Here is a 56,684-nt window from a genome sequence, read left to right on the forward strand (position 1 = left end):
GCCAGCGTCGGCGCGATGTCCAACAGCATCAGTCGGCGCACACGATCAGGGTGGTCCAGGGCCAGTCGGTGCGCCACGCGCGCGCCCCGATCATGCGCCAGCACGTCAAAGCAGCGCTGACCGAAATGCGCCATCACCTCCACCACGTCTTGCGCCATGGCGCGCTTGCTGTGCCACAGGTGCTGGGGATGCGCCGGCAAGCGCGATGAATCGCCATAGCCTCGCAAATCCAGCGCAAACACACTGAACTCGCGAGCCAGCGTGTCGGCCACTCGATGCCACATCACATGGGTCTGGGGGTGCCCATGCAACAGCACCAGCGTGGGCCCGGCCCCGGCATGCCACACCGCGATGCGCGCCCCGGATGTCGTGACTTCGCAATGACTGTAGCCGTCGAACATGCCGCGCATTGTGGGGCCGCGACACCGGCCCCACAAGAAACGATGAGGCAAGATATTGTTTCCATCCAGGCATCAATCCGACGAGCCGTCCAGATGATCGAACACCGGGATTTGCACTTGGTCTTGGCCGTGGCCGAACACGGCAGCCTGGCCGCGGCGGCGCGCGCCTTGGAAATGGAGCCGCCGGCCGTCTCGAAGCGCTTGGCTGCGTTGGAGGCGCGGCTGAAGCTGCGCTTGTTCCATCGCACGACCCGCCGACTGGGCCTGACCGACGAGGGTGAGCTGTTCTGCGCCCGCGCGCGCGAGCTGCGGGCGGGCTTGGCGGCATTGGAAGACGCGCTGCAAGAGCGCGTCGGCGAGCCACGGGGACTCATCCGCCTGGTCAGCAGCTTCGGTTTCGGCCGGCGGTGGGTGGCCCCCGCACTGGCCGACTTTCAGGCGCAGCACCCGGCGGTGGACGTGCAGTTGCACCTGATGGAACATTGGCCGTACCTGGCCAGCACCAGCTTCGATGCGGCCGTGTGGCTATGGCGTCCGCCCGAATCTGGGGTGATTGTGCGTCGTCTGGCGCACAACCGGCGCATCGTCGTCGGCTCCCCGGACTATTTACGCCGCTGCGGCGTCCCGCAGGAACCGGCCGACCTCGCCCAACACGCCTGTCTGGTGGTGCGCGAGCATGACAGCCACTATGCCACGTGGCGATTGACGGCCCTCCACCGTCGCCGGCGCCCCGCCGAGGTGGCCGTGCGGGTCAGCGGCCCTTTGTCGAGCAATTCGGGCGAGGTGGTGCGAGAGTGGGCGCTGGCCGGGCGCGGCTTGATGCTGCGCTCGCTGTGGGATGTGCACGATGCATTGGCCGACGGCCGGCTCGTGCAGGTGTTGCCCGACTACGCCATGATGGACGCCGATGTGCACTGGGTGGCGCGGCCGCGCTCACCCGGCGCCCCACTGCCCTGGCGGCTGCGTCTGCTGCAAGATCACCTCATGCGTTGGCTGGCCGACCCACCGTGGCTGCGCACGACCCACCACCGCCCCACGCCCGCAGGGCCACGCCGGCCTTGACGGCGGCCCACACGCGCCACCACGAAGCCGGCGCGTCGGACGCGCACGAAAACACCAGGCCAGGCGCATGCTCAGGCACCGGCGCTGCGGCGCCTGCTCACGACCTCGCGCGGATCTCGGGCAAGGCCTTTTGCAGGTAATAGACCATGGACCAAAGGGTCAGGATCGCCGCCAGGTAGATGAGCCCGGTGCCCCACAGCCGAGTGTCGATCACGCGCAAGATCACGCCATCGTAGAGCAGAAAGGGGATGGCCACCATCTGGGTGCCGGTCTTGAGTTTGCCCAGCATGTGCACGGCCACGCTGCGCGACGCACCGATGCTGGCCATCCATTCACGCAAGGCCGAGATGGCGATTTCTCGACCAATGATGACCAGCGCAATCAACGCGCCCACCCGATCGAGTTCCACCAGCACCAGCAAGGATGCGCACACCAAGAATTTGTCGGCCACCGGATCGAGGAAGGCTCCGAACGCCGAGGTTTGGTTCAGGCGGCGCGCCAGCCAGCCGTCGGCCCAGTCGGTGAACGCAAAGATGATGAACAGCACCGCCGCAGCCAGATTGCGCGTGGCCACGTCCAAAGAGGGCAGGTAGTACACCCCCACGATGAGCGGAATGGCCACGATGCGGGCCCAAGTCAGCAGAGTGGGCAGATTGAAAAACATGGGCGCGATTGTGGCTCAGTCCAGCGTTCGGGGTTTGAAGCGCCGGTCGTCTCGGAACAAAAACGTCTCATTGAACCGCCAAGGACGCGGCAGATGCGCCACGCTGCCAAACGGCGCGGCCCGCAGCACGGCGTCGATGGCCAACTGGGTGGTGTCGCGGGCCTGCCCGGGATACCGCAACACCTCGATGCGCCGCACGCTGCCGTCGGCATTGAGATCGATGGCCAGCACCGGGATGGCCAGCAGCACGTCCGGCGGCCGATCCAGGTACACGCCCTGCGGATTGGCCGCCACGATGCGGCGTGCCGCGCGCAGCCGGTAGTCGTCCCAGTGGCGCGCGCGGGTCTCCACGGGCACCGACGCGGCCGGCCGCGGCTCTGTGGGCACCGGCGGCGGTGCGGGCACCCTGGGCGCCGGAGAACAGCCCAGCAGCACGGCGCCAACGAGCAGCGGTGCCGCCCACAGACGGAGTCGACGGTGTCGGCAGGGCTTCATGCGGGTTCTCCTCATTGCGACGAGAGCGGCGGTCTCAATGCAGCGCCTTGTAGATCGCTTCGGCCAGTTCGCGCGAGATGCCCTCCACCGTGGCCAAATCGTCCACACTGGCCTGAGCCACCCCGCGCAGACCGCCGAAGCGTTGCAGCAGTCTAGCCCGCTTCTTGGGGCCGATGCCGGGAATGTCTTCGAGCTTGGCCCCCCCCGTGCGCACCGATGCACGCCGCGCGCGCATGCCGGTGATGGCAAAGCGATGAGCCTCGTCACGGATCTGCGCCACCAGCATCAGCGCCGCCGACTCGCGACCCAGCGCGATCTTGGGCCGGCCGTCGGCGAAGACCAGCTCCTCCAAGCCGACCTTGCGACCTTCTCCTTTTTCGACGCCGACGATCGATCCGATGTCCAGCCCCAATTCCTCGAAGACCTCACGCGCGACGGCCACCTGGCCGCGCCCGCCGTCGATGAGCACCAGGTCGGGCCATCGCGCTTGGCCTGCATCGGCCGCCTCGGCCAGCTTGCCATAGCGACGCAGCAGCACCTGGCGCATCGCGGCATAGTCGTCGCCGGGGGTGATGCCTTCGATGTTGTACCGCCGGTACTGGGCGTTTTGCATCTTGTGGTTCTCGTACACCACGCAAGCGGCTTGAGTGGCCTCCCCCGCGGTGTGGCTGATGTCGAAGCATTCGATGCGGAAACGATCCAGATCTTCGGGGTTCAGATCGAGGGCCTCCACCAGCGCCCGGGTGCGTGCCTGCTGTGAGCCTTCCTCGGCCAGCAGCCGCGCCAGCGCCAACTCGGCGCCCTGGACCGCCATCTCCAGCCACGCGCGGCGCTGCTCGCGTGGCTGATGCACGGCCGTGATCTTCACACCGGCCTGTGCCGACAGCGCTTCCAGCAAGGCCTTGTCCACCGGATGACTGACCACCAGCAGGGGGGGCACACCGCCGTCCAGGTAGTGCTGAGCGATGAAGGCCTCCAACACCTGCGTCTCCACCGATGGGCTGGCACTGGCCTGCGCGGCCTCGTCGTCGTCCACCGCCACGGCCGCAGCCTCCTCCACATGGGCTGGGAAGTAAGCCCGGTCCCCGAGGTGGCGCCCCCCGCGCACCATCGCCAGGTTCACGCAGGCACGCCCGCCTTGCACCTTCACGGCCAGAATGTCGGCGTCGCGGTCGCTGCCGGTGTCGATGGCCTGCTGATGCAACACCCGCGACAGTGCGCCCAACTGATTGCGAATCTCCGCCGCCTGCTCGAACTCCAGCTTTTGCGCATGCGCCATCATCTGGGCTTGCAAGGTGTCGATCACCCCCTGCTGTTCGCCTTGCAAAAATCGCTCGGCATGGGCCACGTCACGGGCGTAGTCTTCGGGGCTGATCAGGCCCACGCAAGGGCCCGAGCAGCGCTTGATCTGATAGAGCAAACACGGCCGGGTGCGGTGATTGAACACCGTGTCCTCGCAGGTGCGCAGCCGAAAGATCTTTTGCAGCAACTGGATCGATTCCTTCACCGCCCAGGCGCTCGGGTAGGGGCCGAAGTAGCGGTGCTTCTTGTCCACCGCGCCGCGATAGTAGGCCAAGCGCGGAAACGCATGCGAAGCGATCTTCAGGTAGGGGTAGCTCTTGTCGTCGCGGAACAGGATGTTGAAGCGCGGATGCAGCGTCTTGATCAGGTTGTTCTCGAGCAACAAGGCCTCCGCCTCGCTGCGCACCACGGTCGTCTCCAAGCGCGCGATACGCGACACCATGTGGCCGATGCGCGTGCCCTCATGGTTTTTGTGAAAGTAGCTCGATACCCGCTTCTTCAGGTTGCGGGCCTTGCCCACATAAAGCACATTGCCTTGGGCATCGTAGTAGCGATACACCCCGGGCAGGCTGGGCAGGGCAGCCACCTCGGCCAAGAGGCGATCGCGCGGCGCCGGCTGCATCGGTGGGGCGGATTCTGTCGTGACATCGGCACTCATGGCGGCATTGTGCCGCCGAGCTCACAATGTCGGGATGCGTTGGGATGTTTTCTGCCGCGTCATCGACAACTACGGTGACATTGGGGTGTGCTGGCGACTGGCGGCCGACTTGGCCGGCCGAGGACAGCAAGTGCGGCTGTGGGTCGACGAGCCCGGCGCCCTGGACTGGATGGCCCCGCACGGTTGCCCGGGCGTGGAAGTGCGCCCTTGGCGTGAGCCCTGGTGCGCCGTGGAGCCTGCCGAGGTGGTGGTCGAGGCCTTCGGCTGCGACCCGCCCGAGGCCTACATCGAGCGCATGGCCTCGTGCCGCCCGGCGCCGGTGTGGATCAATCTGGAATATCTCAGCGCCGAAGACTATGTCGAACGCTCGCACGGCCTGCCCTCGCCGCGCTGGCACCCTCCGGGGGCGGGCCTGGTCAAGCGATTCTTTTATCCCGGGTTCACCTCCCGCACCGGCGGTCTGTTGCGCGAGCCGGGCCTGTTGGAACGCCGCGCCGCATTCGATGGTGCAGCCTGGCTGGCGCGGCAAGGGCTGACGGTGCGCCCGCAGGAGCGGGTCGTCTCGCTGTTTTGCTACGACAACCCGCGGTTGAGCCTCTGGCTCGAAGCGCTGACCGAGCAGCCCACGCTGCTGTTGGTCACCCCGGGGCAGGCCGCCGGGCAAGTCTCGGCATTGCTTGGCCACGCCCCGCGCGAAGGCCACACCGACACGGTGGGGGCCTTGCGCTTGCACTGGCTGCCCGCCCTGACTCAGACGGAATTCGACCAGCTCCTGTGGGCCTGCGATCTGAATGTGGTGCGCGGCGAGGATTCCTTCGTTCGGGCCCAATGGGCGGCCCGACCGTTCATTTGGCACATCTACCCCCAAAGCGACGCCGCCCATGCCCTCAAGCTCGAAGCCTTCCTCGACCGCTATCTGGAGGGCGCCGATGCGGGCACGGCTGCCGCCTTGCGAGCCTTGTGGCGCGCGTGGAACGGACTGTCGGCCGAGCTGGGCGCACTGCATCCCTCGAGCTGGCCCGCCCCCACGGTCTGGCGGGCCCATGCGGCACGGTGGTGTGAGACCCTGGCCAGGCAAGCGGACTTGAGCACCCAGTTGCTAGACCTCGCGCGAACTTCGAAGGCGCGCTCAGGGTAGAATAAGAGGCTTTGCGGTATCCGGGTGCGCACGCCTCGCGCGATCGGTTGGCTGCGACTGAGGGCCGTGACTGTGGGTCGTGACCGAGGGCCGTGATCGAGGCACGAGGCCCTTGAGCATCAGCCCCTTCGAACCCGGCCGTGTTGGCACCCCGAGATTCCCACTCCAGACCAGGACCGACCCCCACAAGAGGGATTCACCATGAAGACTGCACAGGAAATCCGCGCCGGCAACGTGATCATGCAGGGCAAGGACCCGATGGTCGTGCTCAAGACCGAATACAGCCGCGGTGGCCGCAACGCCGCCACCGTGCGCATGAAGCTGAAGAACCTGCTGAACAACTCTGGCACCGAAGTCGTCTTCAAGGCCGACGACAAAATGGACCAGATCATCCTCGACAAGAAGGAGTGCACCTACTCCTACTTCGCCGATCCGATGTACGTGTTCATGGACAACGAGTACAACCAGTACGAGGTGGAAGCCGAGAACATGGGCGATGCCCTCCACTATCTGGAGGACGGCATGGAGGTCGAGGTGGTGTTCTACGAAGGCAAGGCCATCTCCGTCGAACTGCCCACCACGGTGGTGCGCGAAATCACCTGGACCGAGCCGGCGGTCAAGGGAGACACCTCCGGCAAGGTGATGAAGCCGGCCAAGATCGCCACCGGATTCGAAATCCAAGTGCCCATCTTCGTGAACCAGGGCGACAAGATTGAAATCGATACCCGCACGCACGAATACCGCAAGCGGGTGTGAATTTCGCCGTCCATGCCAAGAGCCGGCCTGAGGCCGGCTTTTTGCTTGCGGCCCCTTGAGACGCGCATGAACACCCAGCCCATCCAGCCAGCCCGGGTCGAGCTGCGTGAGGGCGTGCCGTTTGCTCCAGCCTTTGGCGACATCTACCACGCGCGCGCCGGAGCGCTGGCACAGGCCAGCCATGTGTTCCTCGCGGGCAACGGGCTGCCGCGGCGCTGGGCCGGCCAGCCCGATTTCACCATCTTGGAGACCGGCTTTGGGCTGGGCAACAACTTTCTGGCCACCTGGGCCGCCTGGCGCGAGGATCCCCGGCGCTGCGATCGGCTGCACTTCGTCTCGATCGAAAAACACCCCCTGACGCGTGAAGACTTGGCGCGTGTGCTGGCGGCCCATCCGCTGCGCGACTTGGCCGCCAGGCTGCAGGCGCAGTGGCCAGCGCTGACCCCCAATCTCCATCGGTTGGATTTCGAAAACGGACGGGTACGACTGATCCTGGCCTTCGGAGACGCCACAGCCTTGCTGCCCGAACTGCGGCTGCGCGCCGACGCGTTTTATCTCGACGGCTTTGCGCCCGATCGCAACCCGGAGATGTGGAGTGAAGGCCTGATGCGCAGCCTGGGCCGGCTGGCCGCCCCCGGCGCCACCGCCGCCACCTGGAGCGCAGCACGCGCCGTGCGCGAAGGTCTGTCTCGGGCGGGCTTCGAGGTGGAACGCGCACCGGGCTTCGCAGGCAAACGTCAGATGACGGTGGCGCGATTCGTGCCGCGCTACACCCCCCCGCCGCCCGCGGCCGAAGCCCCCCTGGCAGTGCGCGAACGTCGCGCCGTGGTGCTGGGCGGGGGATTGGCTGGCGCCAGTGTGGCCCATGCGCTGGCCGCCTTGGGTTGGCACTGCGAGCTCATCGACCGCCATCCCAGACCGGCCCAAGGCGCCTCCGGCAACCCAGGAGGCTTGTTCCACGGCATCGTGCTGCCCGATGACGGGGCTCACGCCCGCTTGCACCGTGCCGCCGCCCTGTGCCTGCAAGCCAACCTGCCCTGGCTGCGCCAGCGCCACGGCCTGAGCGGAGGCTTCGACGGACTGCTGCGTGCCGACGACGGTCCGTTCGCATCGATGCAACACCTGCTGCACCGCCTGGGCTTGCCGCCGGACTATGTGCAGGCCCTGGATGTGCCCCATGCCCGGGCCCTCAGCGGACTGCCGCTGGACCGCCCGGCCTGGTTTTACCCCGGCGGCGGATGGCTGCAACCGGCCGATCTGGTCCATGCCCTGCTGGCCGAGGCGGGAGCGGCCGTGCGCTGGCGCGGCCCGCTGGAGATCCGTGCACTGCAGCCCGATGCCGATGGCTGGGCCGTGATCGATGCCGCGGGCCGCGTGGCCGCTCGCGCAGAGGTGGTCGTCTTGGCCAATGGTTTCGAAGCGACCGCACTCGTGCCCGACTTCCCCTGGCCGCTCCAGCGGGTGCGCGGTCAGATCACCCGGCTGCCCGCCGATTTGCCCGGCTTGGTCCTGCCTCGCGTGCCGGTGGCCGCCGGCGGCTATCTGCTGCCCGCTCACGAAGGCTGGTCGCTGTGTGGTGCCACGAGCCAGCCCGGGGACGAGGACCCCACCGTGCGCGCCACAGACCACGCGCACAACTTGGCCCAGCTGGCCCGCCTGGGCCTCGAGCCGCCCGTGGTCGATACGGCCCGGCTGGACGGCCGGGTCGGTTGGCGCGCAATGACGCCCGACCGCCTGCCCCTGTTGGGCCCTCTGCCCGAGCTGACCGCCCTGCCCGCCCTGGGCCGACGCGCCGGCCAGCCACGCCACCTGCCGCGCCGGCCAGGGCTGTATGTCTGCACCGGGCTGGGCTCACGCGGGATCACCTGGTCCCTGCTGGCCGGCCGTACCGTGGCAGCCTGGATCACCGCAACCCCTTGCCCGCTGGAAGGCGGCCTGCGCGACGCCGTGGATGTGGGGCGCTTCCTCAGCCGCGCCGCACGTCGCGCGCCACGGTGACGCCCCCACCGCATCAGTCCCGGTCGTCCAGCGCGTCCTGCGGCAATACGCCAGCAGCCTGGGCCTCGGGCAGCGCCTCCACCGTGCGCAGTGCTCGGCTCATCTGGCGAGTGCGCGTCTCGGCCTTGTCCAAAGTGTTGAGCACCGTCTGGGTTTGATCCCTCACACGGGCCAAAACCTCGCCGAACTTGCCGAATTCCGTCTTGACCGCGCCCAGCACCTTCCACACCTCGGACGAACGCTTCTCCAGCGCCAGGGTACGAAAGCCCATCTGCAAACTGTTGAGCATGGCCAGCAAGGTGGTGGGGCCGGCCAGGATGACGCGGTGCTCACGCTGTAGCGCTTCCACCAGGCCGGGACGGCGCAGCAACTCGGCATACAAGCCCTCGGTGGGCACGAACAGCACGCCAAAGTCGGTGGTGTGCGGCGGCGCCAGATACTTCGCCGCGATGCTGCGCGCCTCCTCGCGGATGCGCTGCTCCAGGGCCTTGGCCGCGGCCTCGGCGGCCTCGCGGTCGGCCTCGTCCTGCGCGGCGAGCAAACGCTCGTAGTCCTCGCGCGGAAACTTGGCATCCAGCGGCAGCCACACCGGCGCCCCATCCTCGCCCTTGCCCGGCAGACGGATCGCGAACTCCACCCGCTCCCGGCTGCCTGGCACGGTCGCCACGTGAGTCTCGTACTGATCGGGGGTGAACACCTGTTCCAGCAAGACGGCAAGCTGGGTTTCGCCAAACACACCGCGGGTCTTCACATTGGTCAGCACCCGTTTGAGGTCCCCCACCCCTTGGGCCAGCGACTGCATCTCGCCCAGGCCGCGGTGCACCTGCTCCAGCCGTTCGGCCACCTGCTTGAAGCTCTGGCCCAAGCGCTGCTCCAGCGTGGCGTGCAGCTTTTCGTCCACCGTCTGGCGCATCTGCTCGAGCTTTTTCTCGTTGTCGGCGGCCAAGGCGGCCAAACGGCTCTCCACCGTCTGGCGCACCTCGGCCAAGCGCCGCTCGTTGGCTTCGGACAACGCGCGCAGCTGCTCGTTCAAGCCCTCGGCAAAACGCCGCAGGGCCAGGTCTTGCGCCTCGCGGGCCGATTGCGCCTGGGTCGTCAGAGCCGCCGCGGTCGAGCGCAGTGTGTCGGCCACGAGCTGCTGCAGGGTCACCAGTTGCGCGCGAAAGCCATCGAGCTGCTCGTTCTGGGTGCGCGCCACATCGCCTTGCTGGGTCAGCAACGTCTGCTGAAACAAGGCCAGCGTGCCGCCGAGCTCCTGGCGCGTGCCCTGAGCGCTGCGGCTCAGTTCATCGCGCAACTCGCGCTCCAGCCGCGACAAGGCCTCGGCCTGCAGCCGCGTCTGCGCGAACAAGTCCTCCCGGCTGGCCGCCGGCTCACGCCCGGCGACAACGACCCGCCAGGCCAACACGGCCAACATCACCACATTGGCCACGCCCAGCGCAGCCAGCCACCACAGGGTCGATGCCATGGTCTGATGGTCTCGCTCAGTCCTGCTGCCCGGCCGCACCGCGCAGCACTTCGGGATTCACCGGCGTGGGCGGACGCCCCGCCTGCGGACCACAGCCCAGCGCGGCGATCAGGTTGTCCACCGCCAAGCTGGCCATGGCCCGGCGCGTGGCCACCGAGGCGCTGGCGATGTGGGGCGTCAAGACGACATTGGGCACCTCCAACAGATGCGGATGCACCTGCGGCTCCCCTTCGAACACGTCCAGGCCAGCGGCGGCAATCCGTCCATCCCGCAGGGCCTGGGCCAGCGCCGCATCGTCCACCACGCCGCCACGGGCAATGTTGGTCAAAGTGGCCGTGGGCTTCATCTGCGCCAGCTCGGCCGCTCCGATGGCGTGATGCGAGCTGGGGGAGTACGGCACGACGATCACCAGGTGGTCGGCCTCGCGCAGCAAAGTGGCCTTGTCGACATAACGCGCCGCGCACTGCGCCTCGATCGAGGCGGGTAGGCGTGAACGGTTGTGATAGATCACCTTCATGCCAAAGCCATGCGCGCCGCGCCGCGCGATGGCCTGACCGATGCGCCCCATGCCCAGGATACCCAGCGTGGCCCCATGCACATCCGGCCCCACGAACATGTCATAGCGCCACTTCTTCCACTGGCCGGCACGCAGGTAGCGCTCCGACTCGGTGATGCGACGCGCTGCAGCCATCATCAGGGCAAAACCGAAATCCGCAGTGGTTTCGGTCAGCACGTCCGGCGTGTTGGTGACGATGATCCCGCGCGCCGTGCACGCCGCCACATCGATGTTGTTGTAGCCCACGGCCATGTTGCACACCGCCTTGAGTTGCGGATGGGCCGCCAGCAAGGCTTCGTCGATGCGTTCGCTGCCGGTGGTGATCACCCCTGCTTTGCCTTGCAAGGCCTGGCTCAAGGCCTCAGGGCTCCACACCTCGTCCTTGGGATTGTCTTGCACCTCGAAGTAGGCCCTGAGGCGGTCGATGATGTCGGGAAAGGTGGCGCGCGCCACGAGCACCTTGTGCACGACGGTCTCCTTGATGATCTGAGCGACCATTGTAGAAAGCCGTCGAGCCGATCAGGCTGAGCACCGGCTGAACGCCATCCCCGGTGAAAACTGAAAACGGATGCGCGCACGCTCAGGGGGGGCAGTCGGTTGCGACCGCCGGGAAAGAGTCCTTCCCTGTCATCGCAATGCCTCCAACACCGCCACGAGCGATGCCGGCAGCGGTACCGGTTTGCGCGTATGGCGGTTCACGTACACATGCACGAAATGCCCGCGCGCGGCCGTCAACGGCTCGCCTTGCGCGAACAGCCCCACCTCGTAGCGCACGCTGGACGTGCCCAGATGAGCCACACGCAGCCCGGCATCCACCCCCTGCGGAAAGGCCAACGGGGCAAAGTAATTGCACTGGGTCTCGACCACCAGGCCGATCACCTCGCCGGCGTGAATGTCCAAAGCACCTCTCGATATGAGGTACTCGTTCACCACCGTGTCGAAGTAGCTGTAGTAGACGACATTGTTGACATGACCATACACGTCATTGTCCATCCAGCGGGTGGTGATGGGCAGGAAATGACGATACGCATGGCGGGGTTCAGCCTGGGGTCGGCTCATGCCGAAAGTCCTCCTCGGATGGGGCCTGGGCACGCGGCCAACGCCGCCAGTACTCACAGGCCAATTGCAAGGTGCGCCATTGGATGGCCACGGTCTGGGCCAGATCGTGGCCATAACCGCCGGCCATGGTGATGACCACCGGAATGCCCCGCTCGGCCGCCGCACGCAGCACACGGGCATCGCGCTCGGCCAAGGCCTGTGCCGACACCTTCAGCCGGCCCAGGCGGTCGCCTTCGTGGGGATCGGCGCCGGCGAGGTAAAAGATCAAGCCCGGGGCATGGTCCGCGTGAGCCGCCCACAAAGCCGCCAAGGCTTGCTCCAGTGCGTCGAGATACGGCCCGTCGGTGCAGCCATCGGGCAGCTCCACATCGAGGTCGCTGGCTTCTTTGCGAAACGGGAAATTGCGCGCCCCATGCAGCGACAGGGTGAAGACCGTGGGATCGTCTCGAAAAATGGCTGCCGTGCCATTGCCCTGGTGCACGTCCAGATCGATCACGGCCACGCGCAACAGGCGCCGGCAGCGACGATGCCACTCGGCTTGCATCAGCCGGGCCGCCACCGCCACATCATTGAATACACAGTAGCCGCTGCCTTTGTCGGCGTAGGCATGGTGCGTGCCGCCGGCGAGGTTGGCCGCCAGCCCCTCGGTCAACGCCGCCCGCGCCGCGGCCACCGTGGCGCCCACCGAGCGTCGTGCACGCTCGGCCATCGCCGGCGACCAGGGAAAACCGATCTCGCGCTGCGCCGCCGCGCTCAACGTGCCTTGCAACACGGCGTCGATGTAGGCCGGGGTATGCACCAAGGCCAGCTCCCCTTCACTGGCCACTGGCGCCTCCTCCAAGCGCACGGCCGGCAGTTCGGCGGCCACGCGGTCGCGCAACATGCGGTATTTCGCCATCGGAAAGCGATGCCCCGGCGGCAGCGGCAACACGAAACGGTCGGAGTAAAAGGCCAGCATGGCGGCACGGCATGGGTTGGCCCGATTGTGGATCCCCCAGGCCCGGCCGACCCGTCACGACAGCGACATGTCCCTGCCCGAGACTGGGAGTCTCATCGGCGACACCGGGAGATTTAGAGCCAAGCCTCTAAACGATGCTGCAGCGCAGCAAACCCACTTGCAATGCCACTCGAGACCTCTATACTTCAGTCATGTTGCAGTGCAACAATTTCGTGCCCACCCACCAAAGGAGTCTTCGATCATGATGACCGCCGAACAACTGGTTGCTGCCCACAAAGCCAATGTCGAGACCCTGTTTGGGCTCACTCAGAAAGCTTTCGAAGGCGTTGAAAAACTCGTCGAGCTGAACCTGCAGGTTGCCAAAACCTCGCTGGCCGAAGCCGCCGAGCACGCCCAGGCCGCCCTGTCGGTCAAGGATGCCCAAGAGCTGCTGGCCCTGCAAGCGTCGCTGCTGCAGCCCAGCGCCGAAAAGGCCGCGGCCTACAGCCGCCATGTCTATGACATCGCCTCGAACACCAACGCAGAAATCAATAAAATCGCGGAAGCGCAAATCGCCGATGTCCAGAAGAAGTTTCTGGCCGTGGTCGACAACGCCGTGAAAAATGCGCCCGCCGGCACCGAAAGTGCGGTGGCCTTGGTGAAGTCGGCCGTGGCCGCTGCCAACAATGCGTTCGAAACGGTTCACAAAGCGGCCAAGCAAGCGGCCGAAGTGGCCGAAGCGAACATCCAGGCGGTGACCAACTCGGCGGTCAAGGCGGCCCAACAGGCGCCCCGCCCCAAGCGCAGCGCCTGAGCCCAAAATTTGTTGCGTCGGGGCTTGAACTTTTCCGCTGCGCCCCGACTCTGAGGAGAGCCGTGCAGCTTGGCTCCACGGTCTCCCTGAAAGGTTGTCTCCTCGGTACCTCCCAAGGTACCTTCGGCCCGGTGGTCTCCCACCGGGCTTTTTTTTCCCGTCAGCCTTGGCGCCTCTTGGCGGCCAGGCGCTCACGCAGCTGAGGCAGAGCCGCCAGCGCGGCGTCACGACCGGCGTCCATCGCCAACCGGCGGGATCGGAAGTCGGTGCCGGCCAACCCGTTGAGCGCCGGCCGGATCACCACGTCGGCCTCTCGCAGCTCGAAATGATTGATGCTGCGTCCCATGATGGCAAAGGTCTGCAGCAACATGCGCATGGCATCGCCCACCGGACCGTCCTGCGGTGGCGAAGAAATGTCCACGGCAATGACGAAGTCGGCCCCCATCTGGCGAGCGAAACGCACCGGCACCGGCGAGACCAGGCCGCCGTCCACGTATTCCCGGTCGCCGATGCGCACCGGTTGAAACACCGCCGGCACCGCGCTGGATGCCCGCACGGCCATGCCGGTGTCTCCGCGCCGGAACAGCACCGGCTCGCCCGTGGCCAGGTCGGTCGCCACGATGCCCAGGGGCCGCTTCATGCGCTCGATGGTCACCCCCCCGACTTGTTGATTCACATAGCGTGCCAGAGCCTCCCCTCGGATCACCCCGCGCAAGGGGAAAGACCAGTCGGTGATGGCCGTCTCGTCCATGGTCTCGGCCAGGGCGCGCAGTTCCGTGCGCGATTTGCCCGCGGCGTACAGCGCAGCCACCAGGCTGCCGGCCGACGTACCCACGACCAGGTCGGGCTGTATGCCCTGTTCCTCCAGGACCTGGATCACCCCGATATGGGCAAAGCCCCGGGCCGCGCCGCCGCCCAGCGCCAGACCGATACGCACCGGCCGCGGCGGCTCGGGCGCTGGCACCGGCGCCGAGGCCTGGGGCACGGGCGGCGCCGTCTGGCAGGCGGCCAGGGCCAAGGAGGTCAACAACAAGCTGCGCCGGCGCAGCCGGTAAACGTGCAAGTCTGCTGCGGTCGAGAACGGATTTGAAGACATGGTGCGAAATGTTAGCGAGCTCGTCCCCAGGCCCCCTCCCGGTCGAAAATAACATCTAGATATAACTATCAAATGAATTTGTAGTTCCCATTTATATGGGACCTCCGTACAGTCGGCCCCATCGTGCGGGCTGCGCCTGCCCTGCAGGCATGCGCCGTTCGAGTGACACAGGGAGCGACATGGACTGGATTGCAGTGGTCAGCGGTTTCGGGGTCGGCGTCATCGTCGGCCTGACCGGCGTGGGCGGTGGCTCACTGATGACGCCTTTGCTGCTGTCGGTCTTCAAGCTCCATCCTGCCGTGGCCATCGGCACCGACCTGTGGTTCGCCGGCCTGACCAAGGTGTCGGGGTCGGTGGCCCACCACCGGCAAGGCAATGTGGATTACCGCATCACCGGGCTGCTGCTGGCCGGCAGTGTGCCCGCCTCGATCCTGATGATCGGGTTGATGCATTACACCGGTGTCACCAAGGGCTGGGCCAGTGCCTTGACGTTCTCGCTGGGCATCGCCTTGCTGCTCACCGCCATCACGGTGGCCTACCGGCAGGCCTGGCACCGGGTGGCCTTGAAGCTGCAGCGCTGGCTGCCCGAACACCGCAAGCCGGCCTACACCGTGGCCGCCGGGGCGGCGTTGGGAGTGCTGGTGTCGCTCAGCTCCATTGGTGCAGGCGCCATCGGGGCCACGCTCATTTTGTTCCTGTATCCACACATCGAAGCCCGCCGCCTGGTGGGCACCGACATCGCCCACGCAGTGCCGCTGACGCTGGTGGCCGGCATCGGCCATGCCAGCTTGGGCCATGTCGACTGGGCATTGCTGGTTGCGCTTCTGGTGGGATCGATCCCCGGCATCTGGATCGGCGCGCGCCTGACCCGCAATCTGCCAGACCGTCTCGTGCGCGGCTTGCTGTGCGCCGCGCTGGTCACCGCCGGCCTCAAGGTCATTCACTGAGTCTTCACGAGCCCCCGAGATGTATCGATACAACGAGTTCGATCGCCACTTCGTTCGCCAGCGCGCTGCCCAGTTCCGCGACCAGTTGCAACGTCATCTGGCCGGACAGCTCGGCGACGAGGAGTTCAAGGCCCTGCGTCTGCAAAACGGCTGGTACATCCAACGCCATGCGCCCATGCTGCGGGTGGCCATCCCCTATGGCGAAATCAGCAGCACCCAGCTGCGCACCCTGGCGCGCATCGCCCGGGAGTACGACCGTGGCTACGGTCACTTCACCACGCGCCAGAACATCCAATTCAACTGGATTCCCTTGGCACGCGCTGCCGACGTGATGGACGAACTGGCGGCCGTGGACATGCACGGCATCCAAACCTCGGGCAACTGCATTCGCAACATCACGACCGACGCCTTCGCAGGCATCGCCCCCGACGAGATCGTCGACCCGCGCCCTTATTGCGAAGTGCTGCGCCAATGGTCCACCCTGCATCCCGAGTTTGCCTTCCTGCCGCGCAAGTTCAAGATCGCCGTCAGCGGCGCCGCCGAGGATCGCGCCGCCATCGGCTGGCATGACATCGGCTTGCAGTTGTTGCGCAATGACGCCGGCGAAGTCGGCTTCAAAGTGCTGGTCGGCGGTGGCATGGGCCGCACCCCCCTCATCGGCACGGTGGTGCGCGAGTTTCTGCCCTGGCAGCAGATCCTCGTGTATCTCGAGGCGATCGTGCGGGTCTACAACCGCTACGGCCGGCGCGACAATCTGTACAAGGCGCGCATCAAGATCCTCGTGAAGGCCGAAGGCCAGAGGTTCATCGACGCGGTCGAGCATGAGTTCGCCCAGATCCTCGAACGCGACGTCGATGGCGCGGCTCACATCATTCCGCAGGAAGAGCTCGACCGCGTGGCCCGGCACTTCACCGCGCCGGCCGGCGTGCGCGATGACCTCCCTGCCGCCAACGACGCGCTGGAGCCCGCCCCTGCCGATGCCCCGCCGGCCTATCGCCGTTGGCTGCAGCGCAATGTGCACGCCCATCGCTTCCCGGGTTATCGGGCGGTCACGCTTTCGCTCAAGCGCGTCGGCCAAGCGCCGGGCGATGTCACCGACGCGCAGCTCGAACGCGCCGCCGACATGGCCGATCGCTACAGTGCCGGCGAGGCCCGCGTCACGCACGACCAAAATCTCGTGCTGCCCTGGGTGCGGCAGTCCGAGCTCTTTGCCCTCTGGCTAGAGGCCAAAGACGCCGGTTTTGCCACCCCCAACATCGGCCTGCTCACCGACATGATCGCCTGCCCCGGGGGGGATTTTTGTGCGCTGGCCAATGCGCGTTCGATCCCGATCGCCGAACAAGTGGCGCAGCGCTACCAAGACCTGGACGAGCTGTACGACATCGGTGACATCGATGTGCACATGAGCGGTTGCATGAATTCCTGCGGCCACCACCACAGCGGTCATATCGGCATCCTCGGCGTCGACAAGGACGGTGCCGAGTGGTACCAGATCACGCTGGGAGGATCGGATGGCTCCACGCAAAGCGGTCCGGCCGGCCCGGGCAAAGTGATCGGGCCCTCGTTCGCCGCCGATGAAGTGGTGGACGTGATCGAAGCCGTGATCGAAACCTATCGCCAACAGCGCGCGGCCAACGAGCGCTTCATCGATACGGTCAAGCGCGTGGGCCTGGAGCCGTTCAAAACGGCCGCCAATGCGGTACGTCGGACCACCAGCAAGGCGCTGGCTGCTTGAGCAAGGACCTTCCCATGAAGTTCATTCATCCCCACGATGACATTTGGCAGCACGCCCCCGAAGACGAAGCCGCGCCCGGACCTGCGGCGCATCGCGTGCTGAGCTGGCCCCAATGGCAAGCCGTGCGCACCACGTGGCCCAACCATTTGCCCGTGGGCGTGCGCATCGCCAATGATTTCGATGTCGAAGCGCTCGAGGCCGATTTGCCCCGACTGGCTTTGGTGGTGCTGCACTTCCCGAAATGGACCGATGGTCGCGCCTACAGCCAGGCCCGGCTGCTGCGCAGCCGCTACCGCTTCGCCGGCGAAATCCGGGCCGTCGGTGAGGTGCTGGTCGACATGCTGCCACTGCTGGATCGCACCGGCGTCAATGCGGTGCTGTTGCGCGCCGATCAGGATGAAGCCGTCGCCCGTCGGGCGCTCGACTTCTTCAGCGGCTACTACCAGGGCGACGTGCATGACAACCGCCCCTTGTTTGCGCGCCGCAAAGTCCACAAGGAGGCCGTGTCATGACAGCCATCGAACTCTACGCGCGCCCCTCGCCGGACTACGCCGCACGCCATGCGCATGCGCTGGCGGTGTTGCAGTCGGCTGCTGCAGAGTTTCGTGGCCGCATCGTGCAAGCCACGAGCCTGGGGGCCGAGGACATGGTCTTGACGGACATGATCGCGCGCCACGGGCTGGACATTGCGATCGGCACGCTACAAACCGGCGCACTGCATCCCGAGACGCTGGCCTTGATTCCGCGCATCGAAGAGCGCTATGGCGTGCGGGTCGAGGTCTACGAGCCGCAGCATGAGGCCGTGGTGCATTTCGTGCAACGACACGGTGAAAAAGCCATGTACGAAAGCATCGAGTTGCGCAAGCGCTGCTGCTCGATCCGCAAACTCGAGCCGCTGTCGCGCATGCTGCAAGGCCGGCAAGCCTGGATCACGGGCCTGCGCCGCGAGCAGTCCAGCCACCGCGCTGAAGTGCCCTTCCGCGACCTCGACGATCAACGCCGCACCAAGCTCAACCCGCTGGCGGACTGGTCGTGGAACGACGTCTGGCACTACATCGCCACCCACGACGTGCCATACAACCCGCTGCATGACCAGTTCTACCCCAGCATCGGCTGTGCGCCATGCACACGTGCCATCGCGGTGGGCGAGGACTTCCGCGCCGGCCGTTGGTGGTGGGAGGACGAAGCCGCCAAAGAATGCGGTCTGCACGTTCGAAAAGACAACTCTTCTGCCGTTTCTCTGATCGGAGCCCGCTCGTGAACGCGCCCGTAAGCATCGACCAACTGTTGCCGGAGCTGGATCACCGGCACCTTGACTGGCTCGAAGAAGAAGCCATCTTCATTCTGCGTGAGGCCGCGGCCGCTTTCGAGCGTCCGGCCTTGCTCTTCTCCGGCGGGAAGGATTCCTGCGTGGTGCTGCGCCTGGCCGAAAAGGCTTTCAAGAACCACCTCGGCAACGGTGTCTTCAAGGGCCGACTGCCTTTCCCGCTGGTGCATGTCGACACTGGCCACAATTTCCCCGAGGTGATCGAGTTCCGTGACCGGCGCGTGGCCGAGATGGGCGAGCGCCTCGTGGTCGGCCATGTGGAAGACTCCATCCGACGGGGCACGGTGCGGCTGGCCCATCCTTTGGAGTCGCGCAACGGGCACCAAACCGTCACGCTGCTCGAAACCATCGAAGAGCACCGCTTCGACCTGTTGATCGGTGGAGCCCGCCGCGACGAGGAAAAAGCTCGCGCCAAAGAGCGCATCTTCAGCCACCGAGACAGCTTCGGTCAGTGGCAACCCAAAGAGCAGCGTCCAGAGCTGTGGACGCTGTTCAACACGCGCATCCGTCCCGGCGAGCACATGCGGGCCTTTCCGATCAGCAACTGGACCGAGCTGGACGTGTGGCTGTACATCGCGCGCGAGAACATCCCGCTGCCCAGCCTGTACTACGCGCACGAGCGTCAGGTCGTGCGTCGCAAAGGCCTGCTGGTGCCAGTGACCGAACTCACGCCGCCCCAGCCCGGCGAGGAGGTCGAAACCGTGCAGGTGCGCTTCCGCACCGTCGGTGACATGACCTGCACGTGCCCAGTCGAGAGTACGGCGATCAATGCCGCCGAAATCGTGGCCGAAACGCTCAAGGCCACCGTGAGCGAGCGCGGCGCCACCCGCATGGACGACCGCACCTCCGACGCTTCGATGGAGCGCCGCAAGAAAGAGGGGTACTTCTAATGATCGCCTCCGTTGCCTCTACCCAGATCACCGATCATCGCGCCTTGCGCTTCCTCACCGCCGGCAGCGTCGACGATGGCAAGAGCACGCTGATCGGCCGCCTGCTGTACGACAGCCGCGCCATCCTGGCCGACCAGCTCGACATGCTGCAGAGAAAGGCCGCCGGCCAGCCGCTGGACTTGTCATTGCTCACCGACGGTTTGGAAGCCGAGCGCGAGCAAGGCATCACGATCGATGTGGCGTATCGTTACTTCGCCACCAAGCAGCGCAAGTTCATCATCGCCGATGCGCCGGGCCATGAGCAATACACCCGCAACATGGTGACGGCCGCTGCCGGCAGCGATGCCGCCGTGGTGCTGGTGGACATCACCAAGCTCGACCTGAAGCAGCAGCCAGTGGCCTTGCTCCCGCAGACACGCCGGCACGCCTTGCTGGCGCACCTGCTGCGCGTGCCCAGCATCGTGTTTGCCGTCAACAAGCTCGATGCGGTGAGCGATCCGGCCCCGGCATACACCGCCGTGCGCAACGCCCTGCTGGATTTCGCCGAGCAAGCCGGCATCGCCGTCGCCGGCATCGTGCCGGTGTCGGCCCTGCGCGGCGACAATGTCACGCAACCGCTGGATGCGCCCTGGTACGACGGCCCGTCGCTGCTGCAACTGCTCGAAACCCTGCCCACGGTGCAAGAACGCATCAGCGGCCATCTGCTCATCCCGGTGCAGTACGTGGCGCGCGAAGGCGAAGGCACGGGCAATCAGCCGCGCACGCTGTGGGGCCGCATCGCCCACGGCCAGGTCAAAGCCGGCGATGCCGTGCAAATCCTGCCCAGCGGCGAGACCGCGGTGGTGGCACAGGTGCGCCGCGCCGGCAGCGTGGTGGCCTCCTGCGTGGCCGGTGAATCGGCTGGCATCGTGCTGGACCGCCAGCTCGATGTCTCCCGCGGCGACTGGATCGCCACGCCGGGCACCGTGCGCACCACCCAGCGCTTTGCGGCCACGCTGGCTTGGCTGGACACCGAACCGGCCGTGGTGGGTCGCAAGTACTGGGTGCGCCATGGCAACCGCTGGGTGCAAGCCCGCATCACGAGCATCGACAGCCGGCTGGACATTCACAGTCTGCAACCCACCGAAGCGCATGAACTGGCCGTCAACGACATCGGTCATGTCACGGTCGAGACGCAGCAAGCCTTGCCGGTGGAACCGTATGCCGACAACCGGGTCGGCGGCGCGCTCATCGTCGTCGATCCGAGCAGCCACCGCACCAGCGGTGCCCTGCTGGTGAAGTCGGTGAACTGAAGAGGGCTGGCCACATGGGCAGGATCGTCTTCATTGGAGCCGGCCCGGGCGCGGCCGACCTCATCACCCTGCGCGGCGCGCGGCGCTTGGCTCAGGCCGATGTCGTGCTGTACGACGCCCTGACCGACCCTGCCCTGCGCGAATTCGCTCCCCAGGCCCGCTGGATCCATGTGGGCAAGCGGGGGTTCTGTGATTCGACCGGCCAGGCCGCCATCAATGCGCTGCTGGTGCGCTACGCGCGCCAAGTGGATCTGGTGGTGCGACTCAAAGGGGGTGACCCCAGTGTCTTCGGGCGCCTGGAGGAAGAACTCGAAGCCGCCGCGGCCGCGGGCCTGACCACCGAGGTCGTGCCCGGCGTGACCGCCGCGCTGGCGGCTGCCGCCGCCAGCCAACGCCCCTTGACCCGACGCGGCACGGGCCGCAGCGTGAGCCTGACGACGGCCATGACGCGCTCGGGCCAGCTGCACGCCAGCCGCAGCGCCGACACCGAAGTGTTCTACATGGCCGGACGCCAGCTCGGCGCGCTGTCGCGCCGGCTGCGTGAAGCCGGCTGGCCCGAGGACACGCCGGCCAGCGTGGTCTCGCGTGCCGGTTGGCCCGACGAATTGCAGAGCGACCACACCGTGGTCAGCCTGGCCCAAGCCAGCGTGCTGCACGCCGGGCGCCCGACCGTGGTCATCGTAGGCAGCGGCGCCCGCCCCCTGCGTGCGGCGGCTCGCCAGCAGCCAGACATGCTCAAAGACGATCCCGGCACCGGGGATCTTGTCCTGGCGCAAGGAGCCTGCCCCGGCCCTCGGCCTTAGAATCTCGGCCAATGCTGCCCAAAGGCCGATGCCTCGTAAGGCCCCGGCCTGACTCCACAGTTTCTTCCATTCCTCGAGATCCCCCTATGACCCACGTCGTGACCGAAGCCTGCATCCGCTGCAAGTACACCGACTGCGTGGACGTGTGCCCGGTGGACTGCTTCCGCGAAGGCCCCAATTTCCTGGCCATCGACCCCGACGAATGCATCGACTGTGCGGTATGCATCCCCGAATGCCCGGTCAATGCCATCATGCCGGAGGAAGACGTGCCTGGCGATCAGCAACACTTCATCGCCCTCAATGCCGAGCTGGCGAAGATTTGGCCGAGCATCACCAAGCGCAAAGCGCCTCTGCCCGATGCGGACGAATGGAAAGACCGCACCGGCAAGCTCTCCGAGCTCAAGCGTTGATCGCCCGTCATGGACGCACCTGAGAACATCGCGCCCCTCATCGAGACCGATGCCGTCATCGTCGGCGCCGGGCCGGTGGGCTTGTTCCAGGTGTTCGAATTGGGCCTGCTCGAAGTCAAGGCCCATGTCATCGATTCACTGCCCTACCCCGGTGGCCAGTGCATCGAGCTCTATCCCGACAAGCCGATTTACGACATTCCGGCCGTGCCTGTGTGCACGGGACGCGAACTCACGGACAACCTGCTCAAGCAGATCGAGCCTTTCGGAGCCACGTTCCATCTGGGGCAAGAAGTCAGCGAAGTGCAACGCCGAGACGATGGACGCTTTCACGTGGCCACCTCCAAGGGCACGCGCTTCATCACCAAGACCGTCTTCATCGCCGCCGGCGTCGGCGCCTTCCAGCCCCGGCAGCTGAAAGTCGATGGCCTGGAAAAATACCTCGAGCGCCAGGTGTTCTATCGTGTGAAGAACCCTGCCCAGTTCGCGGGCCAGAACCTCGTCATCGTCGGCGGGGGGGATTCCGCCCTGGATTGGACGCTCAACTTCGCGCAGGACGGCCCCCACCGTGCCGAAAGTGTCATCCTCATCCACCGCCGTGATGGTTTTCGCGCGGCACCGGCGTCCGTGGCACGCATGAGAGAGCTGTGCGATGCGATGCAGATGCAGTTCGTGGTCGGACAGATCACCGGCATCGAGGAAGCCGATGAACGCCTCACCGGCGTGAAGGTCACGGGCCATGACGGCGTCACGCGCGTCGTGCCCCTGGATGCGCTGCTGGTCTTCTTCGGTCTGAGCCCCAAGCTGGGACCGATCGCGCACTGGGGCTTGGCCTTGGAGCACAAGCAAATCGTCGTCGACACCGAGAAGTTTGAAACCAGCGTCCCGGGCATCTTTGCCGTGGGTGACATCAATACCTACCCAGGCAAGAAGAAGCTCATCCTCTCGGGCTTCCACGAAGCCGCACTGGCCGCCTTCGGCGCGGCCCCCTACATCTTCCCGGACAAGCGCATCCACCTGCAGTACACCACCACCAGCCCCAAGCTGCACAAAGTGCTGGGGGTGGAGACCCCCAGCTTCGACGACTGAAGCGGCCTGCACGGCTGCGCGATAATCTCATCGACCGCGTGGCTTGCTGCGCGGTCATTCGCTAGGGGTGTCGGGTCTGCCCAGGCCCGGCTGAGACAGTCCCTTTGAACCTGATTGAGATCATCCTCGCGCAGGGAAGCGTCCGAACGGCGAGGCTGCCCGTGGTGTGCAGCCCCCTCCTTCAGCCGCCGGCCTGCCTCTAGACACGAAAGCTCCCCGATGGCCGCTGCTGTACGCCGCCCCTCTCTCTTCTTCCGCCCGGCCCGCCGCCCGCTGGCCTTGGCCTGCCTTGCCGTCGTGGTCTGCGGTGCCCGCGCCCAGGCCACTTCCGAGGCCTTGCCGGCGGTCACCGTCACGGGTCAGGCGCCGACTGCCCGCGCCGAGGTCGCAGGCTTCGGCACGATGCCGCTGGCGCGCACGCCGCTGGCGGCCACGGTGATTCCAGAGGGCGAGCTCAAAGACCGCGGCGCCACCCGTATCGCCGACACCGTGAGCCTGGAGGCCAGCATCAGCGACAGCTACAACGCGCAAGGCTACTGGGACTTTCTGTCGGTGCGCGGCTTCGTGCTGGACAACCGATTCAATTACCGGCGCGATGGCCTGCCGATCAATGCCGAGACGTCCATCCCGCTGGACAACAAGGCGGCGGTCGAGGTGCTCAAAGGCACCAGCGGCATCCAAGCCGGCACCAGCGCCCCAGGGGGCCTGGTCAACCTCGTCGTCAAGCGTCCGGAAGGTCAGGTGCGCAGCGTCGAGCTGGGCTGGCGCAGCCGCCAAACGGTGGGGCTGGCCGCTGACCTCGGCGAGCGCTTCGGCACGGACGAGCGCTTCGGGCTGCGCATCAATGCAGCCTACGAGCACCTCGACTCTCCGTTGCGCAGCGACACCGGGCATCGCCGGCTGTTGGCCGCCGCAGGCGACTGGCGCCTCAGCCCCGCCACCGTGGTGGAAGCCGAGGTCGAAACCAGCCGCCGCAGCCAACCGAGCCAGCCTGCCTTCAGCCTGCTGGGCAGCACGCTGCCGGCTGCGGGCGACCCGCGGATCAACCTGAACAACCAAACCTGGTCGCTGCCTGTCGTGATGGATGCCTTGACGGCCTCGCTGAGGGTGCGCCACCAACTCGACCCCGATTGGCGCCTCACCGCCCACCTGGGCACCCAGCGACTACTGACCGACGATCGACTGGCATTTCCCTACGGCTGCGATGCCGAAGGCAACTACGACCGCTATTGCAGCGATGGCAGCTTCGATCTGTACGAGTACGTCAGTGACGATGAACACCGCCGCACGCACGCGCTGGACCTCCATGCCGACGGCAAGATCCTGCTGGGCGGGATGCAGCACAGCCTCACCACCGGTGTGCTGTTCAGCCGCTACACGGCGCGCCTGCAAGATCAGATCTATCGCTGGGCGGGCACGGGCACGGTCGATGGGCAGACCCAGGTGCCGCCGTCGGACCGGCAGACCGACCCCAACACGAACCGCAGCGAGCGCTCTACCGAGTTCTATGTGCGCGATGCCGTCGAGCTGGCCCCACGCTGGACGGCTTGGGTGGGCGTGCGCCATACGCGATTGCACCGAGCCACCGAGCGCACCAGCGGTGACCCCGAAGCCACCGCGTACCGGCAATCTTTCACCACGCCCTGGCTGGCACTCAGCCACGAGTTCAGGCCGCGCCACATGGTCTACGCCAGCTGGGGGCGCGGCGTCGAATCCGAAGTGGTGCCCAATCGGGCCCGGTACACCAATGCCGGGCAAGCCCTGCCGGGCTTGAAGAGCCGCCAAGTGGAGCTCGGTCTGAAAGGGCGCAGCGATGCGCTCCAATGGGGCTTGGCCTGGTTCGACATCCAGCGGCCGGCGGTATCGGACATCGGCTCGGATTGCTTCGACGACAGCACCGGCGATACCTGCACCCGCCAATTCGACGGCCAGGCCCGTCACCGCGGCCTGGAAGGCCATACCACCTGGGACCTGGGCCCCTGGCGCATCCATGGCAGCGCCATGTGGCTGCACGCCCGCCGCGAAGGCGCCGCCGATCCCAGCCTCAATGGCAAACGCCCCGTCAATGTCCCGGCCCATACCGTGAAGGCGGGCATCGAATACCGGGTGTCGGCGCTGCCCGGGCTGCGCCTGGCTGCATCGTTGGTGCACGAAGGCGACCGCATGGTGCTGGCCGACAACAGTGTGCGCATCCCCTCCTGGACACGCTGGGATCTGGGCTTGGTGCATCAGCACCGCATGGCCGGCACCACACTCACCTGGCGCGCCGGCATCGACAACCTCACCGACCGCCGCGCCTGGCGCGAATCCCCCTTCCAATATGGCCACGCCTTCCTCTACCCGCTGGCCCCGCGCAGCATGCGCTTGTCGTTGCAAGCGGACTTGTGATCCAGGAAATTTTGTGGCTATAATTTAAGTCTTCTGTTCCCCGATAGCTCAGTCGGTAGAGCGACGGACTGTTAATCCGCAGGTCCCTGGTTCGAGCCCAGGTCGGGGAGCCAAGATGAATGATGAGGCCCTGCACGCAAGTGCAGGGCCTTTGTCTTTCGCGCTTCAGCTGGGCGTAGAGCCAGACAGATTGCTGCGGCCCAGACGCCCGATCAACCAGTGGGCACCGACAGCGAGAGCCAGCAGCGTCAGCATGCCCAGCCCCCAGCCCACCCACACCAGCGGCACGATCCAGCTGGCCACAGCTCCCACAGCCGGTAGGACGGCCTGCCCCGCCTCGATCAGCCATTGCAGCTGCGAGCGCAGCAACTCCAGCCAGGCCGGGTCGATCCACACACCCAACCACGGGGGCAGCGGTGCCTGCATGACGGCCTGGGCCGCACGTCCGGCCTCGGCCGAGCTCATCACTTGCACGGACCACTGCGCCAGTTCCGCCATCACCCAGGCTCCCAGGGTCCACATCCCTGCGATCACGGCCCACGCCACCCAGACCACAACGCGCATGACACGCTCCACCAACGAGTTGGATACGAGGAGCTGAGACCAGCACAACGGCCCCTCGGTTCCCACCGCCGTGTCCTCTGAATGCACAAAGGCCGGCACAGGGCCGGCCTTCCATCGCTGCCTCGGGGCTGCGCCCAGGCGCGGCTCACTGCCGCTGTGCTTTGGCGTAATTGGCGATGCCGTTGGCCACCTCGGCCTTGGCCGCCTCGGGGCCTTCCCAGCCCTGCACCTTGACCCATTTGCCTTCTTCGAGGTCTTTGTAGTGCTCGAAGAAGTGCTGGATGGCCTTCAGGCGCATCGGGTTGATGTCCTCGGGCTTCTTCCAGTGGTCGTAGATGGGCAGGATCTTGGTGGTCGGCACGGCCAACAGCTTGGCATCACCGCCGGCCTCGTCTTCCATTTTGAGCACACCGATGGGACGGCAGGTCACCACCACGCCCGGCGTCAAGGGGAACGGCGTGATCACCAACACGTCCACCGGGTCGCCATCGTCGGACAAGGTTTGCGGCACATAGCCGTAGTTGCACGGATAGTGCATGGCCGTGGTCATGAACCGATCGACGAAGATGGCGCCAGTTTCTTTGTCGACCTCGTATTTGATCGGGTCGGCATTCATCGGGATCTCGATGATCACGTTGAACTCTTCGGGCGCCTTGGCGCCGGGGGTCACGTTATGCAGGCTCATGGCGGTGTGATCGTTCTCGCAAGGGAAAACCCGGATTCTACCGAGGGCTCTTGCGACAGGCTGACACCCCAGCGTGGTGCGATCAGCGCCGCCTCCACTGGTAAACACGGGGCGAGCCGTCATTGCGGCGCCGCAAAGCTTTGCGTAGCATGGGTCGGCCAACGTGGCAAGCAAGACCACGGGCTTTCGATCACCATCGGATCATCAGAGGAAGGAGCCCTTTCATGTCCACCCATTTGGCGCTGTATTTTGCGCTTGCCTGTGGCGTGGCCGCCGTCGTCTACGGCTTCGTGTCACGCAGTTGGATCTTGAAGCAAGACGCGGGCAACGCCCGCATGCAGGAGATCGCCGCGGCCATCCAGACCGGCGCGGCCGCCTATCTGGCACGCCAGTACAAAACCATCGCCCTCGTTGGTGTGGTGCTGGCCGTGTTGATCGGCATTTTCATCGACGGCGCCACGGCCGTGGCCTTCGTGATCGGGGCGGTACTGTCCGGCGCCTGCGGATTCATCGGCATGAATGTGTCCGTGCGAGCCAACGTGCGCACCGCCCAGGCGGCCACCCGAGGCATCGACACGGCGTTGGCCGTGGCCTTCCGCGGTGGGGCGATCACGGGCTTGCTGGTGGTGGGCCTGGGCCTGCTGGGTGTGGGCGTGCTGTTTTGGCTGCTGATCATCAACGGGCAGGTCAACCCGGTGACGCCATTGTCCTCGGTGCTCAAGCCGCTGGTGGGCCTGGCCTTCGGCTCCTCACTCATTTCGATCTTCGCCCGCTTGGGCGGGGGCATCTTCACCAAAGGAGCCGACGTGGGCGCCGACCTGGTGGGTAAGGTGGAAGCCGGCATCCCCGAGGATGACCCGCGCAACCCCGCGGTGATCGCCGACAACGTGGGCGACAACGTGGGCGACTGCGCCGGCATGGCCGCCGACCTGTTCGAAACCTATGCCGTGACGCTGATCGCCACCATGGTGCTGGGCGCCTTGATGGTCACGGCCTTCCCGATGCAAGCGGCCGTGCTGCCGCTGGCGCTGGGCGGGTTCTCGATCATTGCCTCCATCATCGGCTGCGGCGCGGTCAAAGCCTCGCCTGGCATGAAGAACGTGATGCCAGCCCTCTACAAGGGCCTGATCGTGTCCGGTGTGATCGCACTCATCGGCTTCTTCTTCATCGTGAAGTGGGTGATGCCCGACGATGCGATCTATGCCAGCGGCACCCAATGGCGCCTGTTCGGCGCCGCCGCGGTGGGCTTGGTGCTCACGGCATTGATGGTATGGATCACCGAGTACTACACCGGCACGGACTACTCGCCGGTCAAGCACGTGGCCAAGGCCTCCACCACCGGGCATGGCACCAACATCATCGCCGGCCTGGGCGTGAGCATGAAGTCCACGGCCTGGCCGGTGATCTTCGTGTGCGCGGCCATCATCGCGAGCTACCTGCTTGCCGGTCTGTATGGCATTGCGATCGCGGCCACCTCGATGCTCAGTCTGGCGGGCATCATCGTGGCGCTGGATGCCTATGGCCCGATCACCGACAATGCCGGCGGCATCGCCGAGATGTCCGAGCTGCCCCAGTCGGTGCGTGACATCACCGACCCGTTGGACGCCGTGGGCAACACCACCAAAGCCGTCACCAAGGGCTATGCGATCGGCTCGGCCGGCCTGGCCGCCTTGGTGCTGTTTGCCGACTACACGCACGGCCTGGAGGCCGCCGGCCACCACGTGAGCTTCGATCTGTCGAACCACATGGTGATCGTCGGTCTGTTCATCGGCGGGCTGATTCCCTACCTCTTCGGCGCCATGGCCATGGAAGCCGTGGGGCGGGCCGCCGGCAGCGTGGTGGAAGAAGTGCGCCGGCAGTTCAAGACCATCCCCGGCATCATGGAAGGCACCGGCAAGCCCGAGTACGGCACCGCCGTGGACATGCTGACCAGCGCGGCCATCAAGGAGATGATCCTCCCCTCGCTGCTGCCGGTGGTCGTGCCCATCCTGGTGGGTCTGCTGCTCGGGCCCGAGGCCCTGGGTGGCTTGTTGATGGGAACCATCGTCACCGGCCTGTTCGTCGCGATCTCGATGTGCACCGGCGGCGGGGCCTGGGACAATGCCAAGAAATACATCGAAGAGGGCCACTACGGCGGCAAGGGCAGCGAAGCGCACAAAGCGGCCGTCACTGGCGACACCGTGGGCGACCCCTACAAGGACACGGCCGGCCCGGCCGTGAACCCCTTGATCAAGATCATCAATATCGTCGCGCTGTTGATCGTGCCGTTGCTGCCGGTCGGCACGGCCGGCAAGGCCGAGTCTGCACCCATGGAGCCCAGCGTCCAGGTGCGGGCCGTGGCCTCGGCAGGCAGCCTGGTGCCGCCGCCCCAGCCTGCCGTGCACTGAACGAACCCGCTCCCTTCGCCGCAACGCTCGCTTCCCGCGAGCGTTGCCTCCCGGCCCTTGCCAAAGCCCCCGGTTTGCGGCATTGCTTCACGCCAGCCGGGGGGTTGGAGCGTCCACAGGCGGCTCGAAAGTGCTTCAATGGGTCTCATGCCACCAGCCGTGCCGACACCCCGCTCGAGCAGCCTCTGCGCCAGGCTTGCGCTGGCATGGCTTGGCGTCGCCGGGTTCTCCGGGGCCCAGGCCCGTGAGCCCGGCGCAGCCCCTGCCGCGCCGACCGTGGCGCAGCCCGTCGTCGCCGCCGCGCCGATGGCCCACCGGCCCGCGCCTCGGCCATCACGCCAGACGGTGGCAGCGGTCAAATCGCCCGCCAAGGACGCCCCCGCCCGCCAGGCTCCCACGCCTGCACCCACCCTGGATTGGCAGAGGGTCGACGCACACGTTCTGACAGCATCGGCAACGCCCGCTCGCGCCACGATGCTGGCCCCGCTCGGCCCCGGGCGCTCGGCCAGCGGCCTGAATCTGCAGGCGCCAGCCTCAGACTTTTGGTGGGTGACGGCCCGCTTCGTGGACAACGGCGACCGTCACCCCGAACCGGGGTTGACGGTCGGCATCAAGCTCAAGTTCTGAACGATCCCGGCGCAGTCGGCCCTGGGGTTCAGCGCCGCGCTGGCGGCACGTCGGTACAACTGCCGTGCGCCACTTCGGCGGCCATGCCGATGCTCTCGCCCAGGGTCGGGTGCGGGTGGATGGTCTTGCCGATGTCCACCTCATCGGCCCCCATTTCGATGGCCAGGGCGATCTCGCCGATCATGTCCCCCGCATGCGTGCCGACGATGCCGCCGCCGACGATGCGATGGGTCTCCTCGTCGAACAGAAGCTTGGTGAAGCCTTCGTCGCGGCCGTTGGCGATCGCCCGGCCCGAGGCGGTCCACGGGAACAGCCCCTTCTTCACCTTGCGCCCCTCGGCCCGGGCCTGGTCTTCGGTGAGACCCACCCAGGCCACCTCGGGGTCGGTGTAGGCCACGCTGGGAATGACCCGGGCATCGAAGGCCACTTTCAGCCCCGCAGCCGCCTCGGCCGCTACATGGGCCTCGTGCACGGCCTTGTGCGCCAGCATCGGCTGGCCGACGATGTCGCCGATGGCAAAGATGTGCGGCACGTTGGTGCGCATTTGCGCATCCACCGGGATGAAGCCACGGTCGGTGACCACCACGCCGGCGTTCTCGGCCCCGATCTTCTTGCCATTGGGACTGCGGCCCACGGCTTGCAGCACCAGGTCGTACAACTGCGGCTCCTTGGGCGCGGCCTCCCCTTCGAAACGCACCAGAATGCCATCGGCCGTCGCTTCGGCTGCGACCGTCTTCGTCTTGAGCAGGATCTGGTCGAAGCGGTGTGCGTTCATCTTCTGCCACACGCGCACCAAATCACGGTCGGCGCCTGGCATCAGGCCATCGAGCATCTCGACCACGTCCAGCCGTGCGCCCAGCGTGGAATAGACCGTGCCCATCTCCAGGCCGATGATGCCCCCACCAATGATGAGCATGCGCTTGGGCGCGTGTCGTAGCTGCAACGCACCGGTGGAGTCGACGATGCGCGGGTCTTCCGGCAGGAAGGGCAGCCGCACCGCTTGCGAGCCGGCGGCGATGATGGCCTGCTTGAAGCGGATGATTTGCGTGTGGCCGGTCTTGTCCTGACCGTCTCCCGTGGTTTCCTCGACCCGCACGTGGTGCGGATCGACGAAGCTGCCGTAGCCGCGCACCAGGGTGACCTTGCGCATATTGGCCATCGCCGCCAAGCCGCCGGTGAGCTTGCCCACCACCTTGTTCTTGTGCGCCAGCAGCTTGGCGCGGTCCACCGTGGGTTCGCCATAGCTCACCCCCAGATCGGCGAAGTGCTTGACCTCGTCCATCACTGCCGCCACATGCAGCAGCGCTTTGGACGGAATGCAACCCACGTTCAAGCAGACCCCGCCCAGCGTGGCATAGCGTTCGACCAACACCACCTTCATGCCAAGGTCGGCGGCACGGAAGGCGGCCGAATAGCCCCCTGGGCCGGCCCCCAGCACGAGCACATCGCATTCCAAGTCCGCGCCGCCGGCATGGGTCGAGGCCACGGGGGGCGATGCAGGCGCTGCAATGGGCGCTGGCGCTGAGGCCGCCGCTGGCGCAGCAGGGGCAGACACTGGCGTCGCCGCAGCGGCTTCATCGGTCTCCAACAGCAGAATCACCGAACCTTCATTGACCGTGTCGCCCACGTTGACCCGCAGCTCCTTGACCACGCCGGCGTGCGGACAGGGGATCTCCATCGACGCCTTGTCGGACTCCACGGTGATGAGGCTTTGCTCGGCCTTGACCGTATCCCCCGGCTGAACCAACACCTCGATGACGCCGACATCTTTGAAGTCGCCGATGTCGGGAACCTTGATCTCGATGACAGACATGCCGCGCTCCTCTTACAACAACACGCGGCGGAAGTCCGCCAGCACCGAGGCCAAATAGGCATTGAAGCGGGCTGCAGCCGCTCCATCGATGACGCGGTGGTCCCAGCTCAGCGACAGCGGCAGGATCAGGCGCGGCACGAACTGTTTGCCGTCCCAGCGCGGCTCCATGCTGCTCTTGCACACCCCGAGGATCGCCACCTCCGGCGCGTTGATGATGGGCGTGAAATAGCGCCCGCCGATGCCGCCTAGCGAAGAAATCGAAAAGCAGCCCCCGCTCATCTCGGCCGGGCTGAGCTTGCCCTCACGCGCCTTGGCAGCCAGCTCCGCAGTCTCCTTGGCGATCTGCAACAGGCCCTTCTTGTCGGCGTCCTTGATCACCGGCACCACCAAGCCGTTGGGCGTATCGGCCGCAAAGCCGATGTGGTAGTACTGCTTGAGCACGAGTTGCTCGCCATCCAGGCTGGCGTTGAACTCGGGGAATTTTTTCAAGGCAGCCACGGCAGCCTTGATCAGGAAGGCCAGCATCGTGACTTTGATGCCGCTTTTCTCGTGCTCCTTGTTGAGCTGCACCCGGAAGGCTTCCAGCTCGGTGATGTCGGCATCGTCATGGTTGGTGACGTGCGGGATCATCACCCAGTTGCGGTGCAAATTGGCGCCGCTGATCTTCTTGATGCGCGAGAGGTCTTTGCGCTCGATGGGGCCGAACTTGCCGAAATCGACCTGCGGCCACGGCAGCAAGCCCGGCAACCCACCCGCGGTCCCGGCCGCAGCCACCGGTGCCTTGGCTTTTTGGGCCTGCGTCTGAACGTCGCCGGCCATCACCTTTTTGACGAAGGCATGCACATCCTCGTGGGTGATGCGCCCCTTGGGGCCGGAGCCGGGCACCTCGCCCAAAGGCACCCCCAACTCGCGCGCCAGCCGACGCACGCTGGGAGACGCATGCGGCAGCCGGCCCGCGGCGCCAGGGGCCGCCGATCCGCCCGCCGGAGCCGGAGCCGGTGCCGGTGCCGGTGCAGGCATCGGCGTGGGCGTCGCTGCAGGCGTCGGCGTGGGCGTCGGTGCCGGGGGCGCTGCAGGCGACGGCAGCGGCGGCGTCGCGGCGACGGCCGGCGCCGCTGTGCCGCCCGAGGTTTCGACCAGCGCGATCGGCGTCCCTTTGGACACCTTGTTGCCCAAGGCCACTTTCAAGGCCTTGACCACCCCGCCATGCGAGGAGGGAATCTCCATCGAGGCTTTGTCGGACTCGACGGTGATCAGGCTTTGCTCGGGCACGATGGTATCGCCCGGCTTGACCAGCACCTCGATCACCGCCACCTCACTGAAGTCCCCGATGTCCGGGACCACCACCTCCACCACGCTGGCCGCCGCGCCAGACGGCGGCGTCTGCGGGCTGGGAGCCGGCACCGCAGCCGGCGTCGGGGTCGCTGCCTGGGACACCGGCGCCGGCGTTGCGGCCGCCGCGTCGGACTCCAAAAGGAGCAGCACACTGCCTTCGCTCACCTTGCTGCCCAAGCCCACTTTGAGTTCGCGCACCACGCCGGCATGCGTGGAAGGAATCTCCATCGAGGCTTTGTCGCTCTCCACGGTCACCAAGCTTTGGTCCACCGCGATGGTGTCACCGGGCTTGACCAGCAGCTCGATGACTTCGACATCCTTGAAATCCCCGATGTCGGGCACTTTGACTTCGATCAATGCCATGTTGTCGTCCCCGTTGGTGTGGCTCAGGCGTACAGCGGGTTGATCTTGTCGGGATTGATCCCGTACTTGCGGATCGCCTCGGCCACACGAGACGAAGGCACGGTGCCTTCTTCAGACAGCGCCTTGAGTGCTGCCACGACGATGTAATGGCGATTGACCTCGAAGTGCTCGCGCAGCTTGCTGCGAAAATCGCTGCGGCCAAAGCCATCGGTACCCAAGACCTTGTAGATCCGCCCTTTGGGCAAGAAGGCACGGATCTGGTCGGCGTAATTCTTCATGTAGTCGGTGGACGCCACGACCGGGCCGGCATAGGGTTCGAGCTGCTGCGCCACGAAAGGCACGCGCGGGGTCTGCTCCGGATGCAGCATGTTCCAGCGCTCGCAGTCCTGGCCCTCGCGGGCCAATTCATTGAAGCTCGGGCAGCTCCACACATTGGCCGACACGCCCCAGTCGCGCTCGAGCAATTCCTTGGCAAAGATGGATTCACGCAGGATCGAGCCGCTGCCCAAGAGGTTGACCTGCGGGGGCATCTTCGCCCCTTCTTGCAACAGGTACATGCCCTTGATGATCTGCTCTTCGGTGCCGGGCTTGAGCCCGGGGTGAGCATAGTTCTCGTTGAGCAGGGTGATGTAGTAGAAGACGTTTTCCTGCTTCTCGACCATGCGCTTGAGGCCGTGCTGCATGATCACGGCCACCTCGTGAGCGAAGGTGGGGTCATAGCTCACGCAGTTGGGAATGGTGCTGGCCAGGATGTGGCTGTGGCCGTCTTCATGCTGCAAGCCCTCGCCGTTGAGCGTGGTGCGCCCCGAGGTGCCGCCCAGCAGAAATCCGCGGGCCTGCATGTCACCGGCCGCCCAGGCCAGGTCCCCGACGCGCTGGAAGCCGAACATCGAGTAGAAGATGTAGAAAGGGATCATGATGCGGTTGTTCGTCGAATACGACGTGGCCGCAGCGATCCAGCTGGCCATGCCCCCGGCTTCGTTGATGCCCTCCTGCAAGATCTGACCGGCGCGGTCTTCCTTGTAGTACATCACCTGGTCCTTGTCGACCGGGGTGTACTTCTGGCCCTCGGGGTTGTAAATGCCGATTTGACGGAACAGGCCCTCCATGCCGAAGGTGCGCGCCTCGTCCACCAGGATGGGCACCACGCGCGGCCCCAGGGCCTGATCGCGCAGCAACTGCGTCAGGAAGCGCACATAGGCCTGCGTGGTGCTGATCTCCCGCCCTTCGGCCGTGGGCTCGAGGATGGCCTTGAAGGTCTCCAGCGAGGGCACGGTGAAGCTCTCGGAGCTGCGCGGCCGGCGTTTGGGCAAGTAGCCGCCCAGGGCCTTGCGGCGTGCATGCAGGTACTTCATCTCCGGCGTGTCGTCGGCCGGCTTGTAAAAAGGAATCTTCGGCAGCTCGCTGTCAGGGATCGGGATGTTGAAGCGATCGCGGAAGTAGCGGATGTCCTCGTCAGAGAGCTTTTTGGTCTGGTGGGCGGTGTTCTTACCCTCCCCGGCCTTGCCCATGCCGTAGCCCTTGACGGTCTTGACGAGAATGACCGTCGGTTGCCCCTGGTGGTGATAGGCGCGGTGGAAGGCGGCATACACCTTCTGCGCATCATGCCCGCCGCGGCGCAGCGCCCAGATGTCCTCATCGCTCATCTTGGCCACCAACTCCAGCGTGCGCGGGTCGCGGCCGAAGAAATGCTTACGCACATAGGCGCCGTCATTGGCCTTGAAGGCCTGGTAGTCGCCATCGAGCGTGTCCATCATGATCTTGCGCAAGGCGCCGTCTTTGTCGCGCGCCAGCAAGGCGTCCCATTCACGCCCCCACAACAGCTTGATCACGTTCCAGCCCGCCCCCCGGAACTCCCCCTCGAGCTCCTGGATGATCTTGCCGTTGCCGCGCACCGGGCCGTCCAGACGCTGCAGATTGCAATTGACGACGAAGATCAGGTTGTCGAGCTTCTCGCGCGCGGCCAGGCCGATGGCCCCCAGGCTCTCGGGTTCGTCCATCTCGCCGTCGCCGCAGAACACCCAGACCTTGCGCTGCGAGGTGTCGGCAATGCCGCGCGCGTGCAAATACTTCAAGAACCGGGCTTGATAAATCGCCATCAGCGGCCCCAAACCCATGGACACCGTCGGAAACTGCCAGAACTCCGGCATCAGCTTGGGGTGGGGATAGCTGGAGATGCCCTTGCCATCGACCTCCTGACGGAAATGGAGCAACTGCTCCTCGGTCAGCCGCCCTTCCATGAAGGCCCGCGCGTAGATGCCCGGGGCGCTGTGCCCCTGGATGTAGAGCAAATCTCCGCCATGGGTGCCGCCCTCGTCGGTGTCATCGGCATGCCAGAAATGATTGAAGCCCACGGCAAACATGTGGGCCAGCGATTGGAACGAGCTGATGTGACCGCCCAAATCCCCCCCGTCGGGCGGGTTGAGCCGATTGGCCTTGACCACCATGGCCATGGCGTTCCAGCGCATGTAGGCGCGCAGACGACCTTCCAGCTCCAAGTTGCCCGGGTTGTGCGCCTCTTCAGAGGGCTCGATGGTGTTCACATAGCCCGTGGTGGCCGAAAACGGCATGTCCACACTGTGTTGACGGGCCTCCTCCAGCAGCTGCTCAAGCAGGTAATGCGCACGCTCAGGACCTTCACGCTCGATGACGGCCGTCAGTGCGTCCAGCCATTCACGGGTTTCCTGGGCGTCGGCATCGTTGGCCGCCGCAGCGGCGGGGGGTTGGGGCATCGCGGACATGCTTGTCTCCAGCTCAGGGGTTGACGGCGTCCCGGTCGACCTCATTCGTCAGGCCATGCGCCACGCAGGGAACGCGCGCAGCGCAGCCTCGACCGCCACCGGGTTCGGGAGCGAGTGTGGCACAGATCGGCATTTTTTCAAATAGTGCGAGCAAATATCACTTTATGAAAAATTGTCGAACGACCGTTCTGTTTTCATCCTTGACGCGGGCCCCTCGCGGCGCGTCATGACCCACTGTGGCGCAGGCCTATCGGCTTCACAAGAGGGGCCACCCCGCACGAGGCGCGCGGGGCAGCCGCCGCAGCTCGGCCTCTGTCGGTACGCGCCAGGGGCCAGCAGCGCTGGTCATGCCGGCGACGCTGCCGCCCCCGTCCAGCGCTGGCACCCGCTCGAACCGGCGAGCACTCGATAATTCCGCGCATGTCCATGCCTCATTCCGAGTTCCGCCTGAGCACCCATGAGACGGGATCGCCCCCGTCCAAGCGTCGGCTGTTGCGCGCGTGGTGGCGTCGGCAGTCACCGGCACGACAGGACCGCTTCGCCACACTCGGCCCCCTGGTGTCCGTGCTGCTGTTCCTGGCAGCCATCATCACCGCCTTTTGGTATCTGCGCGTCGAGGAGATCGAACGCGAGCAAGAGTCGGTCAAACGCGACACCGAGGTGGCCCAACAGCAGATCCGGCTGCGCCTCATCGAGAACCAAGAGCAGCTCGTGCGGCTGGCGCGAGAAATCGTCACCGGCACGATCGACGCCGACGAATTCATCGGCCAAGCCACGAGCTTGGCGCGCGAGCGGCCCGAACTGGTCAGTTTGAGCTGGCTGCTGGCCGACCGCACCCGACGCGCCAGCCATGTCTCGCCCAGCCACAGTTTCATGGGCAGCCGCTATGCCGAAGCCCCGGCCTCGGAGGCCTCCGGCGGCCAGGGCGAGGTTCGCAATGAGCCCGAATGGGCCTTCGAAACCGCCCGCGAACTGCGGCTGCCGGTGTACTCCCGACCCTATGCCACCGAGTCCGGCGTGCAAGTCGTGCAAGTCCAAGTGCCGCTGCTGGATCGGGCCACCTTCGCCGGCACGCTGGTCGCCGAATATTCGGTCGAGGCGCTGCTGCGCTACTTCGTGCCGCCGGAGGTGACCAATCGGCACGGCATGATGCTGCTCGACGCCAACGGCCGTGTGCTGGCCAGCACCGTCTCGCGCGAGCCCGGGCACGACCTGCGGCGCCGCACACTGCATCACGACATTCCGGTGGCCCCGGTAGGCAACGGGCTGATCCTGCGCGGCGTGGGCTATCGCACCTCGGTCGGGCTGATCAGCAACACCCTGTTCTGGATGGTGACGGCGCTGAGCGTGCTGACCGTGTGGATGCTGCTGGGTACTTGGCGGCACATGCGCCGGCGCTTGCAGGTACAGCAGGCGCTCGTGGCCGAAACCAACTTCCGCCGTGCGATGGAAAACTCCATGCTCACGGGCATGCGCGCCATGGACATGGAAGGACGCATCACCTATGTGAATGCCGCGTACTGCTCGATGACGGGGTTTTCCGAGTCTGAACTGGTGGGGCGCACGCCGCCCTTCCCCCACTGGCCGCCGGACCGCATGGAAGAGAACCGTCGGCTGTTCGAGCAAGAGCTGCAGGGGCGCAGTCCGCCCGGAGGCATCGAGGTGCGTGTGATGCGCAAGGACGGCACACAGTTCGATGCGCGGATGTACGTCTCGCCGTTGATCGACGCCAAAGGCAACCAAACGGGCTGGATGACTTCGATGACCAACATCACCGAAGCCAAGCGCATTCGCGACCAGCTCGCCGCATCGCACGAGCGCTTCACCACGGTGCTCGAGGGCCTGGATGCCGCGGTGTCGGTGGTTTCGGTGCAGCAAGGCGAGCTGCTGTTCGCCAACCGCTCCTACCGCCTGTGGTTCGGCACCGACGGAAAGGGTCATGCCATGTTGGCTGGCGCTCAGGAGGCCGAGTCCGGGCCGACGTTGACCGACGCCGACGACGAATCGGTGGACCAGTTCGGCGGCCTGCCGACGCAAGAGCTGACCGAAACCGGGTCGGACCCCCGCGAGGTCTACGTCGAGTCGCTCGGACGCTGGTTCGACGTGCGATCGCGCTACTTGCAGTGGACCGACGGCCGCCTGGCCCAGATGCTCATCGCCACCGATGTGACGGCCCGCGTGCGTGCCGAGGAACAAGCCGCCCGCCAAGCCGATCAGGCGCAGATCACCAGCCGCCTCATCACGATGGGCGAGATGGCCTCGTCGGTTGCCCATGAGCTCAACCAGCCGCTGACGGCCATCTCGAACTACTGCAACGGCATCATCTCCAGAGTCAAGGCCGGCAACATCAACGAAGCCGATTTGCTGGCAGCGCTGGAAAAAACCGCCAAGCAGGCCCAACGGGCCGGCCAGATCATCCACCGCATCCGCGCTTTCGTGAAGAAAAGCGAACCCCAGCGCCAGCCTTCTCAGGCCCGGGACATCGTGGATGACGCGGTGGAGCTGGCCATGATCGAGCTGCGCCGGCGCAATGTGAGCATCCACACGTATGTGGCCCAACGCCTGCCGCCCTTGATGGTCGATCCCATCCTGATCGAGCAGGTGCTGCTCAACCTGCTGAAAAACGCCGCCGAGGCCATCGACGGGGCCAAGCTGCCGCCGTCTCGGCGCAACATCGAGCTGCGGGTCGTGCCACGCCACACCCCCGACGAGGGCGGGGTCATCGAGTTCAGCGTCACCGATTCGGGCCCCGGTCTGAAGGAGGAGGTGCTCGGTCGGATGTACGAGGCATTTTTCTCGACCAAATCCGATGGCCTGGGCATCGGTCTGTCGCTGTGTCGCTCGATCATCGAGTCGCACCATGGTCGAATCCGGGCCGAGAACTTATACAATGGATCGAGCGTCGTCGGCTGCCGGTTCAGTTTCACCTTGCCGGTAGAGATTTCCAACCCTAGCTGATTGCACCCATGAGCCTGATCCCGAAGAAAGGCACCGTGTATGTCGTCGATGACGACGAAGCCGTGCGCGACTCGCTGCAGTGGTTGCTCGAGGGCAAGGATTACCGCGTCAAATGCTTCGACTCCGCTGAATCCTTCCTCTCGCGCTTCGATCCGCGCGAAGTCGCCTGCCTGATCGCCGACATTCGCATGGACGGCATGAGCGGCTTGGAACTGCAAGACCGCCTCATCGAGCGGCGCTCCCCGCTGCCCATCGTGTTCATCACCGGTCACGGCGACGTGCCCATGGCCGTCAACACGATGAAGAAAGGGGCGATGGACTTCATCGAGAAGCCCTTCAAAGAAGAGGAACTCGTCGCCCTGGTCGAACGCATGCTCGAGCAGGCCCGCACGCTGTTTGCCCAGCAGCAAGAAGCCGCCAGCCGCGACGCGCTGCTCTCGCGGCTGACCACCCGCGAAGCGCAGGTGCTCGATCGCATCGTCGCCGGACGGCTCAACAAGCAGATCGCCGACGACCTGGGCATCAGCATCAAGACGGTGGAAGCCCACCGCGCCAACATCATGGAAAAACTCAACGCCAACACCGTGGCCGACCTGCTCAAGATCGCGTTGGGCGCGCAGGCCAAGGTCTGACCTCACTCCCAACCCCAAGGCCGCTGCCACAGCGGCCTTTTTTCGTTTCAGGCATCGCACTCGAGGACGCTCATGACCGCAAGACTCATCGACGGCAACGCCCTGTCCCGGCAAATCCGCGCCGACGTGGCCCGCCGGGCCGCCGCCCTGACCGCCCAGGGCCTCACCCCCGGGCTGGCGGTCATCCTGGTGGGCGACAACCCGGCCTCCCAGGTGTATGTGCGCAACAAGGTCAAAGCCTGCCAAGACAATGGCCTGCACTCGGTGTTGGAGCACTACCCGGCCACCCTGTCCGAAGCGGATTTGCTCTCACGTGTGCAGGCTCTCAACCAAGACCCGACGATCCACGGCATCCTGGTGCAGCTGCCGCTGCCACCGCACATCGACGCCCACAAGGTCATCGAAACCATCTCGCCGCTGAAGGATGTGGACGGCTTCCATGTGGCCAGCGCCGGTGCGCTGATGGTCGGCCAAAGCGGGTTCAAGCCCTGCACGCCCTACGGGTGCATGAAGATGTTGGAGTCCATCGGCTGCGACCCCAAGGGCAAGCATGCCGTGGTGATCGGCCGCTCGAACATCGTGGGCAAGCCCATGGCCCTGATGCTGCTGCAGGCGCACGCCACGGTCACCATCTGTCACAGCGCCACGCCAGATCTGGCCCACCACACCCGGCAGGCCGACATCGTCGTGGTGGCCGTGGGCCGGCGCAATGTGCTCACGGCCGACATGGTCAAGCCCGGTGCGGTCGTCCTCGACGTGGGCATGAACCGCACTGACGACGGCAAGCTGTGCGGGGACGTGGACTTCGACGGGGTGTCCAAGGTGGCCTCGGCCATCACCCCCGTCCCCGGTGGGGTTGGGCCCATGACCATCACAATGTTGCTGGTCAACACCCTGGAGGCTGCGGAACGCGCAGCCCAGATGCGATGAATCCACTGCTCGACTTCACCGACCTGCCCCGCTTCGACGCGATCCGGCCCGAACATGTCACCCCGGCCGTCACCGAGCTGCTGGCCGCCGCCAACGAGGCTCTGGAGCGCGCCGTCAGCGATGCCGTGCCGGCCGATTACGAGGCCCTGTCGGCCGTGCTCGACGTGGCCACCGAACGCCTCGGGCGCGCTTGGGGGGCTGTGAGCCACCTCAATGCCGTGGCCGACAGCCCGGCGCTGCGCGCGGCCTACAACGAAAACCTGCCACGCATCACCGAGTTTCACACCCGGTTGGGGGCCGACGAGCGGCTCTACGCCAAGTACAAGGCCGTGGCCGCCAGTGCCGCAGCCCAACACCTGCGGCCGGCCCGTCAGAGGGCGCTGTCCAACGCGATCCGGGACTTCGTGCTGTCCGGCGCCGAGTTGCAAGGCCCGGCCAAAGCCCGTTTCGCCCAGATTCAGGAGCGCCAGGCCGAACTGGCGCAAAAGTTCTCCGAGCATGTGCTGGATGCCACCGACGGCTACGCCTACTACGCCAGCGAAGCCGAGATGGCCGGCGTGCCCGACGATGCCCGGCAGGCCGCTCGCCAAGCAGCCCAGGCCGAAGGCCGGGACGGCTACAAGCTCACGCTGCAGTTCCCGAGCTACTTCCCGGTCATGCAGTACGGCGAAAACCGGGCCCTGCGGGAGCGGCTGTACACCGCCTACGTCACCCGCGCATCCGAACTGGGCGAGCCCGAGCATGACAACTCCGACGTGATGCGCGAATTGCTGGCCCTGCGCCAGGAAGAAGCGCAGCTGCTGGGCTATCGCAACTTTGCCGAACTGTCGCTGGTGCCCAAGATGGCCGAATCTCCGCAGCAAGTGCTCGACTTCCTGCGCGATCTGGCGCGACGGGCGCGGCCTCATGCCGAGCGCGACTTGGCCGAGCTGCGCGAGTTCGCCCGCGCCGAGCTCGGCCTGACCGAGCTGGCCGCTTGGGACTTGGCCTATGCCTCGGAAAAACTGAAGGAAAAGCGCTATGCCTTCAGCGATCAGGAGGTGAAGCAGTACTTCACCGAACCCAAAGTGCTCGAAGGCCTGTTCAAGATCGTCGAGACCCTGTTCGAGGTGAGCATTCGGCCCGATGCAGCCCCGGTGTGGCATCCGAGCGTACGCTTCTTCCGCATCGAGCGAAACGGCCAGCTGGTGGGCCAGTTCTACCTCGACCCCTATGCCCGCCCGGGCAAGCGCTCCGGCGCCTGGATGGACGATGTGCGCGGCCGCTGGGCCCGCCCCGACGGCCGCCTGCAAACACCGGTGGCCCACCTGGTGTGCAACTTTGCCGAAGGCGTGGGCGGCAAGCCGGCCCTGCTCACGCACGACAGCGTCCTGACCCTCTTCCATGAATTCGGCCACGGGCTGCATCACCTGCTCACCCAGGTGGACGACCTCGGCGTGGCCGGCATCTCCGGCGTGGAATGGGACGCCGTGGAACTGCCCAGCCAGTTCATGGAGAACTTCTGCTGGGAATGGGAGGTGCTGCGGCGCATGACCGCCCACGTGGACACCGGCGAGCCGCTGCCACGCGCGCTGTACGAGAAGATGCTGGCGGCCAAAAACTTCCAAAGCGGTCTGCAAACGCTGCGCCAAATCGAGTACGCGCTGTTCGACATGCGCTTGCATGCCGAGCCGGGCAGCCACGAGCGCATCCAGCAGGTCATCGACGAGGTGCGCGCCGAAGTGGCCGTCTTCCCGCCGCCGTCCTTCAACCGCATGCAGCACAGCTTCTCACACATCTTTGCCGGCGGCTATGCGGCGGGCTATTACAGCTACAAATGGGCCGAGGTGCTCAGTGCCGATGCTTACAGCGCCTTCGAAGAAGCCGGTGTGCTCGACGTGGATACCGGTCGGCGCTACCGCCAGCACATCCTCGAGGTGGGGGGAAGCCGGCCGGCGGCCGAGAGCTTTCGCGCCTTCCGGGGGCGCGAGCCCCGCATCGACGCCTTGTTACGCCATCAGGGCATGGCCTGAGCTAGCATCGGCCTAGATGTCACGCAAGGAGGGCCCATGAAGCGAACGGTTCGACCGGCGGCCTTCGGCCTGCTGTTCGGTCTGCTGGCCGGCACGGCCGCACAAGCCACGTACAAAGTGGTCGGCCCCGACGGCCGCATCACCTACACCGACCGCCCGCCCGCACAGGCAGGCCAGGTGCAAGCCGTCGGCACCCCAGGCCGGGCCACCCCGCCCGGCCCCGAGGCGACACTGCCCTTCGAGCTGCGTCAAGTCATGACGCGCTACCCGGTCGTGCTCTACACCTCCGCGGATTGCCAACCCTGCGACGCCGGGCGCACCCTCTTGCGCCAGCGCGGCATCCCGCACACCGAGTACAGCATCGGCACCGCCGCCGACGCCGAAGCCTTGAGAAAGCAGGCCGGCAGCAGCGAAGTCCCTCAGCTGGCCATTGGCGCCCAAAGAATCAAAGGCTATTCCAGCAGCGAGTGGAACAGTTACCTCGATGCCGCCGGCTACCCCAAGCAGTCGCGTCTGCCGGCCCACTATCGTTTTGCCGAGGCCCAGCCTTTGGCCCCGCCGACCCCAGCGGCCGCCCCTGCCCCGGCACCTGACGGTCCCGCCGCAGCCACCGCTCCCAGCCCAGCGGCGCCACTGCCCCCGGCAGGCAACGCGCCTCCCGGCTTCCGCTTTTGACCGCCCGACTGGCCCGCATCGCTTAGCCATCTTTGCCGGCCCCGATCGGGCACAGCGGCTCAAAAGCTGAGCGTACGCACGCCTTCGGGCGTGCCCAGCAAACACAAATGAGCCCGGTGGCGCGCGAAAATGCCCACGGTCACCACTCCGGGCCATTGATTGATCTCGGTTTCCATCGCCACGGGATCGTCGATATGCAGCCCGGCCACATCGATGATCAAGTGGCCGTTGTCGGTGACCACCCCTTCGCGCAGCTTCGGCTGCCCCCCCAACGCCTGCAGCCGGCGCATCACCTGGGCTCGCGCCATCGGAATCACCTCCACCGGCAGTGGAAAGCGGCCCAGTGTGGGCACCAGCTTGGATGCATCGGCGATACACACGAAGCGCTGTGCCAGATCGGCCACGATCTTCTCGCGCGTGAGCGCCGCCCCGCCGCCCTTGATCATGTGTCCCCGATGGTCGATCTCGTCGGCTCCGTCGATGTACACCGGCAAGGACGTGACCTCATTGGCGTCGAAGACCGGGATGCCGTGCGCCACCAAGCGTTCGGTACTGCGCACCGAGCTGGACACCGCCCCCTGGATGCGGTCTTTGATGCGTGCCAGCTCATCGATGAAACAGTTCACCGTCGAGCCCGTGCCCACGCCCACGATGCTGCCGGGCACCACATGCTCGATGGCCGCGCGCCCCACCAGGGCCTTGAGTTCGTCTTGCGTCATGGGATCGGAGGGCCGCTCAGCCCTTGTGTTTGAGACAATCTTGCGATTATCTCGGACCGTGTCTCCCATGTCCCTTTTGCCCTACACCCTGGCCCGACCTTTCCTCTTCGGCCTGGATCCCGAGCAGGCCCATGAATGGACCCTGGACGCCCTGGCGCGCACGCAACACACGCCCCTGGCCTGCCTGTATCGGCAATCGCGCGTGGAAGATCCCGTCGTCGTGGCCGGCCTGCGCTTCCCCAACCGGGTGGGGCTGGCCGCCGGGCTGGACAAAAATGGTCGCTGCATCGACGGCCTGGCCGCCCTGGGTTTCGGCTTCATCGAGGTGGGCACGGTCACGCCCAAACCGCAGCCGGGCAACCCCAAGCCACGCATGTTCCGCCTGCCGCAAGCCCAAGCGCTGATCAACCGGATGGGCTTCAACAACGAGGGGCTCGAAGCCTTCATCGCCCATGTGCGCCGTTGCCACTTTCGCAGCCAAGGCGGCATCTTGGGCCTGAACATCGGCAAGAATGCCAGCACCCCGATCGAGCGTGCCGTGGACGACTACCTCCTCGGCCTGGAAGGCGTCTTCCCGCATGCGGACTATGTCACCGTCAACATCTCCTCCCCCAACACCCAGAACTTGCGCGCCCTGCAATCGGACCAGGCGCTCGACGACCTGTTGGGCGCACTCCAGGAGCGCCGCCAGTCACTGACTCGGACCCACGGCCGATCGGTGCCGATGTTCGTGAAGATCGCCCCCGACTTGGACGAGGCCCAAATCGGCGTGATCGCCGCGACCTTGCAACGCCATGGCATCGACGGCGTGATTGCCACCAACACCACCATCGCGCGGGACGCAGTCGCCCACCTGCCCCACGGCCAGGAAGCTGGCGGACTCAGCGGCCGCCCCGTGTTCGAAGCCAGCAACCGCGTGATCGCCACCTTGCGTGCCGCCTTGGGAGCAGGCTATCCCATCATCGGCGTCGGCGGCGTGATGAGCGGCGCCGATGCGCTGGCCAAGATCCAGGCCGGGGCCGATTTGGTGCAGATCTACACCGGCCTGATCTACCGCGGTCCGGCCCTGGTGCGGGAGGCCGCGCTGGCCCTCAAAGGCCGCTGAGCCGCTGCGGCATCGGCTCCCCCAAGGCCAAGGCGGCGGCCACCTCGCCGAGCGCGAGACTCGCCGTCAATCCCGGCGACTCGATCCCGAACAGATTGACCAGCCCCGGCCGCCCATGATCCCTGGGTCCGTGCAAATGAAAATCGCGCCCAGGCTCGCCCGGCGCTTGCAGCTTGGGACGAATGCCGCTGTAGGCCGGCTGCAAGCGGCCAGCCGGCAGCTCGGGCCAGTAGCGACGAATCTCGGCTTCGAACCACTCCACGCGGGCCGGATCCACTCGATAATCGAAACGCCCCTGGCCGTCGGGCTGCACCCACTGCACGTCCGGCCCGAAGCGCGCCTGTCCGGCCAAATCCAAGGTCAGGTGCACGCCCAGGCCTGCCGCCTCGGGCACGGGGTAGATCAATCGCGAGAAGGGGCAGCGCCCGGACAGCGCGAAGTAGCTGCCTTTGGCGAAATAAGCCCGCGGCACCTGCTCGGCCGGCAAGCCTTCGATGCGCGCGGCCAAGGCCGGGGCCCACAGCCCGGCCGCATTGATCAGCACGCGCGCGCCCAGCCGCATCGGCTCGTCAGCCCCGGCCTCCACGTCGAAGCCTGCGTCGGTACAACGCACCCGGCGCACCGGGCTGTTCAAGGCCACCACGCCGCCGGCCGCCTCCAGATCCCCCTGCAGGGCCAGCATCAGGCCGTGACTGTCGACGATACCGGTCGATGGCGACCAGACCGCAGCCGTGCAGGCCAAGGCCGGCTCGAGAGCGCGGGCCTCCTCGGCGCAAAGCCAGCGCAGATCGTGCACACCATGGGCGGCTGCCTGCGCCATCAGTGCCTGCAACGCCGCATGCTGTTGGACCGACGTGGCCACCACCAGCTTGCCGCAACGCCGATGATCCACCGCCCGTCCAGCGCAGTACTCGTACAGCCAGGCTTTGCCCATCACGCACAACCGCGCCTTCCACGAACCGGCGGGGTAATACAAGCCTGCATGGATGACTTCACTGTTGCGCGAACTGGTGCCGGTGCCGATGGCCGTCTCGGCCTCCAGCACCAAGGTTTCCAAGCCACGCAAGGCCAAAGCGCGAGCCGCAGCCAAACCGACCACCCCCGCGCCCACCACCACGGCATCGACGCGATCCAGACTCACAAGCACCTCGGGTCCAGCGCGAGCAGCTCACGCACCATGTCCAGCAACAACAACTTGAGCGCCCCAAAGCCCTCGTGTGGCTGCAGCGTGCGCTCGTCCATGTACAGCCGCCGATTCACCTCGAGTTGCAGCGAATGTCGCTGCTGTGAGGGCAAGCCATGGCGACGCACGATCTCCACGCCTTTGTAGGGATGGTTGATATCGACACGGTGTCCCTGCGCACGCAGATACTCGGCCAACCAACGCGTCAAGCGTGGATGCGCCGTGGTGCCGTCGCGGTCGCCGATCACGAAATCCGGATGCTCCATGCCCGGGTACTCGGTCGCATGGGAAGCCGCCACGGACGGCATGGAGTGGCAATTGATGTGGATGCAGTAACCATGACGCTGCACCGCCGCCTGCACTTGCTGGGCCAACGCTTCGTGGTAGGGGTACCAGCAGCGTTCGATGCGACGGCGCACCTCCTGCACGCTGAGCTTGCGGTCGTACAGCGGCACGCCCTCATCGGTCAGCCGCCACACCAGCCCCTTGCCCAAGCGCACTTTGGGGCCCTCTTCGACCGGGTCGGGCCAGGGCCCATCCAGCAGCGTGAGGTCCAACTCGCTCAAGCTGCGGTTGACATCGAGATAGCTGCGCGGGAAATGGGCCTCGACCCAGCCCACCCCCAGGCCAGGAGCGAAGTCATAGAGCTTGTCCACATGGGTGTCCTCGGCCCGACGCAGCACGGCCAGATCGCAGGCATGGTCGAAATCATCCGGATACCAAGTGCCGCTATGAGGAGAGTCGAGCACCAGCGGGGTGGTGCCGGGTCGGCTGGTGACGTAACGCATGACCCGATTGTGGCCCGGCTTGCCGATCGATGCGATTGTGGCAAGCACGCGGTCGATGCAGAGGCGATGCACACGGGTGCCAGAAAGAACCAAGGGCCTGGCGTGCGCCAGGCCCTTGAAGATATGGTGGGTGGTGCAGGGTTCGAACCTGCGACCCCTGCCGTGTGAAGGCAGTGCTCTACCGCTGAGCTAACCACCCGGCATTCCGGTGTGAGAGACGCTGTTGCGCAGTTCTCTCTAAAGACTGAGATTATGCCACAAGTTTTCGCCAGAGTGTCTTGCCCTTGGACGATTTGTCCAGCTCTTCCAACACCTGCTCGTGCGCGGCGACTTCAACCTCACTGGCCGCCAGCACGGGCAAGCTGAATTGGCTCAGGTCGATGCGCGCCACTTCGACCAGCGCTGCGCCACCATCCTCGGTGTCGATGACCAGCGACTCCTGGCCCCGCGTCATCTGGATATAGACCTCGGCCAGCAAGCCCGCATCCAGCAACGCCCCGTGCAGCGTGCGGTTGGAGTTGTCCACATTGAGCCTGCGGCACAACGCGTCCAGCGAATTGGACTTGCCCGGGTACATCTCGCGCGCCAACAGCAGCGTGTCGGTCACCGTGAGGCGATGCTCGGTGAAACGCGGCCGGCCCAACCGGCGCAGCTCGGCGTCCATGAAGCCCAAATCGAAGCTGGCGTTATGGATCAACACCTCCGCGCCTTCGAGGTAGGCCATCAATTCGTCCACGATGGCGGCGAACACCGGCTTGTCGGCCAGGAATTCGTCGGTCAAGCCGTGGATCTTGACGGCATCCTCGTGATTGGGCCGTTCGGGGTTGATGTAGAAGTGCTTGTTGTTCCCGGTGGGGCGCCGGTTCACGTACTCCACGCAGCCAATCTCGATGATGCGGTCGCCCGCCTCGGGGTTCAGGCCCGTGGTCTCGGTGTCAAAGAAAATCTGGCGGCTCATGCCGCGATTATCCCGGTTCGCCCCGGCCGGGTTCAGTGTTTTTCCTTGGCGTGATTGATCGAGTACTTGGGGATCTCGATGGTCACGTTCTGGTTCGACAGGATGGCCTGGCACGACAAACGCGATTGCGGCTCCAAACCCCAGGCGCGATCGAGCATGTCCTCCTCGCTCTCGTCGGGCTCGTTGAGCGACTCATAGCCCTCGCGCACGATGACATGACAGGTCGTGCAGGCACAACTCATTTCACAGGCATGCTCGATCTCGATGTCATGATCGAGCAAAGCCTCACAGATGGAGGTGCCAGCAGGGGCCTCGATTTCGGCGCCTTGCGGGCAGTACTCGCTGTGCGGCAGGATCTTGATGACGGGCATGGGTGTTTCGTGGGGAGTTCAAATCTCGTCGAGACGTCGGCCCGACAGCGCATCGCGGATGCTGCGGTTCATGCGCTCGGCGGCAAAAGCCTCGGTGCCCTTGGCCAGCGCCTCAGTAGCCGACTCGATCGCATGGTGGTCCTCACCCGCGGCCACCTCGCGCAGTCGCTGCATGAGGGCATCGATGCGCTGCCGCTCGGCCGGCGACAGCAGATCGCCATCGTGGTCCACGGCCGACTGGGTGGCCAGCAACAGGCGCTCGGCTTCGACACGGGCTTCGCGCAAGGCCCGGTCTTTCATGTCGGCCTCGGCCGTGGCAAAGCTTTCTTGCAGCATGCGGGCGATTTGTTCGTCACTCAAGCCATAGCTGGGTTTGACGCTGACAGCCGCCTCCACCCCCGAGGTCTCTTCTCGGGCCGACACCTGCAGCAGTCCGTCGGCATCCACCGTGAAACTCACGCGGACACGAGCCGCGCCCGCAGCCATCGGGGGAATGCCCCGCAGCTCGAAGCGCGCCAGCGAGCGGCAATGTTCGACCTGCTCGCGCTCGCCTTGCACCACATGGATGGCCATGGCCGTCTGTCCATCTTTGAAGGTCGTGAAGTCCTGGGCTCTGGCCGTCGGAATGGTGCTGTTGCGCGGGATGATGCGCTCGACCAACCCGCCCATGGTCTCCACGCCCAGCGACAACGGAATCACGTCCAGCAGCAGCAGCTCCTGCGCGCCCGCATTGCCCGCCAGCGCATGGGCCTGGATGGCGGCCCCCAAGGCCACCACTTCATCGGGATTGAGGTTGACCAAAGGCTCGCGGCCGAAGCAGGCCCCCACGGCCTGGCGTACCAGGGGCATGCGCGTCGAGCCTCCGACCATCACCACCCCTTGCACGTCTTCGGTGGACGCCTTGGCATCACGTAACACCTTGCGCACCGTGGTCAGCGTACGGTCCACCCAAGGACGTGCCAGCGCCTCCAGCCGTTGGCGCGTGACGACCAGCTCCAGAGGGCGCTGGCCCACCTGACAATGCATCACCGTGCGATCCTCGAAGGACAGGGCTTCCTTGGCTTGGCGCGCTGCCACCAGCACGGCGCGCTTGTCTTGCGCCGTACCCGCCTGCAGGCCCGCCTCGGCCAGCGCCCAGTCGGCCAAGGCCTGATCGATGTCATCGCCCCCCAGTGCCGTGTCCCCTGCGGTGGCCACCACCTCGAAGACTCCCTTGGACAGGCGCAGCAATGAAATGTCGAAGGTGCCCCCACCAAGGTCGTAGACCGCATACAAGCCCTCCGAACCATGCTCCAGCCCGTAGGCGATGGCCGCGGCGGTGGGCTCGTTGATCAGGCGCAGCACATTCAAACCGGCCAGACGAGCCGCATCCTTGGTGGCTTGACGCTGGGCATCGTCGAAATAGGCCGGCACGGTGATGACCGCACCGAAAACCTCATCGTCGAAGCTGTCCTCGGCACGCTGGCGCAAGACCGCCAGGATCTCGGCGGACACTTCCACCGGAGACTTCTCGCCCGCACGGGTGGCGATGGCCACCATGCCCGGGTGATCGACGAAGTGATAGGGCAACTTCTCACGCCCTTGAATGTCTGCCAGACGCCGGCCCATGAAGCGCTTGACCGAGACGATGGTGTTTTGCGGGTCTTCCGCCTGCGCCGCCAGGGCCTCGTGGCCGATGGCGCGCCGCCCTTGGTCCAAGTAGCGCACGGCCGAGGGCAGGATCACCCGCCCTTGGGCATCGGGCAGACACTCGGGCACACCATGACGCACCGCCGCCACGAGGGAATGCGTGGTGCCCAGGTCGATGCCCACGGCCAAACGCCGCTGGTGCGGATCGGGCGACGAGCCGGGTTCGGAAATCTGCAGAAGTGCCATGAAAAGAGCGTGGTGTCGGAAAAATGCCTCGCGAACGAGGCGGGCCGTGCCAGTGATGGCTCGTCTATTGTCCCAGGCCGTCGAGCCGGCGCTCGACCTCCTCGGCAAAGCGCTCGATGAACATAAGGGCTCTGACCTCATCGGCCGCGGCCTGGGCATCGCCTCGATCGTCGAGCAAGGCCTGCACCGCGGCAAGCCGGCGGGCTCGTTCAGCCTGCACGTCCTGCGCCAAGGCGTGCAAAGCCGCCTGGTCGGTCGCCTCCTCCAGCGCTTCGCGCCAGCTCATTTGCTGCATCAGGAAGTCCGCAGGCATGGCGGTATTGCTGTGCGCATCGATCGAGGCTCCTCGCCGTTCGCACAGATAGGCCGCACGACGCAGCGGATCCTTCAGGCGGTGATAGGCCTCATTGATCCGCACGGCCCACTGCATGGCCACACGCTGGGCCGCCGCGCCCTCGGCGGCGAACCGGTCGGGATGCACACGGGCCTGGAGCGACTTCCAGCGCGCGTCCAGGTCGGCCCGATCCAGCGCGTAGCGCTCGGGCAAACCGAAAAGCTCGAAGTCGTTGGCCTGGAGGTTCATGATCGAAGGGCCGCAAGACGGAACGCCGGGCTGGGCAGCCGCCCGCCCAACCCGCGCGACGAACTCCGGAGCGGCTCAGATGCGAAAGGACTCCCCGCAGCCGCAGCGGTCCTTCTCGTTGGGATTGTTGAATTTGAAGCCCTCGTTCAGCCCCTCTCGCACGAAGTCGAGTTGGGTGCCGTCCAAGTAGGGCAAGCTCTTGGGGTCCACCAGAATCTTGACACCATGGCCCTCGAAGACATGGTCCTCGGGAGCCACCTCGTCGGCATACTCCAGCTTGTACGCCAAGCCCGAGCAGCCGGTGGTCTTCACGCCCAAGCGAACACCCACCCCCTTGCCGCGACGGCTCAGGTAGCGGGCCACATGGCGGGCAGCCGCCTCGGTCAGTGTCACGGCCATGGTGTCAATGCGCCTGCTGGGCCGCCGCCGCGCTGGCTTTGGCCTTGTAATCGTTCACCGCAGCCTTGATGGCGTCTTCGGCCAGGATCGAGCAATGGATCTTCACCGGAGGCAGCGCCAGCTCTTCGGCGATCTGGGTGTTCTTGAGGTTCATGGCCTCGTCCAAGGTCTTGCCCTTGACCCATTCGGTCACCAGCGAGCTCGAGGCAATGGCCGAACCGCAGCCATAGGTCTTGAAGCGAGCGTCCTCGATCACGCCGGTGGCCGGATTGACCTTGATCTGCAGCTTCATCACGTCTCCGCAGGCCGGGGCCCCCACCATGCCAGTACCGACGTTGGATTCCCCTTTCGGGAAGGAGCCGACGTTGCGCGGGTTCTCGTAATGATCGATGACTTTGTCGCTGTATGCCATGGTCGCTCTCCAACTACTGCTTGGGCTGTGTCGATGTCAATGGGCGGTCCATTGGATCGTGCTCAGATCCACACCCTCTTGGTACATCTCCCACAGCGGGGACAATTCTCTCAGTTTGGCCACACGGTCTTTGAGGGTGGCCACCGCGTAATCGATTTCTTCCTCGGTGGTGAAACGGCCGATGGTGATGCGCAGGCTCGAATGCGCCAACTCGTCGCTGCGGCCCAGCGCACGCAGCACATAGCTGGGCTCCAGGCTGGCCGAGGTGCAGGCCGACCCCGAGGACACCGCGATGCCCTTGATCCCCATGATCAGGGATTCGCCCTCGACGAAGTTGAACGAGGCATTCACGTTGTGCGGCACACGTTTTTCGAGATGGCCGTTGATGAAGACCTGCTCGATGTCTTGCAGCCCCTTGAGCAGGCGCTGCTGCAACATGCGGATGCGCTCGATCTCGGTGCCCATCTCTTGCTTGGCGATGCGGTAGGCCTCGCCCATGCCAACGATCTGGTGCGTCGGCAAGGTGCCCGAGCGCAACCCCCGCTCGTGGCCGCCGCCATGCATCTGCGCCTCCAGGCGCACGCGCGGCTTGCGTCGCACGTACAGCGCGCCAATGCCCTTGGGACCGTAGGTTTTGTGCGAGGCCAAACTCATCAAATCGACCGGCAAGGTGGACAGATCGATCTCGACCTTGCCGGTGGCCTGTGCCGCATCGACGTGAAAGAGCACGCCGCGCTCCCGACAGATGGCACCGATGGTCGGGATGTCCTGGATCACGCCGATCTCGTTGTTGACGAACATCACCGACGCCAGGATGGTGTCTGGGCGCAGCGCATCCTTGAAGCGATCGAGGTCGAGCAAGCCGTCTTCCTGCACGTCGAGATAGGTCACCTCGAAGCCTTGGCGCTCCAGTTCCCGCATGGTGTCCAGCACCGCCTTGTGCTCGGTCTTGACCGTCACCAGGTGCTTGCCTTTGCCCTTGTAGAAGTGGGCCGCGCCCTTGAGCGCAAGATTGTTCGACTCGGTGGCCCCAGAGGTCCAGATGATCTCACGCGGATCGGCACCGATCAGATCGGCCACCTGGGCGCGGGCCTTTTCGACGGCCTCTTCGGCCTCCCAGCCCCAGGCATGGCTGCGCGAGGCCGGGTTGCCGAAATGCTCGCGCAGCCAGGGGATCATCGCGTCCACCACGCGCGGGTCCACCGGCGTCGTGGCGCCATAGTCCATGTAGATCGGGAAATGTGGGGTCATGTCCATGTCGGCTTGCAAGGCAGGGCCGCAAAGCCCCTGCTGGCGCGTTTGGCGTTTGGTTTACTTCGAAAAGGCGTTGCCCAAGGCAAACACCGAGTTGGGCGCGTTGACCTTGATCGGCTTGACCACCGGCTGGCTGGAGATGGCCCGCTTGACCGGCTGCTCCTCGATCGACACGCCACGGGCGAGCTGGTCTTCGACCAATTTGCGCAGGGTGATGGAATCGAGGTACTCGATCATCTTCGCATTCAGGCTGGCCCACAGGTCGTGCGTCATGCAGCGGCCCTGGTCTTCACCCATGCAATTTTCTTTGCCACCGCAGCCGGTGGCATCGATCGGCTCGTCCACCGCGACGATGATGTCCGCCACGGTGATGTCTTCGGCCTTGCGCCCCAGCGAGTAGCCCCCACCGGGCCCACGAGTGCTCTCGACCAGTTCGTGGCGGCGCAGCTTGCCAAACAGTTGCTCCAAATACGACAAGGAGATCTGCTGGCGCTGGCTGATGGCGGCCAAAGCCACCGGCCCCTGATGCTCGCGCAACGCGAGGTCGATCATGGCGGTGACGGCAAAGCGACCTTTGGTGGTAAGACGCATGTCGAACTCCTTGTGTGCTGCCCCCCGCGGAGGGCAGCGGTTGAACCCAAACACGGCTTTTGGCTCGGGTTAACCCTCGGTTGAATCCGAGTGTTTTACTCGATTATGCCTGAAGCCTAGTTTTTTGGTCAAGTTTGGGTTCGGAAGTTCCCTGGGTTTGGCGTGAGCCGCGCCCGCAGATGCTCCACCAGTCCATGGGCCGCTGCTTCCAGGCAATCGAGCACCAATTCGAAGCCAGCCGGACCGCCATAGTAGGGGTCGGGCACTTCCTCGCGCCGTGGCGGCAGCGCGAAGTCCATCATGAGTTTGAGCTTGCCGTGTTCGGCTGTCGGACAGGACTCCCGCAACCAGTGCAAGTGGCCGCGGTCCATCGCCAAGATGAGGTCGAAACGCTGGAAATCGGCGGCGTCGACCTTGCGGGCCCGCAGGGCACTGAGATCGTATCCTCGGCGGGCCGCATGGGCCTGGGCGCGCTCGTCAGGCGGATGGCCGACGTGGTAGCCATGGGTGCCCGCCGAGTCCAGATGCACCCGATCGGCCAGCCCGGCGCGCTGCAGGTGGTGGCGCACCACGACCTCGGCGGTGGGCGAGCGACAGATGTTGCCCGTGCACACGAACAGCACGCTGAACTTTTGCATGCCTGCGCCCCTGGTCACGCCCGTGGCGGCACGACGGAATCGCCCACGGCCGCACCGAAGACTTGGGCCTTGAGTTGGGCGAGCTGGTCGCGCACACGCGCGGCTTTTTCGAATTCGAGGTTGCGAGCGTATTCGAACATCTGACGTTCCAATTGCTTGATGCGCTTGCCCAGATCCTTCTCGGACAACGTTTGGGCTTCGGCGATCGCCTCGGCAGCGCCGAGCTCGTCTTTGCCGGACTTGTCGGCATAGACGCCATCAATGAGCTCCTTGACCTGCTTGACCACGCTGCGCGGCGTGATGCCTTGGGCCTGGTTGTGGGCGAGCTGTTTGGCGCGGCGTCGCTCGGTCTCGTCGATGGCCCGCCGCATGGAGTCGGTGATCTGGTCGGCATACAGGATGGCTTTGCCATTGACGTTGCGCGCGGCCCGGCCGATGGTTTGGATCAGGGACCGCTCGGAGCGCAAGAAGCCCTCTTTGTCGGCATCGAGAATGGCCACCAGCGACACTTCGGGGATGTCCAAGCCCTCACGCAGCAGGTTGATGCCCACCAGCACGTCGAACGCCCCCAGGCGCAGGTCGCGGATGATCTCCACGCGCTCGATGGTGTCCACGTCGGAGTGCAGGTAACGCACTTTCACGCCATTGTCGGCCAAGTAGTCGGTGAGCTGTTCGGCCATGCGCTTGGTCAGGGTCGTGATGAGCACGCGCTCGCCGGCTTGAATGCGCTGGCGGATCTCCCCCAGCACATCGTCCACTTGGTGGGTGGCCGGCCGCACTTCGACCACCGGGTCCACCAGCCCAGTAGGACGCACGACCTGCTCGACCACCTGGGCCGACATGCGCTGCTCGTAGTCGGCCGGGGTGGCCGAGACGAAGATGACCTGGCGCATCTTGGCCTCGAATTCCTCGAATTTCAGCGGTCGGTTGTCCAGCGCCGAAGGCAGGCGAAAGCCATATTCGACCAAGGTGGTCTTGCGCGCACGGTCACCGTTGTACATGCCGGCCAACTGGCCGATGAGGACATGGCTCTCGTCGAGGAACATCAGCGCATCAGGCGGCAGATAGTCCACCAAGGTGGGCGGCGGCTCGCCCGGCCGCGCCCCCGAAAGATGACGGGAGTAGTTCTCGATGCCCTTGCAGTGCCCCACTTCCTGGAGCATTTCGAGGTCGAAGCGGGTGCGCTGCTCCAAGCGCTGCGCCTCGACCAACTTGCCGGCTTTGACCAGCTCGTCCAAGCGTTCGCGCAGTTCGGCCTTGATCGATTCGATCGCAGCCAGCACACGCTCCCGCGGCGTGACGTAGTGGCTGCTGGGGTAAACGGTGAAGCGCGGGATCTTTTGACGAATGCGCCCGGTCAATGGGTCGAACAGCTGCAGCGACTCGACCTCGTCGTCGAACAGCTCGATGCGCAAGGCCAGCTCGGAATGCTCGGCCGGAAAGACATCGATGGTGTCGCCGCGCACACGGAAGGTGCCGCGAGCGAATTCGGTGTCGTTGCGCTGGTATTGCATGCGCACGAGCTGGGCGATCACGTCGCGCTGCCCCAGCTTGTCATGCACGCGCAAGGTCATGACCATCTGGTGGTAATCGCTGGGATTGCCTATGCCGTAGATGGCCGAGACGGTGGCCACGATCACCACGTCGCGGCGCTCCAGCAGGCTCTTGGTGGCCGACAGCCGCATCTGCTCGATGTGCTCGTTGATCGAGCTGTCTTTTTCGATGAACAGGTCGCGTTGCGGAACGTAGGCTTCGGGCTGGTAATAGTCGTAGTAGCTGACGAAGTACTCCACCGCGTTCCTGGGGAAGAACTCACGGAACTCGCTGTACAGCTGCGCCGCCAGGGTCTTGTTGTGGGCAAACACGATGGCCGGCCGCCCCAAGCGCGCGATCACATTGGCCATGGTGTAGGTCTTGCCCGAACCGGTCACGCCCAGCAAGGTCTGGAAGCTCAGCCCGTCGCGCACCCCGTCGACCAGCGCCTGGATGGCCGAGGGCTGATCCCCGGCCGGCGGATAAGGCTGATAGAGCTGAAACGGGGAATCCGGAAAGCGGACGAAACGGGAGTCGTCCGGTCGGTCCACCGCCTCAGGGCTGTGATGACGGGCTGGGCTGATGGGATCCATGGGCTTGGGGCGACCTTAAAATGCGGGTTTTCCCGGCTGCTGGGCGCTGGGCCCAAATCTGTAAGCGTAGCCCAGAACCACATTTCCCTCCACTGACAAGGACAGCCCATGTCATCCCTGTTCGCCGCCGTCGAAATGGCGCCCCGCGACCCCATTCTGGGACTCAATGAGCAATTCAACGCCGACCCCAACCCGGCCAAAGTGAACTTGGGGGTGGGCGTCTATTACGACGACCACGGCAAGCTTCCGCTGCTGCAGTGTGTGGCTGCGGCGGAAAAGCAAATGTTGGAAGCCCCCAAAGCGCGCGGCTACCTGCCCATCGACGGCATCGCGGCCTATGACAAGGCCGTGCAAGGTTTGGTGTTCGGCCAGCACAGCGATGCCGTGCAGGCCGGGCGCATCGCCACCGTTCAAGCGCTGGGCGGCACCGGCGGGCTGAAGATCGGGGCGGACTTTCTGAGGAAGCTCAACCCGAACGCGCGCGTGCTCATCAGCGACCCCAGCTGGGAAAACCATCGTGCCTTGTTCGAGAACGCCGGCTTCCAGGTCAGCACCTATCCCTATTACGACGCGGCACGCCGGGGCGTGAACTTCGACGGCATGGTGGCCGCCCTGAAGGCCGCCCCGGCCGGCACGATCGTGGTGCTGCATGCCTGCTGCCACAACCCGACCGGCTAT

The 56,684-nt window shown here is 65.7% G+C and carries 51 protein-coding genes, 2 tRNA genes and 1 riboswitch (2 of these 54 only partly in view); of the genes, 25 read left to right on the forward strand and 28 right to left on the reverse strand.

Annotated elements, in window-relative coordinates:
* Positions 1–401 carry the start of an alpha/beta fold hydrolase gene (locus CTA01S_RS09555; RefSeq protein ID WP_062194926.1) on the reverse strand. It extends 484 nt beyond the left edge of the window, so the window shows 401 of its 885 coding nt (coding positions 1–401); the start codon lies at positions 399–401; its stop codon lies beyond the left edge, outside the window.
* A gap of 93 nt (positions 402–494) precedes the next feature.
* Here CTA01S_RS09555 and CTA01S_RS09560 point away from each other — a divergent pair, with 93 nt between their 5' ends.
* The gene (locus tag CTA01S_RS09560; protein ID WP_232301038.1) at positions 495–1,463 is read left to right on the forward strand and encodes a LysR family transcriptional regulator; all 969 of its coding nucleotides are present in this window, start codon (positions 495–497) and stop codon (positions 1,461–1,463) included.
* A gap of 97 nt (positions 1,464–1,560) precedes the next feature.
* On the opposite strand, the gene pgsA is transcribed toward CTA01S_RS09560, so the two are convergent.
* Genes pgsA through uvrC form a run of 3 tightly spaced genes read right to left on the reverse strand, consistent with a single transcriptional unit; the run spans position 1,561 to position 4,546 of the window.
* Positions 1,561–2,127, reverse strand: coding sequence for a CDP-diacylglycerol--glycerol-3-phosphate 3-phosphatidyltransferase (gene pgsA, locus CTA01S_RS09565; RefSeq protein WP_019559668.1), 567 nt, complete (start codon positions 2,125–2,127; stop codon positions 1,561–1,563).
* A 15-nt stretch (positions 2,128–2,142) separates the two neighbouring features.
* Positions 2,143–2,622: a hypothetical protein gene (locus CTA01S_RS09570; protein WP_062194929.1), complete on the reverse strand. Its 480-nt coding sequence runs from the start codon at positions 2,620–2,622 to the stop codon at positions 2,143–2,145.
* A gap of 34 nt (positions 2,623–2,656) precedes the next feature.
* Positions 2,657–4,546 (reverse strand): excinuclease ABC subunit UvrC, encoded by a 1,890-nt coding sequence (uvrC, locus tag CTA01S_RS09575; RefSeq protein WP_062194933.1) that lies wholly within the window; start codon positions 4,544–4,546, stop codon positions 2,657–2,659.
* Between the two features lie 70 nt (positions 4,547–4,616).
* On the opposite strand from uvrC, the gene earP reads away from it, so the two are divergent.
* The 3 genes from earP to mnmC all read left to right on the forward strand — a co-directional run bounded on the left by earP (position 4,617) and on the right by mnmC (position 8,474).
* The gene (earP, locus tag CTA01S_RS09580) at positions 4,617–5,720 is read left to right on the forward strand and encodes an elongation factor P maturation arginine rhamnosyltransferase EarP (protein ID WP_062194937.1); all 1,104 of its coding nucleotides are present in this window, start codon (positions 4,617–4,619) and stop codon (positions 5,718–5,720) included.
* Positions 5,721–5,921: 201 nt separating this feature from the next.
* Positions 5,922–6,476 (forward strand): elongation factor P, encoded by a 555-nt coding sequence (gene efp / locus CTA01S_RS09585; protein ID WP_019559664.1) that lies wholly within the window; start codon positions 5,922–5,924, stop codon positions 6,474–6,476.
* A gap of 66 nt (positions 6,477–6,542) precedes the next feature.
* The gene (gene mnmC / locus CTA01S_RS09590) at positions 6,543–8,474 is read left to right on the forward strand and encodes a bifunctional tRNA (5-methylaminomethyl-2-thiouridine)(34)-methyltransferase MnmC2/FAD-dependent 5-carboxymethylaminomethyl-2-thiouridine(34) oxidoreductase MnmC1 (protein WP_062194940.1); all 1,932 of its coding nucleotides are present in this window, start codon (positions 6,543–6,545) and stop codon (positions 8,472–8,474) included.
* 13 nt (positions 8,475–8,487) lie between these two features.
* Here the strand turns inward: mnmC and CTA01S_RS09595 are convergent, their stop codons facing one another.
* From CTA01S_RS09595 to CTA01S_RS09610, 4 genes are all read right to left on the reverse strand, one after another.
* Complete coding sequence (locus CTA01S_RS09595; protein WP_019559662.1) at positions 8,488–9,942, reverse strand: DNA recombination protein RmuC; 1,455 nt, start codon at positions 9,940–9,942, stop codon at positions 8,488–8,490.
* 16 nt (positions 9,943–9,958) lie between these two features.
* A complete protein-coding gene (locus CTA01S_RS09600) occupies positions 9,959–10,996 on the reverse strand; it encodes a 2-hydroxyacid dehydrogenase (RefSeq protein WP_062194943.1) in 1,038 nt (345 codons plus the stop codon).
* A 129-nt stretch (positions 10,997–11,125) separates the two neighbouring features.
* Positions 11,126–11,557, reverse strand: coding sequence for an acyl-CoA thioesterase (locus CTA01S_RS09605; protein ID WP_019559660.1), 432 nt, complete (start codon positions 11,555–11,557; stop codon positions 11,126–11,128).
* Entirely contained in the window at positions 11,538–12,515 is a 978-nt protein-coding gene (locus CTA01S_RS09610; protein ID WP_062194946.1) for a histone deacetylase family protein, read from the reverse strand. Before CTA01S_RS09610 ends, CTA01S_RS09605 begins: the two co-directional genes overlap by 20 nt.
* 238 nt (positions 12,516–12,753) lie before the next feature.
* Between CTA01S_RS09610 and phaP the strand changes: the two genes are divergently transcribed.
* Entirely contained in the window at positions 12,754–13,308 is a 555-nt protein-coding gene (gene phaP, locus CTA01S_RS09615) for a phasin family protein (RefSeq protein ID WP_062195092.1), read from the forward strand.
* Positions 13,309–13,468: 160 nt separating this feature from the next.
* Here the strand turns inward: phaP and CTA01S_RS09620 are convergent, their stop codons facing one another.
* Positions 13,469–14,404, reverse strand: coding sequence for a patatin-like phospholipase family protein (locus CTA01S_RS09620; RefSeq protein ID WP_232301040.1), 936 nt, complete (start codon positions 14,402–14,404; stop codon positions 13,469–13,471).
* A gap of 179 nt (positions 14,405–14,583) precedes the next feature.
* On the opposite strand from CTA01S_RS09620, the gene CTA01S_RS09625 reads away from it, so the two are divergent.
* The 11 genes from CTA01S_RS09625 (at position 14,584) to CTA01S_RS09675 (ending at position 25,395) form a co-directional block, all read left to right on the forward strand.
* Positions 14,584–15,351: a sulfite exporter TauE/SafE family protein gene (locus CTA01S_RS09625; RefSeq protein ID WP_062194952.1), complete on the forward strand. Its 768-nt coding sequence runs from the start codon at positions 14,584–14,586 to the stop codon at positions 15,349–15,351.
* 19 nt (positions 15,352–15,370) lie between these two features.
* Complete coding sequence (locus CTA01S_RS09630) at positions 15,371–17,086, forward strand: nitrite/sulfite reductase (RefSeq protein WP_062194956.1); 1,716 nt, start codon at positions 15,371–15,373, stop codon at positions 17,084–17,086.
* Between the two features lie 14 nt (positions 17,087–17,100).
* Positions 17,101–17,598 carry a DUF934 domain-containing protein gene (locus CTA01S_RS09635; RefSeq protein WP_019559654.1) on the forward strand — a complete coding sequence of 166 codons (498 nt, stop codon included), beginning with the start codon at positions 17,101–17,103 and terminating at the stop codon, positions 17,596–17,598.
* Complete coding sequence (locus tag CTA01S_RS09640; RefSeq protein WP_019559653.1) at positions 17,595–18,347, forward strand: phosphoadenylyl-sulfate reductase; 753 nt, start codon at positions 17,595–17,597, stop codon at positions 18,345–18,347. The genes CTA01S_RS09635 and CTA01S_RS09640 overlap by 4 nt, the downstream gene beginning before the upstream one ends.
* On the forward strand, positions 18,344–19,303 hold the full coding sequence (gene cysD / locus CTA01S_RS09645) for a sulfate adenylyltransferase subunit CysD (RefSeq protein ID WP_019559652.1): 960 nt from the start codon (positions 18,344–18,346) through the stop codon (positions 19,301–19,303). The genes CTA01S_RS09640 and cysD overlap by 4 nt, the downstream gene beginning before the upstream one ends.
* Positions 19,303–20,595 (forward strand): sulfate adenylyltransferase subunit 1, encoded by a 1,293-nt coding sequence (locus CTA01S_RS09650; RefSeq protein ID WP_019559651.1) that lies wholly within the window; start codon positions 19,303–19,305, stop codon positions 20,593–20,595. The genes cysD and CTA01S_RS09650 overlap by 1 nt, the downstream gene beginning before the upstream one ends.
* Positions 20,596–20,609: 14 nt before the next feature.
* Positions 20,610–21,398, forward strand: coding sequence for a uroporphyrinogen-III C-methyltransferase (gene cobA, locus CTA01S_RS09655; RefSeq protein ID WP_062194959.1), 789 nt, complete (start codon positions 20,610–20,612; stop codon positions 21,396–21,398).
* Between the two features lie 86 nt (positions 21,399–21,484).
* On the forward strand, positions 21,485–21,808 hold the full coding sequence (gene fdxA / locus CTA01S_RS09660) for a ferredoxin FdxA (protein WP_019559649.1): 324 nt from the start codon (positions 21,485–21,487) through the stop codon (positions 21,806–21,808).
* Between the two features lie 9 nt (positions 21,809–21,817).
* Entirely contained in the window at positions 21,818–22,894 is a 1,077-nt protein-coding gene (locus CTA01S_RS09665; RefSeq protein WP_062194962.1) for an NAD(P)/FAD-dependent oxidoreductase, read from the forward strand.
* Between the two features lie 53 nt (positions 22,895–22,947).
* A riboswitch (TPP riboswitch) is annotated at positions 22,948–23,048 on the forward strand.
* Between the two features lie 65 nt (positions 23,049–23,113).
* On the forward strand, positions 23,114–25,282 hold the full coding sequence (locus CTA01S_RS09670) for a TonB-dependent siderophore receptor (protein WP_062194965.1): 2,169 nt from the start codon (positions 23,114–23,116) through the stop codon (positions 25,280–25,282).
* 37 nt (positions 25,283–25,319) lie between these two features.
* Positions 25,320–25,395 (forward strand) — tRNA-Asn (locus CTA01S_RS09675).
* Between the two features lie 52 nt (positions 25,396–25,447).
* Here CTA01S_RS09675 and CTA01S_RS09680 read toward each other — a convergent pair.
* Positions 25,448–25,846, reverse strand: coding sequence for a hypothetical protein (locus tag CTA01S_RS09680; RefSeq protein WP_062194968.1), 399 nt, complete (start codon positions 25,844–25,846; stop codon positions 25,448–25,450).
* A 145-nt stretch (positions 25,847–25,991) separates the two neighbouring features.
* The gene (ppa, locus tag CTA01S_RS09685; protein ID WP_062194972.1) at positions 25,992–26,531 is read right to left on the reverse strand and encodes an inorganic diphosphatase; all 540 of its coding nucleotides are present in this window, start codon (positions 26,529–26,531) and stop codon (positions 25,992–25,994) included.
* A 224-nt stretch (positions 26,532–26,755) separates the two neighbouring features.
* Here ppa and CTA01S_RS09690 point away from each other — a divergent pair, with 224 nt between their 5' ends.
* Positions 26,756–28,918, forward strand: a complete 2,163-nt coding sequence (locus CTA01S_RS09690) for a sodium-translocating pyrophosphatase (RefSeq protein ID WP_062194975.1) — start codon at positions 26,756–26,758, stop codon at positions 28,916–28,918.
* A 474-nt stretch (positions 28,919–29,392) separates the two neighbouring features.
* A complete protein-coding gene (locus CTA01S_RS16620) occupies positions 29,393–29,545 on the forward strand; it encodes a hypothetical protein (RefSeq protein ID WP_019559644.1) in 153 nt (50 codons plus the stop codon).
* Positions 29,546–29,573: 28 nt separating this feature from the next.
* On the opposite strand, the gene lpdA is transcribed toward CTA01S_RS16620, so the two are convergent.
* From lpdA to aceE, 3 genes are read right to left on the reverse strand one after another with little or no spacing between them, the layout of a single operon-like run.
* Positions 29,574–31,358: a dihydrolipoyl dehydrogenase gene (lpdA, locus tag CTA01S_RS09695; RefSeq protein WP_062194978.1), complete on the reverse strand. Its 1,785-nt coding sequence runs from the start codon at positions 31,356–31,358 to the stop codon at positions 29,574–29,576.
* Positions 31,359–31,370: 12 nt separating this feature from the next.
* Complete coding sequence (gene aceF / locus CTA01S_RS09700) at positions 31,371–33,056, reverse strand: dihydrolipoyllysine-residue acetyltransferase (protein WP_062194981.1); 1,686 nt, start codon at positions 33,054–33,056, stop codon at positions 31,371–31,373.
* Between the two features lie 23 nt (positions 33,057–33,079).
* Complete coding sequence (gene aceE, locus CTA01S_RS09705) at positions 33,080–35,797, reverse strand: pyruvate dehydrogenase (acetyl-transferring), homodimeric type (RefSeq protein WP_019559641.1); 2,718 nt, start codon at positions 35,795–35,797, stop codon at positions 33,080–33,082.
* Between the two features lie 420 nt (positions 35,798–36,217).
* Here aceE and CTA01S_RS09710 point away from each other — a divergent pair, with 420 nt between their 5' ends.
* The 5 genes from CTA01S_RS09710 to CTA01S_RS09730 all read left to right on the forward strand — a co-directional run bounded on the left by CTA01S_RS09710 (position 36,218) and on the right by CTA01S_RS09730 (position 43,004).
* Positions 36,218–38,755, forward strand: coding sequence for a PAS domain S-box protein (locus CTA01S_RS09710; RefSeq protein ID WP_062194984.1), 2,538 nt, complete (start codon positions 36,218–36,220; stop codon positions 38,753–38,755).
* Between the two features lie 8 nt (positions 38,756–38,763).
* Entirely contained in the window at positions 38,764–39,387 is a 624-nt protein-coding gene (locus CTA01S_RS09715; protein ID WP_019559639.1) for a response regulator transcription factor, read from the forward strand.
* A 72-nt stretch (positions 39,388–39,459) separates the two neighbouring features.
* On the forward strand, positions 39,460–40,317 hold the full coding sequence (folD, locus tag CTA01S_RS09720) for a bifunctional methylenetetrahydrofolate dehydrogenase/methenyltetrahydrofolate cyclohydrolase FolD (RefSeq protein WP_062194988.1): 858 nt from the start codon (positions 39,460–39,462) through the stop codon (positions 40,315–40,317).
* Positions 40,314–42,329 carry a M3 family metallopeptidase gene (locus tag CTA01S_RS09725; protein WP_062194992.1) on the forward strand — a complete coding sequence of 672 codons (2,016 nt, stop codon included), beginning with the start codon at positions 40,314–40,316 and terminating at the stop codon, positions 42,327–42,329. Before folD ends, CTA01S_RS09725 begins: the two co-directional genes overlap by 4 nt.
* A gap of 36 nt (positions 42,330–42,365) precedes the next feature.
* A complete protein-coding gene (locus tag CTA01S_RS09730) occupies positions 42,366–43,004 on the forward strand; it encodes a glutaredoxin family protein (protein ID WP_062194995.1) in 639 nt (212 codons plus the stop codon).
* Positions 43,005–43,063: 59 nt separating this feature from the next.
* Here the strand turns inward: CTA01S_RS09730 and rpiA are convergent, their stop codons facing one another.
* Positions 43,064–43,723, reverse strand: a complete 660-nt coding sequence (gene rpiA, locus CTA01S_RS09735; protein WP_019559635.1) for a ribose-5-phosphate isomerase RpiA — start codon at positions 43,721–43,723, stop codon at positions 43,064–43,066.
* 67 nt (positions 43,724–43,790) lie between these two features.
* Here rpiA and CTA01S_RS09740 point away from each other — a divergent pair, with 67 nt between their 5' ends.
* The gene (locus tag CTA01S_RS09740; protein WP_062194998.1) at positions 43,791–44,828 is read left to right on the forward strand and encodes a quinone-dependent dihydroorotate dehydrogenase; all 1,038 of its coding nucleotides are present in this window, start codon (positions 43,791–43,793) and stop codon (positions 44,826–44,828) included.
* Here the strand turns inward: CTA01S_RS09740 and CTA01S_RS09745 are convergent.
* From CTA01S_RS09745 to uvrB, 13 genes are all read right to left on the reverse strand, one after another.
* Positions 44,815–45,963 (reverse strand): NAD(P)/FAD-dependent oxidoreductase, encoded by a 1,149-nt coding sequence (locus CTA01S_RS09745; RefSeq protein ID WP_062195095.1) that lies wholly within the window; start codon positions 45,961–45,963, stop codon positions 44,815–44,817. The genes CTA01S_RS09740 and CTA01S_RS09745 overlap by 14 nt on opposite strands.
* Positions 45,964–45,965: 2 nt before the next feature.
* On the reverse strand, positions 45,966–46,799 hold the full coding sequence (locus tag CTA01S_RS09750) for an N-formylglutamate amidohydrolase (protein WP_026329966.1): 834 nt from the start codon (positions 46,797–46,799) through the stop codon (positions 45,966–45,968).
* 124 nt (positions 46,800–46,923) lie between these two features.
* Positions 46,924–46,998: transfer RNA gene (locus CTA01S_RS09755), tRNA-Val, on the reverse strand.
* Positions 46,999–47,049: 51 nt separating this feature from the next.
* The gene (dnaQ, locus tag CTA01S_RS09760) at positions 47,050–47,757 is read right to left on the reverse strand and encodes a DNA polymerase III subunit epsilon (RefSeq protein WP_062195002.1); all 708 of its coding nucleotides are present in this window, start codon (positions 47,755–47,757) and stop codon (positions 47,050–47,052) included.
* A 32-nt stretch (positions 47,758–47,789) separates the two neighbouring features.
* Positions 47,790–48,128 carry an ISC system 2Fe-2S type ferredoxin gene (gene fdx, locus CTA01S_RS09765; RefSeq protein ID WP_019559630.1) on the reverse strand — a complete coding sequence of 113 codons (339 nt, stop codon included), beginning with the start codon at positions 48,126–48,128 and terminating at the stop codon, positions 47,790–47,792.
* Between the two features lie 18 nt (positions 48,129–48,146).
* On the reverse strand, positions 48,147–50,003 hold the full coding sequence (gene hscA, locus CTA01S_RS09770) for a Fe-S protein assembly chaperone HscA (RefSeq protein ID WP_062195004.1): 1,857 nt from the start codon (positions 50,001–50,003) through the stop codon (positions 48,147–48,149).
* Between the two features lie 64 nt (positions 50,004–50,067).
* On the reverse strand, positions 50,068–50,586 hold the full coding sequence (gene hscB / locus CTA01S_RS09775; protein ID WP_062195006.1) for a Fe-S protein assembly co-chaperone HscB: 519 nt from the start codon (positions 50,584–50,586) through the stop codon (positions 50,068–50,070).
* 75 nt (positions 50,587–50,661) lie between these two features.
* On the reverse strand, positions 50,662–50,985 hold the full coding sequence (gene iscA / locus CTA01S_RS09780; RefSeq protein WP_019559627.1) for an iron-sulfur cluster assembly protein IscA: 324 nt from the start codon (positions 50,983–50,985) through the stop codon (positions 50,662–50,664).
* Between the two features lie 4 nt (positions 50,986–50,989).
* Positions 50,990–51,397 (reverse strand): Fe-S cluster assembly scaffold IscU, encoded by a 408-nt coding sequence (gene iscU / locus CTA01S_RS09785; protein WP_019559626.1) that lies wholly within the window; start codon positions 51,395–51,397, stop codon positions 50,990–50,992.
* A 36-nt stretch (positions 51,398–51,433) separates the two neighbouring features.
* The gene (locus CTA01S_RS09790; RefSeq protein WP_019559625.1) at positions 51,434–52,654 is read right to left on the reverse strand and encodes an IscS subfamily cysteine desulfurase; all 1,221 of its coding nucleotides are present in this window, start codon (positions 52,652–52,654) and stop codon (positions 51,434–51,436) included.
* A gap of 54 nt (positions 52,655–52,708) precedes the next feature.
* On the reverse strand, positions 52,709–53,242 hold the full coding sequence (gene iscR / locus CTA01S_RS09795) for a Fe-S cluster assembly transcriptional regulator IscR (protein WP_019559624.1): 534 nt from the start codon (positions 53,240–53,242) through the stop codon (positions 52,709–52,711).
* A gap of 128 nt (positions 53,243–53,370) precedes the next feature.
* Positions 53,371–53,880: a low molecular weight protein-tyrosine-phosphatase gene (locus CTA01S_RS09800; RefSeq protein WP_062195009.1), complete on the reverse strand. Its 510-nt coding sequence runs from the start codon at positions 53,878–53,880 to the stop codon at positions 53,371–53,373.
* A gap of 14 nt (positions 53,881–53,894) precedes the next feature.
* Positions 53,895–56,006 (reverse strand): excinuclease ABC subunit UvrB, encoded by a 2,112-nt coding sequence (gene uvrB, locus CTA01S_RS09805; RefSeq protein ID WP_019559622.1) that lies wholly within the window; start codon positions 56,004–56,006, stop codon positions 53,895–53,897.
* 108 nt (positions 56,007–56,114) lie between these two features.
* Between uvrB and CTA01S_RS09810 the strand changes: the two genes are divergently transcribed.
* Positions 56,115–56,684, forward strand: the beginning of a protein-coding gene (locus tag CTA01S_RS09810; RefSeq protein ID WP_062195012.1) for an amino acid aminotransferase. It continues 630 nt past the right edge of the window; only the first 570 of its 1,200 coding nucleotides appear in the window; it begins with the start codon at positions 56,115–56,117; its stop codon lies off the right edge, out of view.

It is taken from the genome of Caldimonas taiwanensis NBRC 104434 (assembly GCF_001592165.1).
Classification (GTDB): Bacteria; Pseudomonadota; Gammaproteobacteria; order Burkholderiales; family Burkholderiaceae_C; genus Caldimonas; species Caldimonas manganoxidans.

Bases quoted from the DNA above. Each gene is read 5' to 3' on its own strand.
- CTA01S_RS09560 (WP_232301038.1), top strand. From the start codon at position 495: ATGATCGAACACCGGGATTTGCACTTGGTCTTGGCCGTGGCCGAACAC.
- pgsA (WP_019559668.1), bottom strand. From the start codon at position 2,127: ATGTTTTTCAATCTGCCCACTCTGCTGACTTGGGCCCGCATCGTGGCC.
- CTA01S_RS09570 (WP_062194929.1), bottom strand. From the start codon at position 2,622: ATGAAGCCCTGCCGACACCGTCGACTCCGTCTGTGGGCGGCACCGCTG.
- uvrC (WP_062194933.1), bottom strand. From the start codon at position 4,546: ATGCAGCCGGCGCCGCGCGATCGCCTCTTGGCCGAGGTGGCTGCCCTG.
- earP (WP_062194937.1), top strand. From the start codon at position 4,617: ATGCGTTGGGATGTTTTCTGCCGCGTCATCGACAACTACGGTGACATT.
- efp (WP_019559664.1), top strand. From the start codon at position 5,922: ATGAAGACTGCACAGGAAATCCGCGCCGGCAACGTGATCATGCAGGGC.
- mnmC (WP_062194940.1), top strand. From the start codon at position 6,543: ATGAACACCCAGCCCATCCAGCCAGCCCGGGTCGAGCTGCGTGAGGGC.
- CTA01S_RS09595 (WP_019559662.1), bottom strand. From the start codon at position 9,942: ATGGCATCGACCCTGTGGTGGCTGGCTGCGCTGGGCGTGGCCAATGTG.
- CTA01S_RS09600 (WP_062194943.1), bottom strand. From the start codon at position 10,996: ATGGTCGCTCAGATCATCAAGGAGACCGTCGTGCACAAGGTGCTCGTG.
- CTA01S_RS09605 (WP_019559660.1), bottom strand. From the start codon at position 11,557: ATGAGCCGACCCCAGGCTGAACCCCGCCATGCGTATCGTCATTTCCTG.
- CTA01S_RS09610 (WP_062194946.1), bottom strand. From the start codon at position 12,515: ATGCTGGCCTTTTACTCCGACCGTTTCGTGTTGCCGCTGCCGCCGGGG.
- CTA01S_RS09620 (WP_232301040.1), bottom strand. From the start codon at position 14,404: ATGTCTTCAAATCCGTTCTCGACCGCAGCAGACTTGCACGTTTACCGG.
- CTA01S_RS09625 (WP_062194952.1), top strand. From the start codon at position 14,584: ATGGACTGGATTGCAGTGGTCAGCGGTTTCGGGGTCGGCGTCATCGTC.
- CTA01S_RS09630 (WP_062194956.1), top strand. From the start codon at position 15,371: ATGTATCGATACAACGAGTTCGATCGCCACTTCGTTCGCCAGCGCGCT.
- CTA01S_RS09635 (WP_019559654.1), top strand. From the start codon at position 17,101: ATGAAGTTCATTCATCCCCACGATGACATTTGGCAGCACGCCCCCGAA.
- CTA01S_RS09640 (WP_019559653.1), top strand. From the start codon at position 17,595: ATGACAGCCATCGAACTCTACGCGCGCCCCTCGCCGGACTACGCCGCA.
- CTA01S_RS09650 (WP_019559651.1), top strand. From the start codon at position 19,303: ATGATCGCCTCCGTTGCCTCTACCCAGATCACCGATCATCGCGCCTTG.
- cobA (WP_062194959.1), top strand. From the start codon at position 20,610: ATGGGCAGGATCGTCTTCATTGGAGCCGGCCCGGGCGCGGCCGACCTC.
- fdxA (WP_019559649.1), top strand. From the start codon at position 21,485: ATGACCCACGTCGTGACCGAAGCCTGCATCCGCTGCAAGTACACCGAC.
- CTA01S_RS09665 (WP_062194962.1), top strand. From the start codon at position 21,818: ATGGACGCACCTGAGAACATCGCGCCCCTCATCGAGACCGATGCCGTC.
- CTA01S_RS09670 (WP_062194965.1), top strand. From the start codon at position 23,114: ATGGCCGCTGCTGTACGCCGCCCCTCTCTCTTCTTCCGCCCGGCCCGC.
- CTA01S_RS09680 (WP_062194968.1), bottom strand. From the start codon at position 25,846: ATGCGCGTTGTGGTCTGGGTGGCGTGGGCCGTGATCGCAGGGATGTGG.
- ppa (WP_062194972.1), bottom strand. From the start codon at position 26,531: ATGAGCCTGCATAACGTGACCCCCGGCGCCAAGGCGCCCGAAGAGTTC.
- CTA01S_RS09690 (WP_062194975.1), top strand. From the start codon at position 26,756: ATGTCCACCCATTTGGCGCTGTATTTTGCGCTTGCCTGTGGCGTGGCC.
- CTA01S_RS16620 (WP_019559644.1), top strand. From the start codon at position 29,393: ATGCTGGCCCCGCTCGGCCCCGGGCGCTCGGCCAGCGGCCTGAATCTG.
- lpdA (WP_062194978.1), bottom strand. From the start codon at position 31,358: ATGTCTGTCATCGAGATCAAGGTTCCCGACATCGGCGACTTCAAAGAT.
- aceF (WP_062194981.1), bottom strand. From the start codon at position 33,056: ATGGCATTGATCGAAGTCAAAGTGCCCGACATCGGGGATTTCAAGGAT.
- aceE (WP_019559641.1), bottom strand. From the start codon at position 35,797: ATGTCCGCGATGCCCCAACCCCCCGCCGCTGCGGCGGCCAACGATGCC.
- CTA01S_RS09710 (WP_062194984.1), top strand. From the start codon at position 36,218: ATGTCCATGCCTCATTCCGAGTTCCGCCTGAGCACCCATGAGACGGGA.
- CTA01S_RS09715 (WP_019559639.1), top strand. From the start codon at position 38,764: ATGAGCCTGATCCCGAAGAAAGGCACCGTGTATGTCGTCGATGACGAC.
- folD (WP_062194988.1), top strand. From the start codon at position 39,460: ATGACCGCAAGACTCATCGACGGCAACGCCCTGTCCCGGCAAATCCGC.
- CTA01S_RS09725 (WP_062194992.1), top strand. From the start codon at position 40,314: ATGAATCCACTGCTCGACTTCACCGACCTGCCCCGCTTCGACGCGATC.
- CTA01S_RS09730 (WP_062194995.1), top strand. From the start codon at position 42,366: ATGAAGCGAACGGTTCGACCGGCGGCCTTCGGCCTGCTGTTCGGTCTG.
- rpiA (WP_019559635.1), bottom strand. From the start codon at position 43,723: ATGACGCAAGACGAACTCAAGGCCCTGGTGGGGCGCGCGGCCATCGAG.
- CTA01S_RS09740 (WP_062194998.1), top strand. From the start codon at position 43,791: ATGTCCCTTTTGCCCTACACCCTGGCCCGACCTTTCCTCTTCGGCCTG.
- CTA01S_RS09750 (WP_026329966.1), bottom strand. From the start codon at position 46,799: ATGCGTTACGTCACCAGCCGACCCGGCACCACCCCGCTGGTGCTCGAC.
- dnaQ (WP_062195002.1), bottom strand. From the start codon at position 47,757: ATGAGCCGCCAGATTTTCTTTGACACCGAGACCACGGGCCTGAACCCC.
- fdx (WP_019559630.1), bottom strand. From the start codon at position 48,128: ATGCCCGTCATCAAGATCCTGCCGCACAGCGAGTACTGCCCGCAAGGC.
- hscA (WP_062195004.1), bottom strand. From the start codon at position 50,003: ATGGCACTTCTGCAGATTTCCGAACCCGGCTCGTCGCCCGATCCGCAC.
- hscB (WP_062195006.1), bottom strand. From the start codon at position 50,586: ATGAACCTCCAGGCCAACGACTTCGAGCTTTTCGGTTTGCCCGAGCGC.
- iscA (WP_019559627.1), bottom strand. From the start codon at position 50,985: ATGGCCGTGACACTGACCGAGGCGGCTGCCCGCCATGTGGCCCGCTAC.
- iscU (WP_019559626.1), bottom strand. From the start codon at position 51,397: ATGGCATACAGCGACAAAGTCATCGATCATTACGAGAACCCGCGCAAC.
- CTA01S_RS09790 (WP_019559625.1), bottom strand. From the start codon at position 52,654: ATGGACATGACCCCACATTTCCCGATCTACATGGACTATGGCGCCACG.
- iscR (WP_019559624.1), bottom strand. From the start codon at position 53,242: ATGCGTCTTACCACCAAAGGTCGCTTTGCCGTCACCGCCATGATCGAC.
- CTA01S_RS09800 (WP_062195009.1), bottom strand. From the start codon at position 53,880: ATGCAAAAGTTCAGCGTGCTGTTCGTGTGCACGGGCAACATCTGTCGC.
- uvrB (WP_019559622.1), bottom strand. From the start codon at position 56,006: ATGGATCCCATCAGCCCAGCCCGTCATCACAGCCCTGAGGCGGTGGAC.